We start from the raw sequence: 56,626 nt of genomic DNA on the forward strand, positions 1-56,626 counted from the left end.
CGGTTGCTGCGGAGTGTTGGCGTCGGCCCTTCCGTGATCGTGGTCGATGACGCCTCGCGGAACCCCGCGCCCGTGTCGGCCGTCGCCGCTCGGTACGGGGCCCGGCTGGTCGCCCTCCGCGCGAACGTCGGGCCCGGCGGCGCGCGCAACGCCGGGCTGCGGCTCGTGACCACGCCGTACGTGGTCTTCGCCGACTCCGACATCGTGCTCGACCCCGAGACCGTGCCGACCCTGCTCCGGCATTTCGCCGATCCCCGGGTCGCCATGGCCGTGCCCCGCATCACCGGACTGACCGGCGCCGCCACGACCTGGATCGAGCGGTACGAGAACACCCGGTCCTCCCTTGATCTCGGCGCCCATCCGGCTCCGGTGCGGCCCGGTACACCCGTCTCGTGGGCGCCGACCGCCTGTGCGGTGGCGCGAGTCGACGCCCTGCGGGACGTGCGCGGGTTCGATGAGCGGATGCGGGTCGGGGAGGACGTCGATCTTTGCTGGCGGCTCGTCGGGGCGGGGCTGCGGGTGCGTTACGAGCCCGCGGTCAGGGCCTCGCACGAGCATCGGACGCGTGTGGGGGACTGGTTCGTGCGCAAGGCCGTGTACGGGACCGGGGCGCAGCCTCTTGCCCGGCGGCACCCTCAGCACATCGCGCCCGCCGTGTTCGCGCCCTGGAGCGCGGTGTTCGCCGGCGCGCTGCTCGCCCAACGGCGCTGGTCGGTGCCGGTCGCGGGGGCCGTCCTCGGGGGCGTCGTCCTGCGCATCGGCCGTAAGTTCGACGGCACCCGGCATCCGTACCGGCTGGCCGTCCCGCTCGCGGGCAACGGCGCCGTCGCCACCCTGGCACAGACCTCCGCGCTGCTCACCCGGCACTGGTGGCCGCTCACCGCCGTCGGCTGCCTGGTGTCCCGCCGGATGCGCCGGGCCGCGGCGGTCGCCGCCTTGGCCGATATCGCACTTGAGTATCGGCGCGGGGACGACTCGCTCGACCCCCTCCGGTACGGCGTCGCCCGGCGGCTCGACGACCTCGCCTACGGCGCCGGCGTATGGCTCTCCGCCCTCAAGGGCCGCTCCACCACCGCGCTGCGACCCCGCGTGACCCGCTGACGCGGGACTGTCCCGGTCAGCGGAAAGCGCCCAGCGGGCCCTGGGCCGTATCCCGACACTGAGGACATCCCGCCGCCGGGACGCGCGGCGCATGCGATGGAACTGTCACCAGGAGGTGTGCGGCGTGACGCATGAAGTGGTCGGTCGTGTCGAGGAGCTGGGTTCCGAACTGGCCGCACTCGCCGACGAGAACGAGTCACTCGGCAAGCTGAGCGACCGGACCGTCGAACTGCTCAAGTCCGCAGGGGTCATCCGGCTTCTGCAGCCCAAGGAGTACGGCGGATTCGGCGCCCATCCCCGGGACTTCGCCGAAGCGGTGATGGCGGTCGCCCGGTACGACGGTGCCGCGGGCTGGGTCAGCGGGGTCGTCGGGGTGCACCCCTGGGAGCTGGCCCAGATGGACCCCCGCCTCGCACACGAGGTCTGGGACGAGAACCCCGACACCTGGATCGCCTCGCCCTACATGCCCAACGGCATCGCCGACCCGGTGGAAGGCGGCTATGTCCTCAGCGGACGCTGGCCGTTCTCCTCGGGCAGCGACCACTGTCAGTGGGACTTCCTCGGCGCGCTCCTGGGCGACGGCAAGGGGAAGCCCGCCGGGCCCATCACCGTGCTGCACGTCGTGCTGCCCCGCTCGGACTACGAGATCATCGACGGTACGTGGGACGTGGTCGGGCTTGCGGGTACCGGCAGCAAGGACGTCGTCGTCGACAAGGCGTTCATTCCCGAACACCGCGTCATCAGGCAGGAGGCGGTCCAGGACGGCGCCGCCGCCGAGGCGATCGGGCTCACCGACACCCTGTACAAGCTGCCGTTCAGCTCGATGTTCCCGCTCGGCATCACGGCGGCGGTCGTCGGCATCTGCGAGGGCGCTCTCGCCCTGCACCTGGCCCAGCAGAAGGAACGGGTCGCCGTGACCGGCGTCCAGGTGCGCGACGATCCGTACGTCCTCTACGCCGCCGGGGAGGCCGCGGCCGAGATCTCCGCCTCCCGGGTCCAACTCCTCGACGGCATCAGCCGGTTGTACGACCAGGTCGAGGCGGGCAAACCGATCAGCCTGGAGGACCGGGCCGACGTACGGCGCAACCAGGTCCGTTGCGCGTGGCGGGCCGTCGCCGCCCTGGACGAGATCTTCGCCCGCTCCGGCGGCAACGCGATCCGCAAGGGCAACCCGATCCAGCGGTACTGGCGTGACGCGCATGTCGGACTCCAGCACATGATCCATGTGCCGGGCGCCGCCTACCACGCGAACGCGCTGGCCGCGATGGGTCTCGAACTGCCCGAACCGATGCGCATCCTGATATGAGCGAGGGCGCGACGCACTCCCGGACAGTGGACGCGGACGCGCAGGCGATCGACGGGCGCCAATTCCGCGACGTCCTGGGCAACTTCCCCACGAGCGTGGTCGCGATCACCACCACGGACGGCGAGGAACGGCCGCACGGCATGGTCGTCGGCACCTTCACCTCGGTGTCGCTCGACCCGCCCCTGGTGTCCTTCCTCGCCGACCGCTCCTCCACGACCCTGCGGACGATCAGGGCCGCGGGCCGCTTCTGCGCCAACGCGCTCGCGGGCAACCAGGAGCGCCTGTCACGGCAGTTGGCGACGCGTCCGGCAGGGCAGCGCTTCGAGGGCGCCCCGTGGGAGGCGTCGGACCTGGGCAATCCCGTGCTGGACGGGATCGTCGCCTGGGTCGACTGCACAGTGGAGCAGGTCGTCGAGATCGGCGACCACCTGTTGGTCGTCGGGCGGGTCCGGGACCTGCGCGTCGAGTCGATGAAGACCCCGCTGCTGTTCTTCCGGAGCGGATACGGCGACTACCTGTCGAGCACGACCGTGCTCATGGACAGGCTCGTCGGCTGGGACGAGATCGGTCGGTAGACACCGAAGACATCGAAGACACCGGTCAAACCGGTCGGCACACAAGGGAGCCGCAATGAAGAAAGACCTGCATATAAGACTCCAGAGAATCTCGGCGTGGTGTGGCGTCCTGCTCTTCGTGGGATTCATCGTCGCGTACTCCATCGGCCATCTCATTCCGCCGATGAGCCCGACGGAGAGCCCCGACGACGTCGTCGCCTTCCTCAAGGACAACCGCACAGGGATCCTCACCTGTGTCGCCCTGATGGTTCTGCTCGTCCCGTTCGAGTACCCGTACGTCGTCGTGACGAGCATGCAGATGCGCCGGGTCGAGGGCGGCTGGGGACTGCTGTCCATGATCCAGCTCACCACGGGTGTGGTGGCGCCGATCGGGTTCTTCTTCCCGCTCGCGATCCTCGCCGCCGCGGCCTATCGGCCGGAGCTCCACTCCGTGGACGTCCTGACCGCGATGGTCGACACCTTCTGGCTCATGTTCGTGGGCAACGCCTGCATCTTCGTCCTCCAGGTCTGGTCGATCGGATACGCCTCGTTCATCGACCACACCCGGCAGAAACCGCTCTTCCCGCGCTGGTACGGCTGGCTCAGCCTCGTGCTGGGCGTGACGCTGATCCCGGGCGCCTTCGTCTTCCTCAACCAGGACGGACCGCTCGCCTGGAACGGCCTGCTCGCGAACATCATCCCCTCGGTCGCGTACGCCGTGTGGAAGATCGCGACACCGTACGTGCTCCTGAAGGCGATCACGGACGAGGAGAAGGAGCTGGCCGACAAGCCGGCCAACGAACCGGTGACCGTGTAGGACAGCCCGACATGCCTGTGGCCCCGCAGCGACTGCCGCGGGGCCACAGGCATGTTTCCGGCTTCCGGCTAGACCGAGAGCGCGAACCCGCCCGTCACGCGCAGCGTCTCGCCGGTGACGAAGGACGCCTTCGACGAGACCAGGTACAGCAGTGCCTCGACGATGTCTTCCTCCCGGCCCTCCTGCGGCAGGATCTGCTCGCCCAGGACGCGTTCGGCCTCGGCGGCGGACAGTTGGGCCCGTACGGCGTCGGTGAAGATCAGGCCCGGTGCGATCGCGTTGACGCGGATGCCGTCGGTGGCGAACTCCCGTGCGAACGACACCGTCAGGCCCCGTACGGCCAGCTTGGAGACGCCGTAGATGCTGCGGTTCGCGTAGGCCGCCGACGACGAGATGTTGACGATGGAGGCGCCGGGGCGGCCCCGCATGGCCTCGTGGGCCGCGAGTGTGCAGATGACGGTGCCCATGACGTTGACGTCGAGGACCCGCCGCACCTTGGCCAGGCCCAGTTCGGTGAACGGCTTGTTGTAGGCGGCGTGCAGACCGGCGTTGTTCACCAGGATGTCCAGTCCGCCATGGCGTTCGACGATCCCGCCCACGACCGCGCCGACCTCGTCCTCGTCGGCGACGTCACAGGTGACCCCGGTCGCGCCGAGGCCCTTCGCGGTGAGTTCGGCGGCCGCCTCGGTGGCGGCGGCGCCGTCGATGTCGGCGAGCACGACATGCGCGCCGAGGGCCGACAGGGCCTCCCCGAACGCCTTGCCGAAGCCCCGGCCGCCGCCGGTGATGAGGGCCACCTTGCCCTGGTGTTCCGCGTGTTGGGAGATTTCCGGCATCAGGACCTCACTTCGGGCCGAACCGCTGGCCCGCGTCGAGACGCAGGCACTGGCCGTTCAGCATCGGGTTGTCGACGACGGCGAGGGCGAGCTTGGCGTACTCCTCCGGGCGGCCCAGGCGCCGGGGGAACGCGGCGTCCTTGACCAGTGCTGCCCGTACGTCGGCGGGGATCTTCTCGGTGGCGCCCGTCTCGAACAGGCTGGGCGCGATGGCGACGACGCGGATACCGAGCGAGCCGAGATCGCGGGCCATGGTGAGGCTCATACCGGCGATCGCCGCCTTGGCCGCCGAGTAGGCGACCTGGCCGATCTGCCCCTCGAAGGCGGCGATCGACGACGTGTTGACGATGACGCCCCGTTCGCCGTCCGGCTCCTCGGGCTCGTTGCGGCTCATGTGCGCGGCGGCCAGGCGGCTGATGTTGAAGGTGGCCACGGCGTTGAGGTCGAGCACCCGGCGGAAGGTCTCCAGGTCGTGCGGCCCCTCCTTGCCGAGCGTGCGCCGTACGCTGCCGCCGCCCGCGGTCGTGACCGACACGTGCAGTCCGCCCAGGGCCTCGACGGCGGCGCCCAGCGCGCTCTCCGTCGCCTCGAAGTCGGTCACGTCGACGGGATGGAAGCTCCCGCCGAACGCACCGGCGACCTCGGCGCCCGCCGACGCCGGACGGTCGAGTACGGCGACCTCCGCACCGCGGGCCGCGAGCAGCTCGGCGGTGGCCCGGCCCATGCCGGACGCCCCGCCGAACACCACGGCCTTCTTGCCCTTGATCTCCATCGGGAACCTTTCGGGTCTTCGCGCTCAGAAGGACGCGATCGCGGACGCGCTTGCCGGTGAGGGCCGCAGAAGGGTGCACAGCCGGTCGCGGTGGACGGCCGCGTCGCCGTACAGCACGCTGTCGGCCCTGGCGCGGCGCAGAAAGAGGTGCAGGTCGTGCTCCCACGTGAAGCCGATGCCGCCGTGCAGCTGGAGCGCCCGGGCCGCGACCTCGCCGGCGCCCGCCGAGACGTACGAGGCGGCGGCACAGGCCGCGCGGGCCGCGTCGTCGGTGTCCGCGTCGGCGGCCATCGCCGCGTAGTGGGTGGCTGCGTGGGCGCCGTGCACGAGGAGTGCCATGTCGGCGGCCGAGTGCTTGACGGCCTGGAAGCCGCCGATCGGCTGCCCGAACTGCACGCGGGTCGTGGTGTGTTCGACGGTCAGCTCCAGCAGCCGCCGCATCACCCCGAGCGCGTCGGCACACCGCAGCACCGACGCCTCGTCGAGCAGCCGCTGGATCGCGTCGGGCCCGGCGGTCAGGCGGCGGTCGTGCGGGACGCGTACGCCGTCCAGGTGGACCTCGTAGAACGCGCGCGTCGGATCGAGGGTCCGCTGGCGTCGGACGGTGACACCCGGGGCGGCGCGCTCGACGAGGAACGACGCCGGAACGCCGTCGTGCAGTGCGGTGACGAGGAGCCAGTGGGCGCCGCCCGCGTCCTGTACGGCCGTCTTCACGCCGTCGAGGACGAACGTGTCCCCGTCGTCCGTACGGGCGGTGGCGCGGATGCCGTTGAGGGACCAGGGGCTCCGCGGTTCGGCGAACGCCCAGGTGGCCCAGGCCGATCCGGCGGCCAGGGCGGGCAGCACCTCGGACCGCAGGCCGGGCGAGCCCGTCGCGGTGAGTGCCCGGCCGACGATCGCGGTGGGTGCGAACGGCCCCCGCCCGAGGGCGCGCCCCATCTCCTCGGCGACGAGCGCGAGTTCCACCAGACCCTGGCCGCTGCCGCCGTACTCCTCCGGCAGTCCGAGCCCGGGCCAGCCGAGATCGGCGGTCAGCCGCCACACCTCGGGATCGACGTCCCCGTCGTCTCCGTCACGGTCCATCCACGCCCGTACGTGCTCGATCGGGGCCCGGTCCGACAGCAGGTCGCGCGAGGCTTCGCGCAACATGCCCTGCTCCTCGCTGAGCTGGAAGTTCACCCGAACAAGGTATCCTCTTTTCAGGTCCGGGTCGAGATCGCAGGTCGATGAATGGCTGATGGTCGGCCGATTTCACGGTGAGTCTGTTGATCCCTTCCGGATTTAAGTACTCTGAATTACATGGTTGATGCCGTGCTTCTCTCCGCGTGCCGTACCGCGATCGGAACCGCCCGCCGGGGAACCCTGCGGGACACCAGCGCCTTCGATCTCGCCACCCTCGTCGTACGCGAGGCCGCGTACCGCAGTGGGCTGCCGCTGGACACCATCGACGACGTCGTCCTGGGTGAATCCCTCGCCGGAGGCGGGGACATCGCCCGGTACGCGGCACTCCAGGCCGGGCTGACCCACGTACCGGGTCTGGCGCACAACCGGCACTGCGCCTCCGGGCTGGCCAGCGTGGCGACCGCGGCCGGGAGCGTGCGGGCCGGCATGGACCGCGTGGTCGTCGCGGGCGGCACGCACTCCTCGTCCACCGCGCCGGTGGCCCGGTGGCGGACTCCGGGCACCGACGACTGGCAGGACCCCTGGATGGCGCCGACCCATGTGCCGACACCCGAGGCCCCCAACAACGACATGGGCGTCCTCGTCGGCTGGAACACCGCCCGGCTGGCCGGCCTCACCCGTGAGGAGATGGACGCGTGGGCGCTGCGCTCGCACGAACGGGCCGTACGGGCCATCGACGAGGGCCGGTTCACCGATGAGATCGTGCCGGTGAAGGTCACCGGCCGGGACGGCGCGACCACCGTCTTCGACACCGACGAGCACCCCCGGCGCGACACCACCCGGGAGAAGCTGGCGGCGCTGAAGGTGCTGCACCCCGAGATCGAGGGCTTCTCCATCACCGCGGGCAACTCCAGCGGGGTGAACGACGGCGCGGCGGCGGTCGTGGTCGCCGGTTCGGACATCGCCGCCGCGCACGGACTGACACCGCTGGCGACCATACGGTCCTGGGCGAGCGTCGGCGTCGACCCGGTCGAGACGGGGCTGGCGCCGATCGCCGCGATCCGCAAGGCGCTCGGCCGCGCCGGACTCGGCATCGACGACGTCGACCTCTTCGAGGTCAACGAGGCCTTCGCCGCGGTGGCCGTCGCCACCACCCGCGAACTGGGTCTCGACCCGGAGCGGGTGAACCCGTTCGGGAGCGGGTGCAGCCTGGGGCATCCGATCGCGACCACCGGGACTCGCATGGTGGTGACGCTGGCGCACGAGTTGCGTCGCCGGGGCGGTGGGACCGCGGTCGCGGCCATGTGCGCGGGCGGTGGCATGGGGTCGGCCATGGTCCTGACGGTCTGACGGCCGTGATCGCGGTCGGGGCCGAGGGGCTGAGATGCCACTGGGCGGACGGCGTGCTGTGGCTGACGCTGGACCGTCCGCAGGCGCGCAACGCGATGACGATCGCGATGCGGCGGGGGCTGATCGAGGCGGTGCGGGCGGCTGACGCCGATGCGGGGACCCGGTTGGTCGTGGTGACCGGTGCCGATCCCGCGTTCTCCGCGGGTATCGACCTCAAGGAGGCGCTGGGGAACGGGGCGGGGTCTCCTCGTGGTGCGCGCACGGATCCTGCGGAGGTGGTGCGGGCGGCGCGGACGCCGGTGCTCGGTGTGATCAACGGGGCTTGTTATACGGGGGCGTTGGAGTTGGCGCTGTCCTGTTCATTCCTCATAGCGTCTGATCGGGCTCTGTTCGCCGATACGCATGCGGCTATCGGGCTGACGGCGGGGTGGGGGATGAGTGCGTTGTTGCCGCGGGCGGTGGGGGTGCGGCTTGCTCGGCGGATGATGGTGACCGGGGAACCGATCGATGCGGAGCGGGCGTTCGGGGCGGGGTTGGTGACCGAGGTCGTGCCGCACGATCAGTTGATCGTGCGGGCGGGGGAGATTGCTGCGCAGGTGGGCGCTGCGCATGCGGGGGCTGTGGCGGAGACGCTTGGGCTGCTTTCGGCGGGGGAGGGGACGAGTCTTGCGCATGCGCTGGCGTTGGAGGCGCAGGCGAAGTTGGGGCGGTGGCGGGATGTGGGGGAGGTTGTTCGGCGGTTTGGTTCTCGGGTGGACGGTGCGTGAGGGGGTGGGGGGGTTGTTGTTTGTGGGCGGGTGCGGGTTCGTTGTGGCTGGTCGCGCAGTTCCCCGCGCCCCTGAAAGCGAGGGCGGCTTCGCCGCCTCGCTTTTCAGGGAGGCCTCAGGCTGCCGTTGCCTCTCCCAAGTAGCGGCGGAGTAGTTCCGGGCCTGCCTCCGTTGTCGGGCCTGTCCAGGCTGTTCTGCCTCGTTGGAGGAGCAGGCAGGTGTCTGCGAAGGCCAGGGCTCGGGTTGCGAACTGTTCGATCATGATGACGGCCACGCCTGCCTCTCGGGCCCGGCGGAGGCTTTCGAAGACCACGTCGACCATCTTCGGGGCGAGCCCCAGGGAGAGTTCGTCGGCGATGACGAGGCGGGGGTCGATCATCAGGGCGCGGGCGAGGGACAGCATCTGCTGCTCGCCGCCGGAGAGGGTGCCCGCCGCCTGGCGTTGGCGGTTGCGTAGTGCGGGAAAGATCTCGAAGGCCCTGTCGATGGCCGCCGACCTGCCGCGTCGGTCGCCCGCGGTGGCCATGCGCAGGTTCTCCATGACCGTCAGTGAGGGGAACACACCCCGGCCCTCGGGGAGATGGACGAGGCCGGCCCGGCGGATCGTGTCCGGGGTACTGCCGGTGAGGTCGCGGCCGTCGAGGACCACGGAGCCGGTGACCGGCGGGACGAGGCCCGAGAGGGCCCGCGCCAGTGTGCTCTTGCCGGCGCCGTTCGCGCCGAGTACCGCCAGTGCGCTGTTCGGCGGCACGGTGAAGGACACGTCGCGCAGCGCGTGGGCGGTGCCGTACCGGACGGTCAGGTCCTGGACGGTGAGCAGGGGAGACGTCGTGACGGTGACGGTCATGCGGAGGCCCTTTCCTCGTCCTCGTCCTTGTCTACGTCCTTCTCGGCTTCGTCGTGCTCCGCGCCCAGGTACGCGGCTCGTACCGCCGGGTCCGCCCGTACCTCGGACGGCGTGCCCTCGCTGATCTTGACGCCGAAGTCCAGGACATGGACGACGTCGCTCATCCCCAGGACGAGTTCGACGTCGTGCTCGACCAGCAGCAGGGACACCCCGTGTTCGGCCACCAGGCCCGTGAGCGTGGACGCCAGCTCGTCCGTCTCCCGCGAGTCCAGTCCCGACGACGGCTCGTCCAGCAGGAGGACGTCGGGATCGACGGCCAGCGCCCGGGCGATCTCCAGCAGACGGCCCGTCCCCAACGGGAGCCCCGACACCGGGAGATGGACGTGCGGGGTCAGTCGCAGGGCCGCGAGAATCCCGTCGACCCGCCGGTCCTCCTCGGCGCCCGCGCGCCGGAAACCGCCAGCGGTGACCAGGTCCGTCCAGACCCGCCGCCGCGCGTGCCGCAGCCGGTACGCCAGCACCACGTGCTCACGCACCGTCAGCCCCGGGAACAGCTCCGGATGCTGGAACGTACGGGCCAGCCCACGCCTCGCCCGCGCCTGAGCGCTGACGGACGTGACATCCCGGCCGTCCATCAGCACCGCGCCCGAACTCGGCCGCAACAGCCCCGACAGGACGGCGAACAGCGTGCTCTTGCCCGCGCCGTTCGGCCCGACCAGCCCCACCACCGAGCCCGGCGGCACCGCCAGGTCCACCGAGTCGAGGGCGACGAGCCCACCGAAACGGACGGTCACGCCCCGGGCCTCGATGCGTGGTGGCGTCGTACCGGCGAGGGCGGTCATACGAGTTCTCCCTGGGGCGTCGAAGAAGACGGTTTCTCGGCGGCTGGGGCGCGTCGGGCCCGCCACCACCCGCTCACCGCGCGCACCTGCCGGCCGTGCATGGCGAGGACGCCCTCGGGGTCGCGGGCCAGCATGACCGCGCCGAAGCCGAACATGATGACCGGGATCTCCGCCCACCGCGTCGGCAGATACGTCTGGAAGACGCTGGGCAGTACGGCGAACGCCAGACCGGCGACGAGTGCGCCGACGACCGGCCGCGCCCCCACCGTGACCAGGACCGCCAGCCAGACCAGGCCCGTGAACGGGCTGAACGAGTCGGGCAGCGCGGACTGGTAGGCCAGCGCGAGGAAACCGCCGCCGACCGCGGCGACGAAGGTCGCGACGGCCGAGACGAGCACCTTGACCGGTACGACACCCAGGCCCAGCGTGCGGGAACCCGTCTCGCTCCACCGGACCGCCGTCACGGCCAGCCCTGCCGTCGAGCGCCGCAGGTTGACGACGAACGCGCCAAGTGCGCAGAAGACCGCCAGCGCCAGCAGGGCGAAACTCCTGTTGTCCAGGGCCCATTCGGGGCGGGGCATGTAGATGCCCTGGCCCGAGTTGTAGAAGCGGTCTCGCATGAAGACCAGGTTCTGGGCCAGCAGACCGAAGGTCAGCGTCACCAGGGCGACGTACAGATTGCCCAGCCGGATCGTCAGCAGCCCGAGCACCACACCGATCGGGACCACACACACCGCGCTCACCAGCACCGCGGCCAGCGGGGGCCACCCGGAGTTCGCGGCGAGGTCGGCGGCGAACAGGGCACCGAGGCCCGCGAAGGTGATCTGGCACAGCCAGATCATGCCGCCCTCACCGGTGACGAGCGTGCAGGACAGCAGTGCCGTCGCCAGCGCGATGCCCGTCGCCACGAGCCCGGTCCAGAAGTCGTCGAGGATCAGTGGGAGGCACGCGACGACGGCGATCGTCACCAGGGGCGCGACGAATCCCGACCCGGTGGTGGCGGTGGGCGTGGCCGTGTTCTCCGTACGGATCGCCCGGTCCAGTACCCCGCCCGTGGGCGCGTCGCCCGCCCGGCCGCGCAGGGCGTGCGCGAGCAGGAAGGCGAGCATGAACAGGAACGGCACACTGGGCACGATCTGCGCCGACAGCGCGCTCTCCGCATCGAGATAGCGCTGGATCACACTGGTCACGACACCCATCGCGAGGGCGACCCCGACGGCCGTCGGCAGGCTGCGCAGCCGGGCCGCGACCACCGCCGCGAACGCCGCCGCCATCAGGAAGGTCATGCCCTCGACGGACAGCCCGGCCGTCGGCGCCACCAGCACTCCGGCGAGCCCCGCCAGCAGCGCGCTGAACGCCCACACCCCGAGGGAGACGCGCGCGGGGCTGACCCCCGACATCGCGGTGAGAGCGGGGGAGTCGACCAGTGCGCGGACCTTCAGCCCGGTGTCGGTGAACCGCAGCAGCGCGGTGCCGACGACCAGGACCAGGGCCAGTCCGGCGTACGTGATCAGCTGGTTCATGTCGACGACCGTGCCGAACGGCCGGAACACCGCGACCGGTTGGGGCGCCAGGCCCGGAGCCGTGACGTTCACCAGCTGCCCGAGGGCCAGGTTGACCAGGGGCGGCAGCGCGACCGAAAGACCGATCGTGGCGGCGATCTTCACGAGGGGGGAGCGCAGCCGCAGATGGCGGAAGAGCACCGCGTACAGCAGCACGCCCAGCGCCGGACCGAACAGCCCGATCGCGACGACGGCCGCCAGCGGCAGCGGCCAGCCCTGCTCGATGTACAGGAAGTAGTAGAAGCGGGCGACGGCGAACGCCATGGCGCCGAACGCGAAGTTGAAGACGCCAGACGACACATGGGTGACGACGAGCGAGGCGGCGGCGATGGCGTAGATGGCCCCGAGGGCGAGGCCCGCGACGACGTAGGAGAGCAACGACGGCCTCCTGGAAGGTGAAGCTCGGAGAGACGGGAGGGAGAGCGGATACGGATTAAAGTGCGCTCATATGGTGTCCTCGTCAACCCTGAAGGGCGATATCGCCGCTTCAACCGGTGACAAAGGATACTTAATATGCTGCACTGTGCCTCGCGGACCACCTGTCGGAACCGTCGTGCGACGGGCCGAGGACGTCAGGAGTGCACATGGGAAGAGTCAGTGCCATAGCCACCTGGACCAGCGCCGCGGTACTCCTGCTCGCCGGATGCGGCAGCGGCGGTTCCAGCGGTGTGGACAACACGAGCGGACCCATCAAGGTCGGCGTCCTGACGGCGCTGAGCGGGGCGGCCGGCGCGCACTACGCCGGTACGGAGAGCGGTGTCGAGGCCCGGTTCGCGGCCTACAAGGCGGCGGGCGGCAAGTGCGCGGCGCGCGGCTTCGACGTGGTCGTGGCCGACGACCAGTCCACCCCGCAGGGTGCGCTCACCGCGGCCCAGCGCCTGGTGCAGCAGGAGCACGTGTACGCCGTACTGCCCGTGAGCACGTACTTCTACGGCGCCGGACAGTACGCCGGTACGGGCGGTCGCGGCACGCCGTTCCTCGGGGGCGCGTTCGACGGCGGCGAGCAGTGGTTCAACCCGAAGTACGACAACCTCTTCCCGGCGATGTCCGGCACCGACTACGACCGGACCGCGACCACACTCGGCGCGTACTGGAAGAAGCTCGGCGGGACCAAGGTCGCCGTCGTCTCCTCGAACACGCCGAGCGCCGCAAAGGCCGCCGAGGGAGCCGCACTGTCGGCGGAACACGCCGGACTGGCCCGTGGCTACGTCAACGAGCGCGTCCCGTTCGGGAGCAGCGACGTCGGCGCGATCGTCCTAGGCATCAAGAAGTCCGGCGCCGATGTGCTGTACGCCCCGGTGATCCCCGAGACCGGGTTCGCGCTGGCCACCGGACTGCGCCGGGCCGGCGTCGAGATGAAGTCGATCCTGCTGGCCACCGGCTACGGCGCCGACCTGCTGAAGTCGCCGCCGACGCTCAAGGTCGCGCAGGGGGTCGGCTTCATGACCTCGTACTCACCGGTCGAGATGAACACCGAGGCGACCCGCACCTGGTCCGCCGCCCTCAAGAAGTACGCCAAGTCGGCGTCCGGCATACCGTCGTTCTCCCAGGCGGTCGGCTGGATCAGCGCGGACCTGCTCATCTACGGCCTGGAGAAGGCCGGTTGCACCGCCAGCCAGGAGAAACTGATGTCCGCGCTGCGCGCCGACAAGAGCTGGACGGCGGGCGGGCTCTTCCCGAAGCCCGCCGACTTCGCGAACAAGGGGACCTATTCGGTCGGGGGCCCGGGCGACTGCACCTTCGTCTCCATCCTGAAGGACGAGAAGTTCGTCCCGGACCCGCAGGGCTCCCCGGCGTGCGGCGAGCAGATCCCCGACGTGAAGGTAACCGTCAAGTAGCGAGTTTCGGGAGGGGATTGGCGGGCGGTGGGGCTACCTGTCGGGTGCGCGCAGCGCCCCGACAGGGGCGCGGGGAACTGCGCGACCAGCCCCCACCGGCCCGCAGGTTCATGACCGCCCTTCCAGCGAAGCTACCGCGCCGCCCAACTAACCGTCTTCGTCTGGAGATACTCCTCCAACCCGAACTCCCCCCATTCCCGCCCGAGCCCACTCTGCTTGTACCCCCCGAAAGCCGCCCGAGGATTGACCCCCGCACTACCGCCATTGATCGCCACCCCACCGGCCCGGACACGGGACGCGATCCCGAGGGCGGCCACAGGATCCGCGCTCCACACAGCCGCAGCGAGCCCGTACGGACTGTCGTTCGCGATCCGCACCGCCTCCTCGTCGTCCGAGAACGGGATGACGACACCGACCGGCCCGAAGAACTCCGTACGAGCGATGGTCATCGCGTTGTCGACGCCGGTGAAGAGGGTGGGTTCCACGTACCAGCCACGGTCGAGCCCCGCAGGGCGCCTGCCGCCGAGGACGATCCGCGCCCCCTCCTCCTCCCCGATCCGGATCAGCTTCTCGACCTTGTCGCGCTGGGCCTCGCTGATCAGCGGGCCCATGGTGGTGGCCGGGTCGGCCGGGTCGCCGACCCTGATCGCGGCGAGGCCCTCGCTCAGCCGGGCGACCAGCTCGTCGTGGACGGACTCGTGCACGAGGGTGCGGGTCAGCAGCGAACAGCCCTGGCCGGCGTGGGTGGTGATGCCGACCAGCGCGGAGCGGACGGCGCCGTCGAGGTCGCCGTCGGCGCGGACGATGTTCGCCGACTTGCCGCCGAGTTCGAGGACGACCTTCTTGAGGGAGGCGGCCGCCTGGGTGTAGACCGTGCGCCCGACCGTGTCGGAGCCGGTGAAGCTGACCAGGTCCACCATCGGGTGGGTGGTCAGCTCGCGGCCGGCCTCGATGTCGCCGGTCACGATGTTCAGCACGCCCGGGGGCAGCCCGGCCGCGTCGGCGAAGTCGCCGATCAGCAGGGACTCCAGGGGAGTCGCGGGCGCCGGCTTCAGCACGGCGGTGCAGCCCGCCGCGAGGGCCGGGATCACCTTCATCATGCTGAGGAAGAAGGGGAAGTTGTAGGCGGAGATCAGGGCGCACACGCCGAACGGCTCGCGGCGCAGCACCCCTTGGGAGATGCCGATGCCCGGCGCGACGGTCGGTTCCATCGGGCGTTCCCAGGCGAAGGCCGGCATCACCCGCTCCGCCATGTCGCGCAGATGTGCCACCGGGACCCGGGTCTGGAGAGTCTCCGCGAGCGCGCGGACCGATCCCGCCTCGGCGATGTTGACGGCGACGAGGTCCGGGAGCCGGCGTTCCATCTCCTCGGCCATGCGCAGCAGCACCGCCGCTCGCTCGGCGGGCTTCATCCGGGGCCACGGACCCTCGTCGAAGGCCCGGCGCGCCGCCTCGACGGCGCGTCGCACATCCGTGAGCGAGGACTGGGGAACCTCGGCGATCGATTCCTCCGTCGCCGGATTGCGTACGACCAGGGACGCGTTCGAATCGCCGTCCGTTCGGCGTCCGTCGATGTAGAGCTGCGAAGAGAACGAATATGCCGTCTTCATGGAGTTGAGTGTACTTAATTGAGGGCTTCAGGGAAGGGGTCGCGTTGATCGGCCCTTAGTCAGGCGATCGTCAGACTTCTTGACGCTGTTCAGGCCCTCAATCCGTGTGCTGAATCGTTGACTGGACCGGTCGGTACAGGTAACTTCGGCCTCATCCGCGGGGTGGATTCTGCGCGAACGACGATGTTCGAAAGAGGTACCGCCTGTGTTCAAGGAATTTGTCGTCTCCGGCGATTCGCACATCATCGAGCCGGTCGATCTCTTCAAGACCCGGCTCCCCAAGAACATGCGTGAACGAGCCCTCTGGGAAGAGGAGTTCACGCTCGACGAGCCGATCGTGCCGGGCGGGCACACGGAGTTCAAGAAGCTGCACACCATCGGCTTCGACGGCTGGACGATCTCGAAATACCGCCAGACCGGCGGGGAGACCCCGGACGGCGATCCCGAGCACATCCTCCGGGACATGAACATCGACGGCGTCGACGCCTCGGTGATGTTCCCGAACCTGTCGCTGTTCGTCCTGTTCACGGACGACCACGAGCTGTCCATGGCGCACGCCCGCGTCTGGAACGACTACCTGGTCGAGCGGTATCTGCCGTACAAGGACCGGCTGCGTCCGACGGCCGCGATCCCGCTGACGAACGTGCCCGAGGCCGTCGCGGAGATCGAGCGGATCGCACGGCTGGGACTCGGCGCGATCCTCATTCCGGAGATCCCGCCGCTGCCGTTCTACGCGCGGGAGTACGACCCGGTCTGGGCCGCCGCGCAGGCGCACGGGCTGCCGATCTTCATCCACGTCGCCACCGGTGGAGTGAAGGTCAAGGAAGAGGTGTCCGACACGGCGGTGACCGTCCGGGGCCTGATGAACGCCATGAACATGGGCAAGGGCAACCTGACCGACGAGATGGTCACAGGCCGGACCATGGGCTTCGCGGTCGGCTCGGCCGTGGCCGGCCCGCAGGGCATCATCGCCAGCCTCGTCGGCGGCGGTGTGTGCGAGCGCTTCCCCGACCTGCACTTCAACCTGATCGAGTACACGGCCGGCTGGCTGGTCTCCTTCATGGGCTACATGGACAAGGCGTGGAAGACCGGCACCGGCCAGGACCCCGACTGGTGGCTCGGCTTCTGGGACGACAACCGTCCCCCGACCGAGCAGAACTCCATGGGCCGGCTGTTCGCGATCAACGACAAGTGGCCCTACCCGCTCAAGCCCACCGAGTACGTCCGGCGCCAGATCCACGTGCAGTTCGCGGACGACCCGACGGCCGTCAAGGCCCGCCACATCACCGGCCTCTCGACGATCCTGTGGGGCAACGACTACCCGCACGCCGAGGGCACCTTCCGTGACAGTGCCGAGTGCATCGCGGAGAACTTCGAGGGCGTCCCGGACGAGGACCGCGCGGCGATCCTCGGCGGCACGCTGGCCGACATCGTGCACTTCGACAAGAGCAAGAAGCTCGCACCGCTGCCCCAGGACGCCTGACCCGGTCCCGGTGAGCGGCTGACCCACGAACCGGCCCCGGAGCGTTCTCGCTCCGGGGCCGGTCGCTTCTTCCGCGCCATGTGTGTCAGGCGCCTTCTTCCACGTCCGGCACCGCGCCGATCAGCGCGAGGGAGGCCCGGGCGTACGCGGCCCGCCGCCGCCGGCTCACCAGGAAACTCGGGGGCGCGAAGTAGGCGACGTCGCGGGGGAGCGAGCCCGCGCGGCGGGCCAGGGCGTCCTTCGCGTCGGCGGTCGTCCCGCAGACGGCGATCTCGGCGACCATCTCGTCGGTGACCGCCCGGGCCATGGCGTCGGTGTCGCCCGCCCGGAACGCGGCACGCAGCCGGTCGACCGGCTCCTCCCAGCCGTGGTGGGCCACATAGGGGTCGTACGTCTTCACCGTGAGGTAGAAGGCGATCATCCGGCGGGCGTCGGCGACCGCACGCTCGGGCGCGGAGTCGTCGACGGCCGTGATCACCCAGCCGTGTTCGAGGGAGCGGGTTCCCGGTTCGCCGTTCTTCGCGCCCCGCTCCACCGAGGGCCGTACGACGTCGTTCCACCAGGAGGAGGTGAACAGCCCGTGCCCGACGACTCCGTCGGCGACCCGGCCGGCAGTGGCGGCCATCCCGGTGTTGAACGCGGCGAGCAGCACGGGAATGTCCAGCCGGCCGAGCACCGGGGCGCGGACATCGGCGTCGAGCGAGTAGAACTCGCCGGAGTAGTGGACCCTCTCGCCGTTCTCCGCGTGCAGCCAGGCCCGTACCGCGCCGACGGTCTCGGCGATCCGGGCCACCGGACGCTCGCCGGGTACGCCCAGCCAGTCCCGGTTGATCTTGAAAGCGGCGCTGCCCAGCCCGAGGAACAGGCGCCCCGGCGCCTGGGCGTGCAGCTGGCGCAGGGCGGTGGCGTGCGCGTACGGAGTGCGGGCGAACGCGTACGCGATGGCGGGGCCCGCCAGGGCGTGCTCGGTGTTCGCCACGATGTCGGCCACCGTGAGATAGGCGTCGTGGTCGACGAACTCCCCGGCGCAGAAGGCACCGACACCGGCCTGCTCGGCCTCCCGCGCGACGTCCCGGCCGGGCCAGGGCATGCCGAACAGCATAGAAGCCTCCCCTTCGCAACACCTATGACAGCGACACCTATAAAGTGCACTCTTTTTATGCAGGCTAGAGGAGTGTCAGCGCAGTGTCCACTGCCTCCGGGGTACGGCGGAACGGTCGACCTCGGCCTTCCCGATCGGGTTGCCGATCTGCGTGTACGACAGTCCGGTGCGCAGCGCCTGGGTGCGCGTCGAGTCGAGCGACTCCCAGATCGCCCGGACGGTGCCCTGGATCGCGGCGGGCGGCTTGGCGGCGATGATGCGGGCGACGTCGTCGGCCCGGTCCCACAGCTCCTCGCGCGGGAGCACCTCGCTGACCAGGCCGATCTGAAGGGCCCGCGCGGCCGACACCCGCTCGTCCAGGCCGAGCAGCGCGATGCGCAGCGCCTCGCCGAGGGGGATGCGCCGGGCGAGGCCGATCGGCTCCAGGGCCGCGGTGAGCCCGTAGCTGACGTGCGGGTCGAAGAACGTGGCGTCCTCCGAGCAGATCACGATGTCGGCCTCGTTCAGCCAGTAGAAGGCGCCGCCGGCGGCCATCCCGTGCACCGCGCAGACCAGGGGTTTCCACACCTGGTTCAGCTTCGGCGAGAGGTACTCGCCGGGGTCGGTCTGCGACCAGACGTTGGGGTGGCGGTCGATGCCCTCCTTGACGTCCATGCCCGTGCAGAACGCCCGCTCGCCCGCGCCCCGCAACACGACGACGTGCACGTCGTCGTCGGTTTTCACGGTCTGCCAGATGGCGGCGAACTCCTCCAGCATCTCCTGGTTGAAGCCGTTCATGACCTCGGGCCTGTTCAGGGTGATCGTGGCGACATGGTCGGCCACCTCGAACAGGACGGTCTTGAGTTCCATCCGGCACTCCGTTCGTCACGTTGCCTCGGTGTCACGTTGCCTTGGTTCATCATCTCGACGTGATCTAGGTAAGTAGTATACTTTTTTCTGGTCTTAGGGCGCCGGAACGGAACAAGATCCGCGGAGGAACCTGCGATGAGGCCACGTGTGGGGCAGATGCTCGCCAGTACGGTCGACACGACGGCGGTGGTCGTCGTCCGTTGCCCGGACGGCGAGTTGGACATCACCTGCGGCGGGGCGGCCATGGCCGAGGCGAACGGGCCGGGACCCGCCGCCACCGGCACCGCCGACCCCGACCAGATGGGCGGTTCCCTGCTCGGCAAGCGGTACGCCGACGAGGAGCACGGCCTCGAACTGCTCTGCACCAAGCCGGGACAGGGCACGCTCGCACTGAACGGCGTACCACTGCCGTTGAAGAGCGCCAAGCCGCTCCCGGCCTCGGACTGAGGGGCGGGGACTGCCCGATGAACATCTCGATGCTGCTGGACATGGCCGCCGAGGGCTTCGGCGACCGGATCCTGATCGGGCGCACGGACGACGGCCTGACCGCCCCGCGCCTGCGCGAACTGGCCGTCGGCGGGGCGCGGTCGGTCCACGCGGCCGACGCCGACGCGATCGTGTACCTGGCGGTGAACGGCCCGGCCCTCCCGGTCGCGCTGTTCGCCGCGGCCCAGGCCGGAGTCCCCCTGATCCCGGTCAACTACCGCCTCGGCGACGCCCAGTTGGACGCGCTGCTCGCGAACCACCCCCGCGCCCTGGGCATCGCCGACCCGGAACACGGCGAGGCGCTGCGCAGGGCAGGACTGGCGGTACGGACCCCGGAGGAGTGGCTCCAACAGGCGGCAGAGGCCACAGCCTCCTCTCCGGGCGACGCCGAGCCGACGCAGGAGCCGCCCGACACCCCGGCGGTCCTCATCTACACGAGCGGCACGACCTCGACGCCGAAGGGCGTGGTCCTGCGCCACCACAACCTCGTGTCGTACGTGCTCGGCACGGTGGAGTTCGCCGGCGCCGACCCGGACGAGGCGGCCCTCGTGAGCGTCCCGCCGTATCACATCGCCGCCGTGTCCAACATCCTCACCAACCTGTACGCCGGACGCCGCGCCCTGAGCCTCGACCAGTTCACGCCAGAGAGCTGGCTGGACCTCGTACGCCAACAGGGCGTCACCAACGCGATGGTGGTGCCGACGATGCTCGCCCGCATCATGGACACGGACGGCCTGGACAGGTCGGTGCCCTCGCTGCGCGCGCTCGCCTACGGCGGCGCCAGGATGCCCGTACGGGTGATCGAGACCGCGCTGCGCGCCTGGCCGCACATCGACTTCGTGAACGCCTACGGCCTGACCGAGACCTCGTCCACCATCACGATCCTGGGCCCGCAGGAGCACCGCACGGCCGTCGCGAGCGACGATCCCGCCGTACGGGCCCGGCTCGGGTCGGCCGGGCTGCCGGTGCCGGGCGTCGAACTGGAGGTCAGGGACGCGTACGGCGAGGTCGTCGGCCCCGGCGAGACGGGCCAGATCTGGGTGCGGGGCGAGCAGGTCTCGGGCGAGTACGCCGGACAGGGCTCGGCGGTCGACGAGCGCGGGTTCTTCCACACCCGCGACCAGGGCCGGCTCGACGCCGACGGTTATCTCCACATCGAGGGCAGGGCCGACGACACGATCATCCGGGGTGCCGAGAACATCGCGCCCGCCGAGATCGAGGACGTCCTGCTGCGCCACCCGGACGTGCTGGACGCGGTCGTCGTGGGCGTACCGGACGAGGAGTGGGGCCAGCGGATCGAGGCCGTGGTCGTGGTCCGCGACGGCGCCGAGATGGACGCCGGCGATCTGCGCGCACAGGTACGCGGCACCCTGCGCGGCTCGAAGACACCGGAACGCATCACCCGCTGGCCCGAACTGCCCCGCACCCCGACCGGCAAGCTGGTGCGCCGGGACATCGTCGAGGCGCTGACCGCCGAACGCCACCAGGCCGTCGGCCGACAAGGATGAGAGACCGGCACATGAGCACCGTCGCCAACAGCACCGACCTGATACCGGAGTTGACGCAGCGCACGGCCATCGCGCTGCGCGGCTGGGCCTCCGAGGGCAAGGTGGAGTCGGTCGAACCGCTCACCGGGGGCACGTCGAGCCTCACCTACGTCGCCGCCTTGTCGGGCGTCCCCGCCGGACACGAGCGCGTAGTCCTCAAGGTGGCCCCGCCCGGCCTGGAGCCGGTCCGCAACCGCGATGTCCTGCGCCAGGCGCGGCTGATGCAGGTGCTGGCGGGCGTGCCCGGTGTACGGGTGCCGAAGGTGCTGTTCTGGGACAAGGGCGCGCCGACGGTCCACCAGCCGTTCGTGGCCATGGAGTTGGTGCCCGGGGACTGCGTGGAGCCGGTACTTGTCCCGCGCGGCACACTGCCCGCGGCCCAGGTGAGGGCCCGCGCCCTCGACGCGGCCCGAATGCTGGCCCACCTCCACCGCGCGGACCCCAAGCGAACTCCCTTGGCCGTGGAGCCGGTTGTCACCCCGGGCGCCGAGATCGACCGCTGGACCCGGGCGTTCACGACGGTCCCCGAGGATCTGCGCACCGGCTACGAGGCGGTGGCGGAACGCCTGCGCGCCACCATGCCACCGGCGATGATGCCGGTGTTCACCCACGGTGACTACCGCCTCGGCAACACCCTGTGCGACATGGACTCGGTCAACGCGGTCATCGACTGGGAGATCTGGTCCCTCGGCGACCCCCGAGTCGACATCACCTGGCTGACCTTCTTCACCGACGAGGCCCACCATCCCGCATCCCTGTCGGACGAACCGACAGGGATGCCGACCAAGGCCGAACTCCTCGACGTATACGAGGAAACCCGAGGCGAACGCCTCCCGGACCTACGCTGGTTCGAGGCGCTGACAAAGTACAAGGAGTCGGCGGCCACGGCCCTATTGATCAAGCGGGGCAGAAAAGCAGCCCACTTGACAGACATGCACCACCGCATGCTGCCGGCCTTGCCGGTCCTCCTGGCAGAAGCAACGGAACTGCTGGACTGACGGTGGGGGAACGCGCCCCTTCAGGGGCGCGGGGAACTGCGCGACCGGCCCCCACCGGCCCGCAGTGTCAATACAACCCACCGTCCACCCGAATGAGCGCTCCCGTCGTATAACTGGACGCATCGCTGGCCAAGTACAAAGCTGTGCTGACGATCTCCTCCGGTCGCCCGGGCCGTCCCACCGCACTGCGCGTGGTCTGCCGCTTCTCCTCGGACCACGCCTTGGAGATGTCGGTCAGGAACGGCCCGGCCGAGATCGTGTTGACGCGTACCGTCGGCCCGTACTCCAGAGCGAAGACGGTGGTCAGTGCGTTGAGCGCGGCCTTCGCCCCCGCGTACGGGCCGAACCGCGGCTGCGGGAACAGCGCCCCGGACGACGAGATGTTGATGATCGACCCCCCACCCCCCTCAGCCATCCGCTCCCCGACCAACGAGGCGAGCCGGAACGGCCCCTTGAAGTTGACCCCGACGACCTTGTCGAACAACTCCTCACTGGTCCCGGCCGACGACGGCGCCAACGGCGACATCCCCGCGTTGTTGACGAGGATGTCGACCTTCCCGAACTCCTCGTACGCCGCGTCGACGAGCAGCCCGAGGTCGTCCCAGTGCCCCACATGCGCCGAGACCGACAGCGCGCGCCGGCCCAGCTCACGTACCTCTGCCGCGACCGCCTCGCACGCGTCGACCTTCCGGCTGGTGATCACCACATCCGCCCCGGCGGCGGCGAACGCGAGCACCATCTCGCGCCCCAGCCCCCGGCTGCCCCCGGTGACGAGGGCAACCTTCCCGGTCAGGTCGAACAGATCGCCGCCAATACGTCCGTCCGTCATACGTCCGCCCGCCCCGCGAGGCTCTCGTCCTCCACGATGTGCGCGTACCGCTTGCGCGCGGCCTCCCGCTTCGGCGGGATGTGCTCGCTCGGGAACAGTCCCTCCGCCGGCCGGTAGTTCTTCAGCAGCCGCTTGGCGATCGTCGTGCGATGCACCTCGGTGGGGCCGTCGGCGAGGGCGAGGTTCGGTGCGGCCATCCACCATTTCGCGAGCGGGAGTTCGTTGGTGGTGCCGAGCGAGCCGTGCACATGCAAGGCCCGCTGGATGATGTCGTGCAGCACCTTCGCCGTCTGGACCTTGCACATCGCGATCTGGGTGCGGGCCGCGCCGTGCGGCTGCGTGTCGATGATCCACGCGGTGTGCAGCACGAGCAGCCGGAACTGCTGCAACTCCACCCAGGAGTCCGCGATGAACTGCTGCACCGCCTGCTTCTCCGCGAGCACGGTGCCCTGCGTACGACGGGACAGTGCCCGTTCGCACATCATGTCGAAGGCGCGCGCGCACTTGCCGACCGTACGCATCGCGTGGTGCACCCGGCCCCCGCCCAGCCGTGCCTGGGCGACCTTGAAGCCCTCGCCCGGGCCGCCGAGCATGGCGTCGAGCGGGACGCGGACCTGGTCGTAGCGGATGTAGCCGTGGATGCCCTCGTCGAGGTTGTCGCGTTCGTCCATCGTGCCGACGTTGCGCTTGATCTCGACGCCCGGGGTCTCGGCGGGCACGATGAACATCGACATGCGGGCGTGCGGCGGCGCGTCCGGGTCGGTGACGGCCATGACGATGAGGAAGGCGGCGTAGCGGGCGTTGGACGAGAACCACTTCTCGCCGTCGATCACCCACTCGTCCCCGTCGCGCCGGGCGCGGCAGAGGAACTCCTTGGGGTCGGCGCCCGCCTGTGGCTCGGTCATCGAGAAGGTGGAGACGATGTCGCCGTCGAGCAGCGGCCGCAGATAGCGGGCCTTCTGCTCCTCGGTGCCGAACATGGCGAGGATCTCGGCGTTCCCGGTGTCCGGGGCGGCGGTGCCGAAGACCGTCGGGGCCCAGTAGGAGCGGCCCAGGATCTCGTTGAGGTACGCGAGCTTGACCTGTCCGTAGCCCGCGCCGCCCAGTTCGGGGCCGAGATGGCAGGCCCACAGCCCCTGCTCCCGTACCTGGTCCTGGAGCGGCCGCAGGATCGCACGGGCCTTCTCGTTGCGGGTGTCGTACGGGTCGCCCCCGTGCGGGAACAGAAGGTCGAGGGGCTCGACCTCCTCGCGTACGAAGGTGGTCGCCCAGTCCAGCTTGGCCTGGAAATCGGGTTCTATCGAGAAATCCAGCATGGCGAAAACAGTATACTTTTTACGACCCTCGGTCCATACTGGAGCGCGTTCTTCGTTGATTGGGTATGCGCAATAGCGTTCAGGCTCGGAGGGGTTGGTCCGATGCAGAGGCCCATGGAGGGTGTGCGGGTCCTAGAGGTCGCACAGTTCACCTTCGTCCCGGCGGCGGGCGCCGTGCTCGCGGACTGGGGCGCCGACGTGATCAAGGTCGAGCACGCCGAACGGGGCGACGGCCAGCGCGGTCTCGTGCGGGTGCTCGGGTACGACGCGGTCAGCAAGGATTCGTCGTTCTTCCCGATCGTGGAGGGTCCCAACCGTGGGAAGCGGAGTGTCGGCCTCGCCCTGGAGAAGCCGTCCGCGCGGCGAGTGCTGGACGAACTCATCCGCACCAGCGATGTGTTCCTGACCAACTTCCTGCCCGACGCGCGGGCGAAACTGCGCATCGACGTCGAGGACATCCGGGCGGTCAACCCGGACATCATCTACGTCCGGGGCAGCGGCTTCGGCGCCCGTGGGGAGGAGGCGCGCAAGGGCGGCTACGACAGCACGGCCTTCTGGGCGCGCGGCGGCAGCGCCGCCGGTGTCACCCCGGTCGGCGCGGAGCGGATGATCCGGATGCCCGCCGGTGCCTACGGCGACTCGATGGGCGGGATGACCATCGCCGGAGGCATCGCAGCCGCGCTCTACTCCCGCGCCACGACCGGCGAACCGTCCGTCGTGGACGTGTCGTTGCTCGGCGTGGGCGCCTGGGCGACGCAGTTCACGGTCAACATGGCCCTCATGAACGGCGGCCCGCTCCCGGTGAACATCCAGCCCCGGTACGGCTCCGCCACCAACCCGCTCATCGGCTCCTACCCCTGCTCGGACGGCCGCTGGATCGAGCTGGCGATGCTGCAACCCGGCCGGTACTGGGCCGAGTTCTGCAAGCTGGCCGGCCGCGAGGAACTCGCCCGCGACGAGCGCTTCGACAGCACCGAGAAGCTGATGGCGAACGCCGGCGAGGCCGCCGAGATCGTCGCCGGGCTCATCGCCTCCCGCCCGTACGACGAGTGGGTCGACCTCCTCTCCCGGGGAGAGGGCCAGTGGGCGGCCGTACAGAACGCCTGGGAGGTCGGTCAGGATCCCGCACTGCGGGCCAACGGTCTCATCGCCCCCGTCGTGGACGCCGACGGGGTCGACCGTGAACTGGTCGCCAATCCCGTCCAGTTCGACGAGACCCCGGCCGACCTGACCCGGGCACCCCAGTTCGCTGAGCACACCGACGACGTCCTGCGCTCGCTCGGCATCGGCGAGGACGAGCTGATCGCGCTCAAGATCGAGGGCGCGGCGACCTGACCCCCGTAGGACACCCCTGACCTCGTGCGACGTGACGGACGTACGACGAGAGGAGCCGTGATGAGCACGACACTCGAACCCGACGGAACCCACGACGGAGTTCCCGCCTACCACTTCGACAACCGGCTCAGCGGGCCGGTCCTCAGTCACCAGCAACGCTGGGACGAACTGGCCGGCACCCACTCCGGGTTCCGGAGCACCATCGCGCAAGGCTATTGGGTCGTCACCGAGAGCGAGGCGATCCAGCGGGCGCTCCAGGACTGGCGGACGTTCTCCAGCGAGTCGGTGACGGTCCTCAACCCGAATCCGAAGTTCCTGTGGATCCCGGAGATGCTGGACCCGCCCCACCACACCGAGTGGCGACGGCTGCTGGGCAAGCACTTCTCGCCGAAGGCCGCAGCCGCCGACGAGCCGAAGTTCCGGAGGATCGCCGGCGAAATCATCGACGGACTGAAGGGCGCCGGAAGCGCAGACGTCCTCGACGCCTTCGCCCGCCAGTACCCGACCCGGATCTTCATGGACCTGATGGGCCTGCCCGAGGACGACCTCGGCCAGTTCCTCCACTGGACCCACGATCTGCTGCACCTCACCTACGGCGAGGACCCCGACGGACAGCGCCAGTTGGCCGCGATGACCGCCGTGTCGGCGTACTTCGACGAGCAGATCGCCCTGCGCCGCGAGGCCCCCCGCGACGACCTGCTGTCTCAGGCGATGACCTGGACGATCGACGGCGAGAAGATCAGCGACCGGGACATGCACGCGTTCTGCGTCCTGTTCTTCCAGGCCGGCTTCGACACCGTCCCGATCTCGGTCGGCTGGTCGTTCTACCACTTCGCCACACACCCGGAGCAGCGCCGGGCGATCGTCGCCGACCCCTCGCTCATCTCCACCGCCGTGGAGGAGATCCTGCGCGTCTACTCGCCCGTCGTCCCGGCCCGCAAGGCCACCCGCGACGTCGAGGTCGGCGGCTGCCCGGTCCGGGCCGGCGACATGGTGATGCTCCCGATCTCGGTCACCAACCGCGACCCCGAACGGTACGAGAACCCGCTGGAGGTGGATCTGCACCGGACGGCGACCAACCACATCGCCTTCGGCTCGGGCCCCCACCGCTGCCTCGGCTCGCACCTCGCCCGCCTCGAACTCAACGTGGCGATCGAGGAGTGGCACCGGCGCATCCCGGACTACGAGATCGAGCCCGGCCAGGACCTCGAGGCGCACGGCAACATGTACGGCATCAAGCAGCTCCGGCTCACCTGGTGAGCGGCGCGGTGACTCACATCCTGAGCGCGGCCGACCTCTATCACACGGGGATCGTGGTCCGGGACGTCGACGAGTGGAAGGCCCGGCTGACCGAGGTCGCCGGCTACCGCTGGACCGAGACCATGACCGCCGAACTGCCGGTGCGCATGGCGGACGGCGAACGGGTACTCGCCCTGCGCTGGACGTACTCGCTCGACGCCCCGCACATCGAACTCGCCCAGGAGATCCCGGGAACGCCCTGGACGGCGACCGGGCACATGGCCACGCACCACCTCGGCTACTTCTGCGACGACGTCCCGACGACCTCGAAACGGCTGGCGGAGGCGGGCTTCCCGCTGGAGGCCTGCGCCGTGATCGACGGCGAGCCGTCGATCTTCGCCTACCACCTGGCGCCGAGCGGCCTCCGGATCGAGATCGTGGACCGCGCCCGGATGCCGGACTTCGCCGCCTATCTGCGGTCGAAGACACCCCACAGGGACGGATGAAGCGCACGTGGCACCGACCTTCACCACGTTCACCGAGGAGCACGAGACACTCCGTTCGACGCTCCGCCGCTTCCTCGCCGACAAGGCGCCGAGCGAGGCTGTGCGCCGCTCGATGGAGTCCGACGAGGGCCACGACCCGGCGCTCTGGCGTCAGATGGCGGACCAACTCGGCCTGCACGGCCTCGCGTTGCCGGAGGAGTACGGCGGATTCGGCGGCGGCCCGGTCGAGTTGGGCATCGTCCTGGAGGAGCTGGGGAGGGTTCTGCTGCCCTCCCCGTACTTCGCCACGGTCGCCCTCGCCGGCCAGGCCCTCGCCGTGTCCGGCGACGACACGGCGAAGGCGCGCTGGCTGCCCGCCATCGCCGACGGTTCGCTGACCGGCACCCTTGCGCTGGCCGAGGCGGGCGGCTCGTGGCGCGTCGAGGACGTGGCCGCCTCGGCGAAGCGCGACGCGGAGGGCTGGCGGGTGTCGGGCACGAAGATGTTCGTGATCGACGGTCACAGCGCCGACCTGCTCCTGGTCGTGGCTCGCGCGGACACCGGCCCCGGCCTGTTCGCCGTGGAGGGCACCGCGCCCGGGGTGACCCGCACCCGGCTGGAGACGCTCGACCCGACGCGGCGCCTTGCGCGGATCGACCTCGACGGCGCGGTGGCGCTACGGGTCGGCCCGGAGGGAGACGCCACGGAGTACCTCCGTGCCGTCGTCGACCGCGTGGCCGTGGCGCTGGCCGCCGAGCAGGTCGGCGGCGCGCAGGCCTGCCTGGACGCGTCGGTGGAGTACGCGAAGGTCCGGGTCCAGTTCGGCCGTCCCATCGGGTCGTTCCAGGCGATCAAGCACAAGTGCGCCGACACGCTGCTCCAGGTCGAGGCCGCCCGCTCGGCCGCCTACCGCGCGATGGCCGTGGCCGACGGGGAACCGGCCGAACTGCCGGTGTCCGCCGCGCTCGCCGCCGCGTACTGCGCGAACGCCTTCACCCATGCCGCCAAGGAGAACATCCAGATCCACGGCGGCATCGGCTACACGTGGGAGCACGACGCGCATCTGTACCTGAAGCGCGCGAAGTCCTCGGAGCAGCTCTTCGGCAGCCCGGCCGCGCACCGGGCCCGGCTGGCCGACCTGGTCGGAATCTGACCCATTTCAGGTCACTGAATCACGTGGTTCTTGTCACTTACGGTGGCATGTCACGGATCTGGCAGTAAACGATCATCAATTAAGTGTACTTTATAGGCCTGGTGACGAAAGGCTGCTCCCGTGGGAATTCGCGACCGCCTGTCCCGGCTGCTGACCGAGGCCCCCGCCGACGCCGAGGCGATCGAGTACGAGGGCGACTGGTGGACCTGGGGGCAGATCCAGGAGACCGCGCGCGGTGTCGTCGACGCGCTCGACGCACTGGGACTGCCCTCCGGCGCCCGCGTCGGTGTCGTCCTGGAGAACAGGCCCGAGCACGTGGCCGTGGTCGCCGCGGTGATCGCCTCCGGGCGCTGCCTGGTGATGCTGAGCCCGTTGCAGCCACCGGCGCGGCTCGCCGCCGACATCGCGCGCTGCGAGCCGCCCGTCGTCGTCGCCGGTGCCGAAGTCCTGGCCCGCGAGGGCGTGTTGAGCACGGTGACCGCTCACGGCGCGGCCCTGGAGACCGGCACCGACGGCATCGTCAAGCTCGCGGGCGGTACGCCGTCCGCCGATGCGCCCCTCGCCGGCCCGGACGTCGCCGTGGAGATGCTGACCTCGGGCACCACCGGCCCCCCGAAACGCGTGCACCTGCGCATCGGACAGCTCGACCAGGCCCTCGTCTCCGGCGGGCAGACCCCGAAGGACGCGCGGCTGCTGTCGCGGTCGGCGGCGCTGGTGGCCACCCCGCTCGTGCACATCTCCGGCCTGTGGCGGGCGCTCGCCTGTCTCGCGACCGGGCGGCGCATGCTCCTGATGCCCAGGTTCGCCGTCGACCCCTGGGTGGGCGCGGTGGAACGGCACCGGCTGCGGGCGGCGAGCCTCGTACCGGCCGCCATCCGCGCCGTCCTCGACTCCGGTGTCCCGAAGGAACGGCTGGCGAGCCTCCAGGTCGTCACCTCCGGCACCGCGCCCTGCCCGGCGGAACTCGCCGACGCCTTCTTCCGTACGTACGGCATCCCCGTCCTCATGACCTACGGCGCCACCGAGTTCGCCGGAGCGGTGGTCGGCTGGACGCTGCCGCTGCACGAACGGTGGTGGCAGCGGAAGGCGGGCAGCGCCGGACGCGCCTTCGACGGCGTCGAGTTGAGGGTGACCGGCGAGGACGGCGCCGAACTGCCCGTCGGCAGGCCCGGCCGTCTGGAGGTCCGCACCGAGCAGAGCACCGGGGGCGGCCGGGCCTGGACGCGGACCAGCGATCTCGCCCGGATCGACGCCGACCGGTTCGTCTGGATCGAGGGTCGTGCGGACGACGCCATCATCCGCGGCGGCTTCAAGGTACAGCCGGAGACCGTCCAACGCGTCCTGGAGAGCCACCCCGCCGTCCGTGAGGCGGCCGTCGCGGGCCTGCCCGACCCGAGGCTCGGCGAGGTACCGGTCGCGGGGGTCGAGACCGAGCCGGGCGAAGTCCCCCCGGACACCGCCGACCTCGTCGCCCTCTGCCGGTCCCGGCTCACCCCGTACGAGGTACCGGCGCACATCGTCGTCGTCGACGCCCTGCCCCGGACCCCGTCGAGCAAGGTCAGCCGCGTGGACCTGCTGGAACTGGTCCGCGCCCGGCTCGCACAGCAGCAGCGCGTCAAGGAGGAACAGCGATGACGGGTACGCAGACGGGTACGCCGGAGAAGGCCGCCGAGCGGTTCGGCGTCCTCACCGACGAGGCGGTCGAGCGCTCCCGCCGACGCCTCGGCGTCCCGCAGCCCCAGCACAACCCCCCGCACAACTACGAGGTGACCTGGGACGGCGTACGCCACTTCGCGTACGGCTACGGCGACGACAACCCCCTGTACTGCGACCCGGACCACGCGGCCGGCACCCGCTGGGGCTCGCTCGTCGCACCGCCCACCTTCCTCTACACGATGGGGGAGGACGCGGCCCCGAAGCCGGACCCGGAGACCAAGGCGCTCCTGAAGGGCGACCCCTTCGCCGGGCTCGGTTCCTACCAGGCGGTGATGGAGTTCGAGTGGTGGCGTCCGCTTCAACTCGGGGACCGCTGCCGGGTGTTGCAGACCCAGGTGGGCGTCCACCTCAAGCCCAGCCGCTTCGGCGGACGCACGGCACACGTCGTCAAGGACTACCTCTACGCCAACGGGCGGGGCGAGATGCACGCCCTGCGGCGCGGCACCTGGATCAACGCCGAACGGCACACGTCGAAGAAGCGGGCGAAGGAACACCTGGCCCAGGAGCCCTACACGGCCGAGCAGTTGGCCGAGATCGACGCCGCGTACGCGGCCGAGACCCGGCGCGGCGCCGAACCCCGCTACTGGGAGGACGTCGAGATCGGCGACGAACTCCAGCCCCGGGTCAAGGGGCCGCTGACCACCACGGACGTGGTTGTCTGGCATCTGGGCTGGGGCATGCAGCTCACCCCGCCCGGCGCCTTCGGGATCGCCGCGCGCGTCCGGCGCAAGGCCCCGGGGCTGTATCCGCCGAACCCCATGAACATCCCGGACACCGTGCAGCGGCTGCACTGGGAACCCGCGCGGGCGAAGGAACTCGGGCTGCCGAACCCGTACGACTACGGCGGGATGCGCGAGACCTGGCTGTGCCATCTGCTCACCGACTGGATCGGCGACGACGGCTGGCTGTGGCAACTCCGGTGCGAGCACCGCAAGTTCAACTATCTCGGCGACACCACCTGGGTGCGCGGCACGGTCGTCGACAAACGGCGGGTGGCCGGGCGGGCCGAGGTGCACATCGAGGTGCGGTGCGAGAACCAGCGCGGCGAGGTCACCACACCCGGTACGGCCGTCGTCCTGCTGCCGACCCGCGACCGCGCCGTCGACCTCCCGGCACCGCCGGCCGAGGACCTGGACGGCATGGTCGCCCATGAACTGGCCCAATTCGCCGTGACCGGCGATCAGTTGCACGATTCGAGGAGGTAGGCGTGTCGGACGAGGTGCTGGTGGAGCGCCGGGGCGCGGTCCAGGTCATCACGATCAACCGCCCGGCGGTGAAGAACGCGCTGGACGCGGGGGTGGCCGCCGGAGTGGCGGCAGCGGTGGACGAGTTGGACGAGTCGGACGACCTGCGGGCGGGCGTGCTCACGGGCGCCGGCGGCACTTTCTCGGCCGGCATGGACCTCAAGGCGTGGCTGCGGGGCGAGTCACCCGCGATCGAGGGCCGCGGCCTGTGCGGGATCACCCTGACCCCGCCGCGCAAACCGCTGGTCGCCGCCGTCGAGGGCTGGGCCCTGGCGGGCGGCTTCGAACTCCTGCTGGCCTGCGACCTGGTGGTCGCCTCCCGCACGGCCCGCCTCGGCGTCCCCGAGGTACGGCGGTCCCTGGTCGCCCGCGCCGGCGCGGCCCTCCACCTCCCGCGCCGCATCCCGTACGCCATCGCGCTGGAACTCCTCCTGACCGGGGAACCGATCAGCGCCGAACGGGCCGCCGAGGTCGGCCTCGTCAACCGGCTGACGGACGAGGGTGGCGCGCTCGACGGAGCCCTCGCCCTGGCCGCGACGATCGCGGCCAACGGCCCGCTCGCCGTCGCCGCCACCAAGGAGATCGCGAGCCACGCCGCCGACTGGACGCTGGAGGAGGGGTGGGCACGTCAGTTCGAGATCGCCGCCCCGGTGTTCACGTCGGAGGACGCCCGGGAAGGGGCCGCCGCGTTCGCGGAGAAGAGGGCGGCGGTCTGGAAGGGCCGCTGACCACGGCGTACGCAGGTCCACGGAATTGAGTGTCCGTAATATGGGTGGGCTGGGAGGGGTGACCATGACGACAGGAACGGGACCTCTCGTCGGCTGCCGGGTGGTCGAACTCGGTGGCATCGGGCCGGGGCCGTTCGCCGGGATGCTGCTGGCCGACCTCGGGGCGGAGGTCGTCCGGGTGGACCGGCCCGGGCGCGCGGACGAACCGGACGCGGGCGGACCTGCGGATGTCCTCAACCGGGGGAAACGGTCGGTCGTACTGGACCTCAAGGATCCGGCCGGAGCCGCCGCACTCCTCCAACTCGTCGAGCGCGCCGACGTGTTGATCGAGGGGTTCCGCCCCGGAGTCACCGAACGCCTCGGCATCGGACCGCACGACTGCCTGGCCCGCAACCCCCGCCTGGTCTACGGCCGGATGACCGGCTGGGGCCAGGACGGGCCGCTGGCCGCAGCCGCCGGACACGACATCACCTACATCGCGCTGACGGGCGCGCTGGGCGCGATGGGGGAGGCCGGCGGACCGCCGCAGATCCCCCTGAACCTCGTCGGCGACTTCGGGGGCGGCGGCGCCTACCTCGTGATCGGCGTCCTGGCCGCCCTGCACGCAGCCACGCGCACCGGAAAAGGACAGGTCGTCGACGCGGCCATAGTCGACGGCACCGCCCACCTCCTCGCCAGCACCTTCGCCAAGCTCGCGCGCGACGAGTGGACCGACGAACGAGGCGTCAACCGCTTCGACGGAGGCTGGCCCTTCTACGCCGTGTACGAGACCCGGGACGGCCGCCATGTCGCCGTCGGCGCGCTTGAACGCAAGTTCTACCGGCGCCTGGTCGAGCTGCTGGACCTGGGCGTCGATCCGGACCGCCAGCACGACCGTTCGACCTGGCCGCAGCTGCGGCAACTGCTGGAGAAGCGGTTCGCGGAGCGCACCCGGGACGAGTGGGCGGCACTGTTCGAGGGCACCGACGCCTGCGTGGCCCCCGTACTGAGCCTCACCGAGGCGGCAGCCCACCCCCATCTGGCCGCGCGAGCAAGCCTGTTCACGCGCGACGGAGTGATCCAGCCCGCGGCGGCACCCCGCTTCTCGGCGACGCCGTCGAGCGCGGGCCGGGTGGCCCCGGAAGTCGGCGCGGACACCCGAGAGGTGTTCCGCGACTGGGGCGTGCGCTTCCCGGACGACCAACCCGAGCAACCCGACCGACCCGAATAGACGAAGTAGCTGGAACTACCCAACCGACCTGACTGACCAGGGAGTTGTCATGCGAGACGCCGTCATCGTCGACGCCGTACGCACTCCGATCGGCAAGCGCAACGGCTCGCTGGCATCGGTGCACGCGGCGGATCTGTCGGCCGAGGTGCTCAAGGCCCTCGTCGAACGCACCGGGATCGACCCCGGCACGGTGGACGACGTGGTCTGGGGCTGTGTCACCCAGATCGGCGACCAGTCCAGCAACGTCGGCCGCTTCGCCGTACTCGCGGCGGGCTGGCCCGAACACGTCCCGGCCGTCACGGTCAACCGGGCCTGCGGCTCCAGCCAACAGGCGGTCGACCAGGCCGCGCACGCCGTCATGGCGGGGCAGTACGACATCGTGGTCGCGGGCGGAGTCGAGACCATGAGCAGGGTGCCGCTCGGCTCGCACCGGACCACGGGACAGCCGTACGGACCCGCCGCCATCGCCCGCTACGACGGCTTCGAGTTCAGCCAGGGCGTCGGAGCCGAACTCATCGCTGAGCGCTGGAAGTTGAGCCGCCACCGGCTGGACGAGTTCGCCTCGGAGTCGCACGCGAAAGCGGCGGCGGCGATCGACGCGGGTGTCTTCGACGACCACATCGTGCCGATCGAGGTGGACGGCACCAAGTTCACGACGGACGAGGGCCTACGACGCGGCACAAGCCCCGACACCCTGGCCAAGCTCAAGCCGTCCTTCAAGGAGGACGGCGTGATCCACGCCGGCAACGCCTCCCAGATCTCCGACGGCGCCGCGGCTCTGCTCATCACCACCCCGGAACGAGCCCGCGAGCTGGGCCTCACCCCGATCGCCCGCTACCACAGCGGAGCGGTGAGCGGCGCGGACCCGATCACCATGCTCCTGGGCCCGATCCCCGCGACGGAGAAGGTCCTCCACCGCTCGGGCCTGTCGATCGAGGACATGGGCGTCTACGAGGTCAACGAGGCCTTCGCCCCGGTCCCGTTGGCATGGCTGGCAGAAACGGGCGCCGACCCCGAGCGCCTGAACCCCCTGGGCGGCGCGATAGGCGTAGGCCACCCGCTGGGCGGCTCGGGCGCCATCCTGATGACGAGGCTCCTGGCAAGGATGCGCCAACAGAACCTGCGCTACGGCTTGCAGACCATGTGCGAGGGCGGCGGCACAGCAAACGCAACGATCATCGAGCTGATCTGATCCAGAGGGGGGTTCCTGGGGCCTTTAGGGGCGCGGGGAACTGCGCGACAAGCCACGACGGCGCAGCAGACAAAAAACAACCCATCGCGCCCCCCCACGGAGTGGCTACCGAGGCAACCCCAACCCCCGCTCAGCAACCTGCGTACGCAGTACCTCGTTGGCCCCACCAGCAATGGTGAACGCCCGCGAGTACAGATGCGCGTCCTGCCACCACCCACCCGCCAGAACCCCCGCATCCCCCTCGACAAGCAACCCCTCGGTCCCCTGCAACCGCACACCGAAATCAGCCAGATCATGGTTCAGCTCACTGAAGAAGATCTTCCCGAGGAGCGCATCCGCAGGCTCCTCGGCCCCGTGCAACATCCGCGACTGAGCCATCGAGATCATCGCCGCATTCACCTGCACCCGCGCAGCCAACTCCCCGACAGCCTGCCGGGTCGCCGAGTCCTCCAGCGAGCCCTCGGCAAGCCGCACCAGATCATCCAGTACGGCGAACAACTCGGCGCCCCGCGCGGCCACCCCGGACCGCTCACGCCCAAGGCTGCTCATCGCCACCCGCCAGCCGTCGTTCACCCGCCCGATGACGTTCGCGGCCGGAATCCGGACACCGTCGAGGAACACCTCGTTGAAGTCGGTGGTCCCGGTGATCTCGCGCAACGGGCGGATCTCGACCCCCGGACTGCGCATGTCCAGCGCGAACGCGGTGATCCCCTTGTGCTTGGGCGCGTCACCGTCGGTACGGGCGAGCAGGTACCCCATGTCGGCGTGCTGCCCGTTGGTCGTCCACACCTTCTGCCCGTCGACGACGAACACCGCGTCGTCGCCCTCCCCTTCCAGTCGCGCCCGAGTCCGCAGCGAGGCCAGATCACTCCCCGCCTCGGGCTCGCTGAACAGCTGGCACCACACGTCCTCGCAGGCCCGGATCCGGGGCAGAAACCGCGTCCGCTGGTCGTCGGTGCCGAAATCCAGCAGCGCGCCCGAGGCCAGCGAGGCCGCGCCGACCGGCGGCCAGGTGCGGGCGCGGGCGATCTCCTCGGCGACGACGAACGGTTCGAGGGGGTGGGCGTCGGGCCGGCCACCGTACTCGGCGGGCCAGTCGATGCCGAGGAAGCCCGCCCCGTACAGCTTCGCGGTCCACTCCCGGATCGCCGGCATCAGCGCGGGCTCGGGGGCCCGTACACCGGAGTGGGTCTTGACGCCGGGCGCGTGTTCCGCGACGAAGGCCCGCACTTTCCTGCGGAACGCCTCGAGTTCGGGGGTGGACTCCAGTCGCATCGCTGCCGGCTCCTTAACGTCGTCGTCATGCGCACGATCTCGAAATGAGGGTACTCTAACTGTGCCTACTCGCTCCCGCCAGAGACCGGGAACAAGTAGGAGCGAGAACGGGTAACACGGACCCGATCTCGGCATCAGGTGCCCGACCCGCACGTGACCCGTGCCACCGGCGAATAGACTGGGGATCCGCAATACCCCCTCTGAGGAGTTGGCCCCATGGCGACTGCCGTCGATCGCGAACCCGCCGACGGCGAGGCCGGTGTCCCGGTCGGCAAGCTGGCCGCGCAGACCGCGCAGCGCATCGAGGCGACCGTGATCCGTCAGGGCTGGCCCGTCGGCGAGTCCCTGGGCTCCGAGGTCGACCTGCGCGAGCGCCTCGGCGTGAGCCGTGCCGTACTGCGTGAGGCCGTACGGCTGGTCGAGCACCACCAGGTCGCCCGGATGCGGCGCGGCCCGAACGGCGGCCTGATCGTCTGCGCCCCCGACGCGGGACCGGCGACCCGGGCCATGGTGATCTACCTGGAATACGTCGGCACCAGCGTCACGGACCTGCTCCAGGCGCGCCAGCTCCTCGAACCGATCGCCGCCGGCCTCGCCGCCGACCGCATCACCGAGGAGGGCATCGCCACCCTCCGAGCCACGCTCGACAGCGAACTCGCCCACTGGGACGACCCGTCGGTCCACTCGCAGGACCCCCTGCACCCGGTGCTCGGCCAGCTGTCCGGAAACCCGGTGCTGCACCTGTTCATCGACGTGCTCACCCGCCTCACCGCCCGGTACGCGCACACCTCCCGCCGTACCTCGAAGGCGGAGATGCACATGGCCAAGGAGACCTCGCACCGGGCCCACCGCGCGGTCGTCGAGGCCGTGATCGCCGATGACGGTGCCCGTGCGCAGACCGAACTCACCGCCCATCTGGAGTCGGTCGCCGCCTGGATCGAGAAGCACCGGGTGCGGCGCGGGCAGCGGATCGCGGGGAACGTGATCGAGCCCGAACTGGTCGAGGGAGCGCGGGCGAAGCTCGCCGAGGTGGTGGCCGCCCGGATCCACGACGACATCGCCGCGCGGGGCTGGCAGGTCGGCATGGTGCTCGGCTCGGAGGCCGATCTGCTGGCCCGCTACGGCATCAGCCGGGCCGTCCTGCGGGAGGCCGTCCGGCTCCTTGAGTACCACCAGGTCGCCCGGATGCGCCGTGGCCCCGGCGGAGGTCTGGTGGTCACCGAGCCGGAACCGCAGGCCAGCATCGACACGATGGCCCTCTTCCTCGAATACCAGGGCGTCACCGCCGACGACCTGCGGATCGTGCGCAACGCGATCGAACTCGGCATCATCGCCAGGGTGACCGCCCGGCACGCCGCGGGCGACACCGAGGTCGTCGAGCGCCTCACGAAGGCCGTCCGGTGGGCCACCGAGGGCCCGGCCGACGACCTCCGCAAGGCCGACCTGTTCCACTCCGAACTGGCGGCCCTGGCCGACAACCCGGTGCTGTCGCTCTTCCTCGCGATCATCACCGAACTGTTCCGCCGGCACGCCTCCGGCCACGACCGCCCGCTGCCCGGTGACACGGCGGCCGACGAGGTCCAGCACGTGCACCAGCGCATCCTCGACGCGATCGTGCAGGGCGACGCCGGAATCGCCCGCCACCGTATGGGCCGTCATTTGGATGCACTCATTCCCTGGTGGCACTGACACTTCCCCTGCCTACGGCAAGAACCTCTAGACCGAGGAAGGTAATTACGTATACTCAATAGGGTCCACCGAAGGAGCTTCGATGCGTCGGACCCTGTTCGAACAGGATCACGAGGACTTCCGTCTCCTGGTCCGTGACTTCCTCGCCCGCGAAGTGCTCCCGGTGTACGAGGACTGGCGCCGCGCCGGCCTCGTCCCCCGTGATCTGTTCACCGCACTGGGCAAGCTCGGCATCATCGGCACGGCGATCCCCGAGGAGTACGGCGGAGGCGGTCAGGACGACTACCGCTTCAACGTCGTCATCCAGGAGGAGTGCGCCCGCGCCGGCGTGACCCTGGGCGGCCTGCGCACCCATCTCGACGTCGTCGTCCCGTACTTCACGGGACTGGCCAACGCCGAGCAGCGGGCCCGCTGGTTCCCGGGGCTGGCCTCGGGCGAGCTGTACACCGCCGTCGCGATGAGCGAACCCGGCACGGGCTCGGACCTCGCCGGCGTCACGACCAAGGCGGTCCGCGACGGTGACCACTACGTCCTCAGCGGAGCGAAGACCTTCATCACCGGCGGCCACCACGCCGACCTGGTGATCGTCGTGGCCCGTACCGCCACCGACCCGGACAACCGGCGCGCCGGGCTGTCCCTGCTGGTGGTGGAGAAGGGCATGCCCGGGTTCACCGTCGGGCGCAAGCTGGAGAAGATCGGACTCCAGGTCCAGGACACCGTGGAGCTGTCCTTCGACGGCGTCCGCGTCCCCGCCGCCAACCTGCTCGGTGAAGAAGGCGCCGCCTTCTCCCTCCTCGGCCGCAACCTGGCCCAGGAACGGCTGGCCATCGCGGTCGGCGCCGTCGCCCAGGCCCGCGCCGCGATCGACCTGACCGTCACCTACGTACGCGACCGGACCGTCTTCGGGAAACCGGTCGCCCACTTCCAGAACACCAAGTTCGAACTCGCCGCCCTGGACACCGAGTTGACGGCGGCCCAGGCCCTGCTGGACGCGGCGATCACCGCGCTCGTCGCCGGTGAGCTGAGTCCCGTGGACGCGGCCAGGACCAAGCTGTTCTGCACCGAGACACAGGGCCGGGTCGTCGACCGCTGCCTCCAACTGCACGGCGGCTACGGCTACATCCTCGAATCGCCGATCGCCCGGCTCTACACGGACGCCCGGGTGACCCGTATCTACGGCGGCACCAGCGAGGTCCTCAAGACCATCATCAGCAAGTCCCTGGGCCTGTAAGGAGTTTGATGTGAACATCGACGGATCGTCGGCGCTGGTCACCGGGGGCGCCTCCGGCCTCGGTCTGGCCACCGCCCGCCGGATCATCGAGCGCGGCGGCAAGGTCGTCCTCGCCGACATCTCCGAGGAACAGGGCGTCAAGGCGGTCGCCGACCTCGGTGACGCCGCCCGCTTCGTCCGCGCCGACGTCACCGACGAGACGGCGATCACGGCCGCCCTCGACGCCGCCGCCGAACTCGGCCCGCTGCGCTTCGTCGTGCACTGCGCGGGCCGCGGCGGCGACCGCCTCCGGATCATCGACCGCGACCGCAACCCCGGCGAACTCGACACCTTCGCCGAGGTCGTACGGGTCAACCTGATCGGCACCTACAACGTGCTGCGCCTGGCCGCCGCCCGTCTCTCCGGCAACGAGGTCGTCGACGGCGACCGGGGCGCGGTGGTCCTGACCGCGTCGGTCGCCGCGTTCGACGGCCAGATCGGCCAGACGTCCTACACCGCCTCCAAGGCCGGCGTGCACGGCATCACCCTGGTCGCCGCGCGCGATCTCGCCAGCTGGCAGATCCGGGTCAACACCATCGCCCCCGGCGTCATGGACACCCCGATGCTCGGCCGGCTCCGCGAGGACATCCGCGACGGCCTCGCCGCGTCCGTCCCGCACCCCAAGCGGCTTGGCGACCCGGACGACTACGCCCGCCTCGCCGTCGAGATGCTGGAGAACCCGTACCTCAACGGCCAGACCGTCCGCCTCGACGGCGCCATCCGTATGGCACCGCGATGACCGACGCGCGCTTCCGCGCCGAACTGCGTGACTTCCTGACGGGACATCACCCCGGTCGCCGTCCCAAGGACCGTGCCGAACGCCTCACTTGGCAGAAGAAGTGGCTGGCCGCCCTGTACGACGCCGGGTTCGCCGGCCCGAGCTGGCCGCGCCGATTCGGCGGTATGGAACTGGACTTCGCCCGCCAGGTGATCTACCAGGAGGAGTACGCCCGAGCCCGGGTCCCCGGCCCCCTCGGCACCGGACTCGGTATCGCCGCGCCGACGCTCATCAAGTACGGCACCCCCGAACAGAAGGAGCGCTTCCTGCGCCCCATGCTGCGCGGCGACTCCGTCTGGGCGCAGGGCTATTCGGAACCGGAGGCGGGCTCGGACCTGCCCGCGCTGCGCACGACCGCGCGCCGGGAGGGCGGTGGCCCCGACGACCCCGATGCCGTGTACGTCGTCAACGGGCAGAAGGTGTGGAACAGTTCGGCCGACATCGCCGACATCCTCTTCACCCTCGTCCGCACCGGACCGCCCGACTCCCGCCAGGACGGCATCAGTTACCTGCTGATCGACGCGCGCGCCCCGGGAGTGAGCGTGCGCCCGCTGCGGGACCTGACCGGGGACGCCCACTTCTGCGAGATCTTCTTCGACGACGTACGCGTCCCCGTGGCCGACCGGATCGGCCCGGAGAACGGCGGCTGGCCCCTCGTACGCACCAGCCTCGGCCATGAACGCGCGGCCGGCGCGATGAACCAGGCGGCGCTGTACCGGCGCGTGCTCGACGAGCTGATCGAGCTGGCACGCGAGCGCGGCGCGACCTCGGATCCCCTGGTGCGCGACCGGCTCGCCGACTTCGAGATCCGGGTGCGGATCATGCGCCTGACCGGGATGCGCACCATCGCCGACATCATGGCGAAGGGCGAGCCCGGGCCCGCCTCCTCGACGTCACGCCTGTTCATCGTGACCTTCGAACAGGAACTGCACGAGTTCGCCGTGGAGTTGCTCGGCGCGTACGGCATCCTCGGCCGCCGGGATCCGCACGCCGTCCAGCGCGGGCGCTGGGTGTGGGGCTTCCTGCGCACCCGGGCCTCCACGATCGGCGCGGGCACCGCCGAGATCCAGCGCAACACCATCGCCGAACAGGTACTGGGCCTGCCCCGGGACCCGGCGATGCCCACCGCCGAGAGGACACGATGAGAGCCGCACGCTGTACGGAGTACGGGCCCCCTGCGGGCCTCGGTGTCGTCGAGCTCGACGACACCGAACCCGGCCCGGGGGAGGTGCTGGTCCACGTCCACGCAGCGGCCGTCAACTTCCCCGACGTCCTGCTCGTGGCCGACCGTTACCAGGTCCCCGCGCCCCTGCCCTTCACGCCCGGCAGCGAGTTCGCCGGCGTCGTGGCCGCGCTGGGGCCCGGGGTGACCGGACCTCCGGTGGGCTCACCTGTGGCCGGGGCGGTGCTGACCGGCGCCTTCGCCGAGCAGGTCGTGGTGCCGGTGACAGGGCTGCGCCCGGTCCCCGAGGGGCTCGACATGGTCCACGCCGCCGCGTTCCACGTGACCTACGCGACCGCCTACCACGCCCTGACCACCGTGGGGCAGGGAGCGGCGGGGGAGTGGGTGGCGGTCCTCGGAGCGGCGGGCGGGGTCGGCTCCGCCGCCGTCGACGTCGCGACCCGGCTCGGGATGCGCGTGGTCGCGGCGGCGTCGAGCGAGGAGCGGCTCGCGGTCGTCCGCAAACTCGGGGCGGTGGCGGGCGTGGACTACGTCCGCGAGGACCTGAAGACCCGGCTGCGTGAACTGACGGACGGCGGCGTCCACTTGGTGGTCGACCCGGTCGGCGGCGACCACGCCGAGGCCGCCCTGCGCGCACTGCGGCGGGGCGGCCGGTTCGTCACGGTGGGCTACGCCGACGGGAAGATCCCCCGGATCCCGCTGAACCTGGTCCTGCTCAAGGACGCGGTCGTACGGGGCTTCGAGATCCGGATGCTGCGCCAGTACGCCCCGGACGCGGTGGCCGCCGGCGACCGGGCGCTCGCCGCGATGGTCCGCGACGGGATGCGCCCGCTCGTCTCCCGCGTCCACCCGCTCGCCGACGTGGCCGCCGCCCTGACCGATGTCGCGGAACGCCGGACCACCGGGAAGGTGGTCATCGACATGACGGGCGGCGCCTGATCTTCGTTCGCGTGAACTCCGGTCAGAAGGTGGGCATTTGGGGGCGCCGCTTGACGTACCCGCCCGCGTCGACGCGCATCTGCATACCGGTGACGTAGCGGGACTCGTCGGAGACCAGGAACAGGACGGTGTCGGCGATGTCCTCGGGCTCGACGTAGGGGACGCCGAAGCCGGTCGTCGCGGGGAAGTTGGGCAGCGCGTCCTCGCGGGTCGGGTTCTCCAGGTCGGGGCGGAACGAGCGGTACATCAGGTCGCTGTTGAGCATGTCCGTGTTGACGTTCGTCGGATGCAGCGCGTTGACCCGGATGTGCCGGGACGTCAGCACCGTCGCCAAGTCATGGACGAACGCGGCCACTTGGCGCTTCGCGAACGAATAGCCCAGGCCTCCCGGCCCGTTGGCGGGATTGTCGACGGTCGCCGGGATCAGCCCGGCGATCGACCCGGTCGCCACGATCGAGGCGCCGTCGGGCAGATGCGGCAGTGCCGCGTCGACGGCGTGCACCACCCCGTTGAAGTCGACGGTCACGGCGTCCAGGAAGGCCTGCGCGGTCTGCCCCGGGCCCAGCGGGCAGATCCCGGCCTGGGCCACCACCGCGTCCAGCCGCCCGAGTTCGGCCACCCCCTCGGCCACGGCCGCCTTGAGCGCCGCCGGATCGCGTACGTCGGCCTTGCGGGCGACGATGCGCCGCCCGAGCTTCTCGACCTGACGCACGGTCTCGTCCAGATCGGACTCGGTGGCCAGCGCGTAGCCGTTGGTGGGGATGTCCTCGCAGAGGTCCACGGCGATGATGTCGGCGCCCTCCGCGGCGAGCCGGATCGCCTGGGCCCGGCCCTGGCCGCGCGCCGCCCCGGTGATGAAGACGACCTTGTCCTGCACTCGACCCATGGGGTCTCCTTCCGTCGGATAAAAGAGTAGCCTGAATCTCGATGGATGGATCTGGCTCACCTCCATGATCCGAGAGAAGCTAGGGGTTTCATCACCTTCTTCCACTGAGTGGGACCCGATCAGTACACGCAATGTGCCGATGCTGGAGAGTCTCCGAGACCGAGGGAGCGCAAGGATGCCGTTGCAGCCATGGATGAAGTTGCTGTCGACCGACGATCACCTGATCGAGCCCCCACGACTGTGGACCGACCGCCTGCCCGCGAAGTACCGGGAAGCGGGCCCGCGCAGCGTCGAACAGCCGCGTGGGGAGGGCCAGTCGCCCGCCGAGGTGTGGGTCTACGAGGACCGGATCTACCCCTACATCGGCCTCAACGCGGTCGCGGGCAAGAGCCCCGAGGAGTTCGGCCTCGAACCGACGCGCTACGACGAGATGATCCCCGGCTGCTACGACCCGAAGGCCCGCATCCGCGACATGGACCTCGACGGGGTCTGGGGGGCGCTGTGCTTCCCCTCCTTCCCGGGCTTCTCCGGCCATGTCTTCCTGGACGGCAAGGACCGTGACCTCGCGCTGCTGTGTGTCCAGGCGTGGAACGACTTCGTCCTCGACGAGTGGTGCGCCACCGCACCCGGCCGGCTGATCCCGCTGGTCATCATGCCGATGTGGGACGTCGATCTCTGCGTCGCCGAGATCCACCGCACCGCCGCGAAGGGCGCGAAGGCGATCTCCTTCCCGGAGAACCCCGCCCCGCGTGGCCTGCCCTCCTTCCACACGGACTACTGGGACCCGATGTTCTCCGCGGCCGTGGAGACCGACATGCCCCTGTGCCTGCACTTCGGCACCTCGGGCAAGCCGCCGAAGACCGCCGAGGAAGCCCCGTTCGCGGTCACGATCACCCTGTTCGGCACCAACGCCATGTACGCCACCGCCGACCTGCTCTTCTCCCCGGTGCTCCACAAGCACCCCAAGCTGAAGATCGGGCTGTCCGAGGGCGGCATCGGCTGGATCCCGTATCTGCTGGAGCGAGCCGACGGCACCTGGGAGCGGCACCGCTTCTACCAGAACGTCAACCAGAGCGTGAAGCCCTCGGAGCTGTTCCACAGGCACTTCCACGGCTGCTTCATCGACGACCGCTTCGGCGTCGAGGTCCGCCACCACGTCGGCATCGACAAGATCACCTGGGAGTGCGACTACCCGCACTCCGACTCGTACTGGCCCAAGAGCCGCGCCTACGCCGCCGAGGTCCTCGCCGACGTACCCGATGACGAGGTGCACAAGATCGTGGAGCTGAACACCCGCCGCCTCTACAACCTCCCCGCATGAGCCGGCGCCCTGAGTCCGAGCGCTCCGACTGGACCGACCTCGACCTGCTCACCCGCGAGGAGGCCCACGGCAGGCTCCTCACGGAGATCGCCGACACGGACGTACGCCTCGCCGAACTCGGTGCCGGCGACGAGGCCGAGCGCGAACTCCTCCAGCGACGGCTGAGCGCACTGCACGAGGCCGCCGAGGACCTCATCGGTCCATCCGGCCCGACCGACCAACAGAAGAACTGAGGCTGCCATGGGGCGAGTTGAGAACAAGGTCGCGCTCATCACAGGGGCGGCACGCGGTCAGGGGCGTTCCCACGCCGTGCGGTTGGCGGAGGAGGGCGCGGACATCGTCATCACCGACGTCTGCCGCGACATCAGCGACGCGCTGCCCTACTCGCTCGCGGCGAAGGAACAGCTTGAGGAGACCGCCGAGTTGGTACGGGCGACCGGGCGGCGGTGCGTCGCCGTCCAGGCCGACGTCCGCTCGATCACCGAGATGCGGGCCGCCGTCGACGCGACCTACGAGGAGTTCGGGCGGCTCGACACCGTCGTCGCCAACGCGGGCGTCATGAGTTCGGGTTCAGCCTGGGAGCTGACCGACGAGGCGTGGGACGTCGTCGTCGACGTCTGTCTCAAGGGTGCCTGGAACACGGCACGGGCGGCGCTCCCGAGGATGATCGAGGCGGGCGCCGGCGGCTCGATCGTCATGATCAGCTCGGCCGCCGGAATCCGCGGCCATGTGCCGTACGCCCACTACGTGGCCGCCAAGCACGGGGTGGTCGGCCTGATGAAGGCCCTCTCCAACGAACTCGGCACCCACCGCATCCGGGTGAACACCGTCCACCCCACCGGCGTCAGTGACACCGGCATCACCGTCGGCGTACCGATCGAGGAACTCGCCGAGCGGGAACCGATGTTCGCCCTCGCCGCGATGAACACCCATGCCCCGTACGTCGAACCACGGGACGTGTCGAACGCGGTGCTGTTCCTCGCGTCGGACGAGGCGAGGTATGTCACCGGCCTCCAGTTCACCGTGGACGCGGGGTCGACCAACAAGCCGTAGAACAGGAGTGGTTCGTGAAGATCACCATCGACAAATCGGCCTGCTCGGGACACGCGCGGTGCGCGGTGGCGGCACCCGAACTCTTCCGTCTCGACGACGACGGCTACGCGCTGCCCTTCGACGGAGAGGTCCCGGAAGGCCTCGAAGGGGCGGCCCGTGACGGTGAACGGGCCTGCCCGGAACGGGCGATCACCGTCGAGTGAGACGGCGGTGACATGACCCGGCAGTGACATTGACTGAGCCCCACGCCCCGGACCGATTCCAGGAGGCGTGGGGCTCAGGGCTCTTCCGCTCAGCCGGCGGCCGGCGGCATCGGCGGCGGAGTGAAGTGGTGGCCCCAGAACGCGCCGTCCGTGATCTCGTACACCGGCACCGGCTCGGGCACCTTCAGGCCGTTCCAGCCGAACTCGACGGCGTAGTTCTCCGGCGACCACACGTAGAACGACACCATGTGGTCGTTGGTGTGCTTGCCCAGCGTGTGCATCATCGGGACCTCGTACTTCCCGGCCCGGTCGAGCGCGCGCCCCACGTCGTCCAGGGTCGCCCCCTCGACCATGAAGTGCAGCAGCCGCCCCGGACCCGGCATCGGCGTCACCCCGAGGGTGTGGTGCCGGGGGTTGCAGCCCATGAACCAGGTCGTGCCGCCCGGCGAGCGCATCGTGTTGCGCTCGATGAAGCCGAGGACGTTGACATAGAACTCGAACGTCGTCCGCGCGTCCTCGGCGGAGATGATCGCGTGGCCGAAGCCCATGTCACCGGTGACGAACTTCGACACCAGTGGGGTCTGCACCGGCACATGGTCGAGGGTCGTGCCGTAGAACAGCTCGACCGGGTTGCCGCCCGGGTCGTTGAACTTGACGAAGCCCGTGACCTTGCGCGCGGCGGCCTCCGCCTCGGTGCCGGCCGTCACCTTGATCCCGGCCTTCTCGACATCCGCGACCAGGCCCGCCAGCTCCCGCTCGTCCAGGACCTCGAAGCCCAGCGCCGTCATCCCGGGCTGTGCCCCCGGAGAGACCACGATGCGGGCCGGATAGTCGTCCATCCGGAAGTGGAGCGACTCGGGATCGGCGCCCTCGACGGGCATCAGACCGAGGAAGTCGCCCCCGAAGGCCTTCCACTTGTCGATGTCGTTGGACTCAAGACGCAGGTACCCGAGTGAGCGAACACCCATCAGGTCCTCCCCTCACGTTGCTTCGCATTGGTCAGGTCCGGGCGGCCCGAGAGCCCCCGGCTTCGCTACATCCACGACGCTAGACAGCCCGCGCCGCCCCCGCCGGGACCGTCCCACTGATCGGGAGCCCACTGGCGAGGGCCGCCGTCCCGGTGCCACGGTGCTGTCATGACACTCACCTCTCTGACGTACGAGGACACCCTGCGCGAACTCCCCACGGACGAGGGCGTGTTGCGCTACCACGAGGCGGGCGACGGACCGCCGCTGCTCCTGCTGCACGGGTCGGGGCCCGGTGTGACCGGCTGGCGCAACTACCGGGGCAACCTGCCCGTGTTCGCGAAGCACTTCCGCACCCTCGCCCTGGAGTTCCCCGGCTTCGGCGTGAGCGACCCGACCGACGAGAACCCGATGATGGCGGCCCCCAAGGCCGTACTGCGCTTCCTCGACGGCCTCGGGCTCGACAAGGTCGACGTCGTCGGGAACTCCATGGGCGGATTCGTCGCCGTGGGGCTCGCCGTCGCCCACAAGGACCTGTTCCGCCGGGTCGTCACCATCGGCGGGGTGGGCCGCAACATCCTGTCCCCGGCGCCCAGCGAGGGCCTGAACCTGTTGATGGAGTTCGCTGAGAACCCCACTCGGGAGAACCTCGTCCAGTGGCTGCGCTCGATGGTCCACGACCCGGCCCTGCTCACCGACGAGCTGATCGAGGAGCGCTGGGTGAGTGCCACCGACCCGGCGACGCTGGAGGCGTCCCGCCGGATCTACGGCCGGCAGGCGATGGCCGCGATCATGGCCGCCCAGGCCCACTCCGACCAGCCCATCTGGGCCGCCCTCCACAAGATCACCGCGCCCACGCTGCTGACCTGGGGCCGCGACGACCGGGTGACTCCGCTGGAGAACGCGCTGCTGCCGATGCGCACCATTCCCAAGGCCGAGCTGCACGTCCTCCCGGACTGCGGGCACTGGGCGATGATCGAGCAGAAGGCGGCCTGGGAGAGCGCGGTCCTGGCCTTCCTGACCCGCCCCGAGACCTCCTGAGGGGCAACGCGGGGCGGCGACTCGACGACACCGCATGAGGGGGCGACGACGTGGCAAGACCCGCAGAGGTACGGCAGCCCGCCGCTCCGATGTCGAACCGCCAGGCCGCCCGTCAGGTCCGCATCCTGCACGCCGCCTCCGACCTCGGCGCGCGCGAGGGCCTCGCCCGGGTGCAGATGCACGACGTGGCCAAGGAGGCGGGCGTCGCGATCGGCACGCTGTACCGCTACTTCCCGTCCAAGCCCTACCTGTTCCTGTCCGTCCTCGAATGGCACATCGACCAGTTCCTCGGGGGCCGTGACGCCGGCTGTCCGGCCGCCGACGGGACCGACCCGGCGGCCGAGGTGGCCGAGACACTCATCGAGCTGAGCGGAAAACTGCTGGCCAGCCCGCTCCTCGCCTCGGCCGTGGCGCTGTCGTCGTTCACCGAGTACGCGAGCGTCGTCCCGACCCGGTTCGACATCGTCGAGAGGGCCCTGGGACAACGGCTCCTGCGCCTGCTCGGCGGCCGCTGCGACAAGGAGACCGCGCGCAGCAGGGTGCGGCTGCTGGTCTACAGCTGGTGGGGCCTGTTCGTGGCCATGCTGACCGAGGAGATCACCACCGAACAGGCGGAGGCGGATCTGCACCTGGCCGCACGGCTGATCGCCGCGCCCTGAACGGACGTACGGCAGTGCCCGGGACACGAAAGGTGTCCCGGGCACAGCCGTGAGGTCAGTCCTTCGCGCCGGCGATGTCCAGTACCGCCAGGTAGGAGAAGGCGACACTCGAACCGATCGGGGTCCCCGCACCCGGGTACACGCTTCCGGACATCGCGGCCATGGTGTTCCCGCTCGCGTAGAGCCCGTCGATCGAGGTGCCGTCAGGCCGCAGCACCCGCGCGTTCTCGTCGGTCTTGAGACCGCCCTTGGTACCGATGTCGGCCGGAAGAATGGTCGCGACGTAGTACGGCGGGGTGTCGAGCGGCGGCAGCAGCGCGTTCGGCCACTCGGTCGTGGGCGGCGCCGGGAAACTCAGCTCGGGATGGGCGGGGAAGCCCAGCACGTAGTTGGCGATCTGGTCCCAGGGCGTCTCACCGCGATGGAACCGCTCGTCGACTCCGGTGGGCGCGTAGGTGTTGAACTCCTCGATGGTCTTCCGCAGCGCCTCGATCGGTACGTCGATCAGCTTGGCCAGCTCCTCAAGGGTGTCGGCCTTCTTCAGGGCACCCGACTCGAACCACTCGGAGCTGACGGGCTGGTCGGCCGGTCCACCGAAGCTGTCCCGGTCGAGCTGGCGCTGGTCGAACACCCAGTGGGCGGGGATGTGCGAGACACCCGTGGTCCGGTGCAGACGGAGTATCTCGCGCCCGGCCTGGTCATAGGGAAGGTTCTCGTTCATGAAGCGTTCGCCGGCGGCGTTGACCCAGATCCCGCCCCGGGTGCCCGTGTGGAAGAGCGGAAGTCCGTCCGGCCACACAAGACCCGGTATGCACCAGGCCTGGTCGAGCAGTTCGGTGGCGGCACCGACCGCCATCCCCGCCAGCAGGGCGTCGCCGGTGTTCTCCGGGGCGCCGTTGGACCACTCGCCGGTGAGCGGCGGCTGGTGCTTCGCGCGCAGTTCGGGGTCGCGTTCGAAACCGCCGGCGGCGAGGATCACGCCCCGCGTGGCGCGGATCCGGACGCGCTCACCCTCGCTGACGGCGTCCACGCCCACGACCCTGCCGTCCTCGACGACGAGGCTCTCCAGCGCGGTGTTGAGCCGGAGCGTGCCGTGCCCGGTCTCCAGGAACGCGGCCAGCGTCCTGCCGATGAGCGCACGGCCACCGTTGAGCACCGGGCCCTGGTCACGGCCCCATCGTTCCATCGGGAGGGGCTCGCGCACCAGCCGGGCGTACTCGCCGAGCTCGGCGGCGGGAACCTCCGCCGGGAAGATGGTGTGCCCCGCGGGGGAGGCGCCGGGGGCCGCCGCGTAGTACTCCGGCACGGGCCCGTGCACGAAGGACCCGAACCGCGGATTCTGCTCCAACTCGTCGATCACCTGTGCGCCGGCCCGCAGATAGGCGTCCTGGAGCCGCTCGCGGGAACTGTCGTCGACGACACTGCGCAGATACGTCCGGGACTTCTCCACATCGTTCTCGACGCCGGCCCGGTCCAGCGGCGCGGAGCCCGGGAACCAGAGCCCGGCGCCGGAGTAGGCGGTGGTACCGCCCACCCGGTCGGTCTTCTCGATGACCAGCGTGCGCAGGCCGCGCGAAGCCGCCGCATACGCCCCGACCAGACCTCCACCGGACCCTACGACGACCACGTCGTAGACATCTTCGTTGATGCTCACCATGGACCTCTCCTCCAGCCGTTCAGCAGCTAGCCGCTGACGGTAACGAGCCGTCACGCCGCCGCTGTTCAGCCATCTCGCTCACCGAGACCCCCCACCGGACACCCCAGTCCCGCTGAGCGGAACACACGAGCCTGCCGTACACCGAGCCCGCTCAGGCTGGGTGTACGAACGGTTCAGACGAACAGAGGGCAAGGGAGACGCGCCCCGTCTTCAGGGGCGCGGGGAACTGCGCGACAAGCCCCCACCGACCCGCAGACGAAGAACCGCCCCCCCCAGCGGAGCGCACAGCAAAAGTTGAGGATGCGAATGACAGACACCGGGAAACCGACGCCCGTCGCCGAGGCAGCCGCGCGACTGACCGACGCGGCCCGCACCGGAAAACCCTGTGCCCCCGTACGGGACCTCCTGGGCAGCACCGACATAGCCCTCGCCTACGCCGTCCAGCAACACGTCATCGCCGACCGCCTGACCGCCGGCGCACGCGTGGTGGGCCGCAAGATCGGCCTCACCTCGGAGTCGGTCCAACGCCAAGTAGGCGTCGACCGCCCCGACTTCGGCGTCCTCCTCGACGACATGGACGTCTCCGCGCTGCCCGAGGTACCCAGCGGGCGCCTGCTCCAGCCCAAAGTCGAGGCGGAGATCGCGTTCGTGCTCGCCGCCGACCTGGACGACGACGACCTCGACATCGAGCGGGTCCGCGCGGCGGTCGGACACGCCGTGGCCGCCCTTGAGATCGTGGACAGCCGGGTCGCCGACTGGGACATCGCGATCACGGACACGATCGCCGACAACGCGTCGAGCGGCCTGTTCGTCCTCGGCGCCGAGCAGATCACCCTCAAGGAGTTCGAACCCCGGGACGTGACCATGCGGTTGTACGCCGACGGCGTCCTCGCGTCCGAGGGCACCGGCGCCGCCTGCCTGGGCGACCCCCTGGCGGCACTCCTCTGGCTCGCCCGCACCGCCCGGGAGTTCGGCGACCCCCTGCGCGCCGGGCAGGTCGTCCTCTCGGGCGCCCTGGGCCCGCTCGTCCCCACCCCGCCAGGCACCACCGTCCGGGCCGAGATGTCGGGCCTGGGCACAGTGACAGCGACCTTCTCCAGCAAGGAACGCAGGGAACCCAAGGAGCACGGATGACCAAGACCAAGGTGGCCGTTATCGGCTCCGGCAACATCGGCACCGACCTGATGATCAAGGTGCTGCGCCTGTCCGACACTCTGGAGATGGCCGCGATGGTGGGCATCGACCCGGACTCGGACGGCCTGGCACGCGCCGCCCGCCTCAAGGTCCCCACCACCCACGAGGGTGTGGACGGCCTGATCGCCATGGACGGCTTCGACGAGATCGACATCGTCTTCGACGCCACGTCGGCGAAGGCCCACGTCGAGAACGCCAAGAAGCTGGCCCCGTACGGCAAACGCCTCGTCGACCTCACCCCGGCGGCCATCGGCCCGTACGTCGTACCGACGGTGAACCTGGACGAGCACCTGAACGCCGCGGACAACGCTGTCGACAACCTGAACATGGTCACCTGCGGCGGCCAGGCCACGATCCCGATCGTCCACGCGGTCAGCCGGATCACGCCCGTGCCCTACGCCGAGATCGTCGCGTCGATCGCCTCGAAGTCGGCGGGGCCCGGCACCCGGGCCAACATCGACGAGTTCACCGAGACGACGTCCGGGGCGATCGAGAAGGTGGGCGGTGCCCGGCGCGGCAAGGCGATCATCGTCCTCAACCCGGCCGAACCGCCGCTGATCATGCGGGACACGGTGTACTGCCTGATCGGCGACGCCGACCACGAAGCGATCCGCGCCTCCGTGGAGGAGATGGTCGCGGCCGTCGCCGAGTACGTACCCGGCTACCGCCTGAAGCAGCAGGTCCAGTTCACGCCCGTGCCCGAGGGTGACCCGGTGCACACCCTCTTCACCGGCGACCGCTCCGAGGCGATCACGAAGGTCTCGGTCTTCCTCGAAGTGGAGGGCGCCGCCCACTACTTGCCCGCCTACGCCGGCAATCTCGACATCATGACCTCGGCCGCCCTGCGCGTCGCCGAGCGCATCGCCCAGCGATTCTCCTCCGAGGTGACGAAGTGACCGCCAACCCCAGGCTCTACGTCCAGGACGTCACCCTCCGGGACGGCATGCACGCCATCCGGCACCGGATCACCCCCGAGTTCGTGGGCAAGATCTCCAAGGCCCTCGACCAGGCGGGCGTCGACGCGATCGAGGTCGCCCACGGCGACGGTCTGGCCGGCGGCAGCCTCAACTACGGGCCGGGCAGCAACACCGACTGGGAGTGGATCGAGGCGGCGGCGGACGCCATCGAGCGCGCCACCCTCACCTCACTCCTCCTGCCCGGCATCGGCACGATCGTCGAACTCAAGCGCGCCTACGCCATGGGTGTCCGCTCGGTGCGCATCGCGACGCACTGCACGGAGGCGGACGTCGCGGCCCAGCACATCACCACGGCCCGCGAACTCGGCATGGACGTCTCCGGGTTCCTGATGATGGCCCACATGGCGACCCCGGAGGTCCTCGCCGGACAGGCGAAGCTGATGGAGTCGTACGGCGCGCACTGCGTCTACGTCACCGACTCCGGCGGCCGGCTCACCATGGACGGGGTGCGCGACCGCATCCGCGCCTACCGGGACGTGCTCGACCCGGAGACCCAGATCGGCATCCACGCCCACGAGAACCTCTCCCTCTCGGTGGCCAACTCGGTGGTCGCGGTGGAGGAGGGGGTGACCCGGGTCGACGCGTCGCTCGCCGGCCAGGGCGCCGGTGCGGGCAACTGCCCGATCGAGCCGTTCGTCGCCGTGGCCAACCTCCAGGGCTGGAAGCACGACTGCGACCTGTTCGCCCTCCAGGACGCCGCCGAGGACCTGGTCCGCCCGCTCCAGGACCGCCCGGTCCGCGTCGACCGCGAAACCCTGACCCTCGGCTACGCGGGCGCCTACTCCAGCTTCCTCCGCCACGCGGAGGCGGCGGCGGAGCGCTACGGCCTCGACGCCCGCACGATCCTCCAGGAGGTCGGCAGGCGCGGACTGGTCGGCGGCCAGGAGGACATGATCGTGGACATCGCCCTGGATCTGACCACTCAGGGCTGACACCGACCGAACGTGCCGCTCCCCGGAAGAAACCTTCCGGGGAGCGGCACTTTTTTTGCCTGCCCATAGATTAGACCGACCGCCCCAATAAATCGGTGCACGACTCTTTCTCTGCGGACCGAGGCGTTGGTACCTTGACGCCGAAGCCGCCGAACTAGAATTGATTTCGGTTTGAGCAGAGAGGCACCGACGATGACGTCTGCCCTTCGCCTGGACTCGCGATCCTCCGAGGTCGTCGGGCAGGTACTGCCTCCGTCGATGATGGAGCGCGTCACGCTGATCATGGACCTTTTCGAACGTCCACAGACCCACCTGACCCTGGAAACGGTCTCCCGCCGAACCCATCTCCCGCGCTCGACCACCCACCGGATCCTCGACCAGCTGGTCCGCCTGGACTGGCTGCGCCACACGGTGGCCGGCTACACGCTGGGACAGCGGGCGCTGGGCCTGGGCGGCCGGGAGATCGGCCACAGCGCACTGCGCTCGGCCGCCGCGCCCCACCTCCTGGACCTGGCGGTCCGCACCCGGATGGTCGTTCACCTGGCGGTGCTCGACGGCCCGGAGATCTACTACCTGGACAAGGTCGGCGGCCGGGCCGCGGTCGACATCCCCTCCAAGGTCGGCGGCCGGGCCATCGCCCACTGCACCGGCCTCGGCAAGGCCATGCTCGCCTGGCTGAGCCCGGAGGAGATCGACGCCCGCTACGCCCAGCTCATCGAGCGCCGCACCGAACACAGCATCGGCCACCTGGACCACCTCCACCACGAACTCCGCGCGGTACGCCGCCGCAACGGCCTGGCCATCGACCGAGGCGAATGCTTCCCGGACCTGGGCTGCGTGGGCCTGGCCCTACGAGGCCCCGAGGGCCCGATCGGCGCGATCTCGGTGGTAGGGGACGGCAGTTCGTCCCTGGAGTTGGTGGCCCCCCTGGTGGTGAACACGGTGAAGGCGGTCTCGGAGGACCTCTTCGGGTAGGCCCGAGGGAGACGCGCCCCGTCTTTAGGGGCGCGGGGCTGTATCGATATGCGGCTCCGCCGCGCGGGCGCGACCAGCCCCCACCGGCCTGAGGCCAAAGAACCACCAAGCCGCGCAGCTCCCTGCCCCTACCTACCAGGCAGTCCATCCCCCATCCACAGTCACGGTCGTCCCCGTAACAAACCGAGACGCATCCGACGCGAGAAACACCGCCGCACCCCCAAGCTCCTCGACGGACCCCACCCGCCCCAGAGGCGTCCCCCGGACAATCCGCTCACCCCACCGACTGTCCAACAACCCGGCACTGAGATCCGTACGGAAGTAACCGGGCGCGAGCGCATTCACCCGCACCCCCCGATCCGCCCACTCCACAGCCAACGACTTGGTGAGCGCCTCGACCCCACCCTTGCTGGCCGCATAAGCCGCGATCCGCTCGAACCCCGTACTCGCATGCACCGACGAGATGTTCACGATCGACCCGGCCCCCTGCTCCAGCATGACCCGCCCGGCCTCGCGGCAGCAGTAGAAGGTCCCCTGGAGATTGATGGCGAGCACCCGCGACCAGTCCTCGTCGGTGACCCACTCGCTCCGGCTGAAGTGCGGACTGACCCCGGCGCAGTTGACCACCGCGTCCAGCCGGCCCGTCCACTCGACGACACCTTCCACCATGCCCCGTACGGCGGTGGAGTCGGCGACCGAGCCGGGCAGCACCAGTGCCTTGCCGCCGTACTCGGCCAGTTCCGCTTCGAGGCTGTCGAGGTCCGCCGTCGTACGGGCGGTCACCGCGACGTTCGCTCCGGCCTGCGCCAGAGCGATCGCGATGGCCCGCCCGAGGCCCTTCCCGGCGCCGGTCACCCAGGCGGTACGGCCGTCCAGTCGCAGGTCGGTGTTCACGTCGGCCATGGTCAGCTCTCCGCGGGGATGTCGCGCAGGGTCCGCTTGAGGACCTTGCCCGAGGGTGTACGGGGGAGTTCGTCGACGATGTCGAACCGGGCCGGCACCTTGAACTTCGCCAGGCGCTCCTGACAGAACTCCCGCAGCTCCTCCGCACCGGCCTTCGCCCCCGGCCGGAACACCACGAAGGCACGCGGGACCTCGCCCCAGCGCGGATGGGTCAGCCCGACGACCGCCGCTTCGAGAACGGCGGGGTGCTCGTACAGCACCCGTTCCACCTCAGGTGTGGCGATGTTCTCGCCGCCGGAGACGATCATGTCCTTCTTGCGGTCGTCGATGTAGAGGAAGCCCTCTTCGTCGACGTGCCCGATGTCGCCGGTGTGGAACCAGCCGTCCCGCAGGGCCGCGGCCGTCGCCTTCTCGTCGCGCCAGTAGCCCGCGAAGACCTTCGGCCCGCGCAGCGTGATCTCGCCGAGTTCGCCCACCGGGGCTTCCTTGTCGGTGTCGTCGACGATCCGGATCCGGGTGTGCGGCACGGGCCGGCCGACCGAGCCCAGCTTGGACAGCGCGTGCTCGCGGTCGAGGAAGGTGTCGCCCGAGACCGTCTCGGTCAGCCCGTAGGCGTCGGCGAACCAGGCGTTCGGGAACGCGTTCATGATCCGCCGCAGCACCGGCTCGGGGGTCTTCTCGCCGCCGCCCACGATGAAGCGCATCGACGTGGTGTCGTACGACTCCCGGTCCGGGACCTCCAGGACGGCGTTGACCATGACCGGCGCCAGCCAGGCGTTGGTGACCCGGTGCTCCTGGATCGCCCGCAGCACGCCCGGCGCGTCGAACTTCCGCTGGAGGACCACACCGCCGCCCGCGTACAGCACCGCGAGGGCCGGCATGTCCAGACCGCCGACGTGGTACAGCGGCCCGGCCACGAGCGTGGTGTCCGCCGCGGTGAGGCCGAAGTGGACGATCTGGGAGATGTTCTTCGCGTGCAGATTGCCGTACGTGATGCGCACGCCCTTGGGGCGTGAGGTCGTACCCGAGGTGTACATCAGCCGCTGGAGATCGTCCGGCCCGACCTCGACGGGATCGACGCGGGCGCCCTCGTGCCGGGCCAGCAGCGCCTCGTAACCGGTCCACTCGTCGGACTCCGGCTCACCGTCCACCAGGATGCGGTGCTCCAGATCGGACAGTTTCCCGGCGATACGGTCGGCGGCCCGGACGAACTCCGGTTCGGTGACGATCGCCTTTGCCTGGGAGTGGCCGAGAATGTACGCCCATTCCTCCTCGGACAGCCGGTAGTTCAGCGGGAGAAAGACCGCCCCGATCCGGTTGGCGGCGTACACCAGTTCCAGGAACTCCGGCCGGTTGTAGAGGAGCAGTCCGACGACGTCGCCGCGCCGGACGCCCAGTTCCGTCAGGCCCGCGGCCAGCCGGTTGACCCGGTCATGGAGCTCGCGCACCGTCAGGCGGCGGTCCTCCTGTGTGACGGCCACGGCCTCGGGCCGCTGGGTCAGGTGGTAATCGAGGATGCTCGCGAAATTGTGCACGGGTCTCTCTCGCTCTGTGTCGGAAAGGCGGGTTCCGGCCGGTTGGTTGCCCGCTCCCATGATTTAGTGTACCTCTTGGTCTATAAAACTTGTTGCCGAACTGTACGACGACGTGAACGCATCGACAACCATCTGCGCACCGATGAGTTCGAGTCGTTTCCCCAGCTGAACTCGATGACCACGACGACCACGACGACCTCGATGAGGAGGCTTTGGTGCCGCGCATCCGTCTCGACACCGACGGACCCGTTGTCACGGTCCGCCTCGACCACCCGCCGATGAACGCCTTCGACACCCTCCAGCGCGACGAACTCGCCGCGCGCGTGCGCCAGCTGGCCGACTCGCCCCATGTACGGGCCGTCGTCCTCTACGGCGGCGAGCGGCTGTTCGCCGCCGGGGCGGACGTCAAGGCGCTCGCCGCGATGGACATCGACGAGGTACGGGGCTGGAACCGGGCCCTTCAGCGCACCTTCGACGAGGTGGCCCAGCTGCCCATGCCGGTCGTCGCGGCGATCACCGGGTACGCGCTCGGCGGCGGCCTCGAACTGGCCCTCGCCGCCGACTACCGGGTCGCGGCGGACGACGCCCTCCTCGGCCAGCCGGAGGTACAGCTCGGGATCATCCCCGGCTCGGGCGGCACCCAGCGCCTGACCCGCCTGATCGGCCCGTCCCGCGCCAAGAACCTCCTGATGACCGGCCGCCGGGTGGACGCGGCCGAGGCCCTGAGCCTCGGCCTCGTGGACGAGGTGGTCCCGGCGGCCGAGGTCCACACGGCCGCCTTCCACTACGCCCGCAAGCTGGCCCAGGGCCCGGCGGCAGCACTGGAAGCCATCAAGGAGGCCGTGAACCACGGCACCGACACGTCCCTGTCGACCGGCTTGGCCCTCGAACGCTCCCTGTTCACAGGAGTCTTCGGCACAAGGGACGCGACGACGGGCATCGAGTCGTTCCTGAC

General features: G+C 70.2%; 53 protein-coding genes (2 of these 53 cut by a window edge). 36 read left to right on the forward strand and 17 right to left on the reverse strand.

The window, feature by feature from the left end; genetic code table 11:
* The 4 genes from mftF to OG787_RS42070 form a co-directional block, all read left to right on the forward strand.
* Positions 1–1,101, forward strand: partial view of a mycofactocin biosynthesis glycosyltransferase MftF gene (gene mftF, locus OG787_RS42055; RefSeq protein ID WP_405538800.1) — the 3' portion only. It extends 297 nt beyond the left edge of the window; only the last 1,101 of its 1,398 coding nucleotides appear in the window; its start codon lies beyond the left edge, outside the window; it ends in the stop codon at positions 1,099–1,101.
* Between the two features lie 124 nt (positions 1,102–1,225).
* On the forward strand, positions 1,226–2,407 hold the full coding sequence (locus OG787_RS42060; protein WP_405538801.1) for a hydroxylase: 1,182 nt from the start codon (positions 1,226–1,228) through the stop codon (positions 2,405–2,407).
* Positions 2,404–2,982, forward strand: coding sequence for a flavin reductase family protein (locus tag OG787_RS42065; RefSeq protein WP_369032563.1), 579 nt, complete (start codon positions 2,404–2,406; stop codon positions 2,980–2,982). The genes OG787_RS42060 and OG787_RS42065 overlap by 4 nt, the downstream gene beginning before the upstream one ends.
* A 118-nt stretch (positions 2,983–3,100) precedes the next feature.
* Positions 3,101–3,778, forward strand: coding sequence for a hypothetical protein (locus OG787_RS42070; RefSeq protein ID WP_405538802.1), 678 nt, complete (start codon positions 3,101–3,103; stop codon positions 3,776–3,778).
* Positions 3,779–3,846: 68 nt separating this feature from the next.
* Here OG787_RS42070 and OG787_RS42075 read toward each other — a convergent pair whose 3' ends face one another.
* From OG787_RS42075 to OG787_RS42085, 3 genes are read right to left on the reverse strand one after another with little or no spacing between them, the layout of a single operon-like run.
* Positions 3,847–4,614, reverse strand: coding sequence for an SDR family NAD(P)-dependent oxidoreductase (locus OG787_RS42075; protein ID WP_405538803.1), 768 nt, complete (start codon positions 4,612–4,614; stop codon positions 3,847–3,849).
* Between the two features lie 7 nt (positions 4,615–4,621).
* The gene (locus tag OG787_RS42080; protein ID WP_405538804.1) at positions 4,622–5,386 is read right to left on the reverse strand and encodes an SDR family NAD(P)-dependent oxidoreductase; all 765 of its coding nucleotides are present in this window, start codon (positions 5,384–5,386) and stop codon (positions 4,622–4,624) included.
* Positions 5,387–5,410: 24 nt separating this feature from the next.
* Positions 5,411–6,565 carry an acyl-CoA dehydrogenase family protein gene (locus tag OG787_RS42085; protein ID WP_405538805.1) on the reverse strand — a complete coding sequence of 385 codons (1,155 nt, stop codon included), beginning with the start codon at positions 6,563–6,565 and terminating at the stop codon, positions 5,411–5,413.
* Positions 6,566–6,685: 120 nt separating this feature from the next.
* Here OG787_RS42085 and OG787_RS42090 point away from each other — a divergent pair, with 120 nt between their 5' ends.
* Positions 6,686–7,858, forward strand: a complete 1,173-nt coding sequence (locus tag OG787_RS42090; RefSeq protein WP_405538806.1) for a thiolase family protein — start codon at positions 6,686–6,688, stop codon at positions 7,856–7,858.
* Between the two features lie 5 nt (positions 7,859–7,863).
* Positions 7,864–8,625, forward strand: a complete 762-nt coding sequence (locus OG787_RS42095; RefSeq protein ID WP_405538807.1) for an enoyl-CoA hydratase-related protein — start codon at positions 7,864–7,866, stop codon at positions 8,623–8,625.
* 115 nt (positions 8,626–8,740) lie between these two features.
* Here OG787_RS42095 and OG787_RS42100 read toward each other — a convergent pair whose 3' ends face one another.
* Genes OG787_RS42100 through OG787_RS42110 form a run of 3 tightly spaced genes read right to left on the reverse strand, consistent with a single transcriptional unit; the run spans position 8,741 to position 12,254 of the window.
* Positions 8,741–9,472 (reverse strand): ABC transporter ATP-binding protein, encoded by a 732-nt coding sequence (locus OG787_RS42100; RefSeq protein WP_405538808.1) that lies wholly within the window; start codon positions 9,470–9,472, stop codon positions 8,741–8,743.
* Complete coding sequence (locus OG787_RS42105; RefSeq protein ID WP_405538809.1) at positions 9,469–10,314, reverse strand: ABC transporter ATP-binding protein; 846 nt, start codon at positions 10,312–10,314, stop codon at positions 9,469–9,471. Before OG787_RS42105 ends, OG787_RS42100 begins: the two co-directional genes overlap by 4 nt.
* Positions 10,311–12,254, reverse strand: a complete 1,944-nt coding sequence (locus tag OG787_RS42110; RefSeq protein WP_405538810.1) for an ABC transporter permease — start codon at positions 12,252–12,254, stop codon at positions 10,311–10,313. Before OG787_RS42110 ends, OG787_RS42105 begins: the two co-directional genes overlap by 4 nt.
* Before the next feature lie 206 nt (positions 12,255–12,460).
* On the opposite strand from OG787_RS42110, the gene OG787_RS42115 reads away from it, so the two are divergent.
* Positions 12,461–13,714 carry an ABC transporter substrate-binding protein gene (locus OG787_RS42115; protein ID WP_405538811.1) on the forward strand — a complete coding sequence of 418 codons (1,254 nt, stop codon included), beginning with the start codon at positions 12,461–12,463 and terminating at the stop codon, positions 13,712–13,714.
* Positions 13,715–13,845: 131 nt separating this feature from the next.
* On the opposite strand, the gene OG787_RS42120 is transcribed toward OG787_RS42115, so the two are convergent.
* Positions 13,846–15,324, reverse strand: coding sequence for an aldehyde dehydrogenase family protein (locus OG787_RS42120; RefSeq protein ID WP_405538812.1), 1,479 nt, complete (start codon positions 15,322–15,324; stop codon positions 13,846–13,848).
* A gap of 205 nt (positions 15,325–15,529) precedes the next feature.
* Here OG787_RS42120 and OG787_RS42125 point away from each other — a divergent pair, with 205 nt between their 5' ends.
* On the forward strand, positions 15,530–16,807 hold the full coding sequence (locus tag OG787_RS42125; RefSeq protein WP_405538813.1) for an amidohydrolase family protein: 1,278 nt from the start codon (positions 15,530–15,532) through the stop codon (positions 16,805–16,807).
* An 85-nt stretch (positions 16,808–16,892) separates the two neighbouring features.
* On the opposite strand, the gene OG787_RS42130 is transcribed toward OG787_RS42125, so the two are convergent.
* Both OG787_RS42130 and OG787_RS42135 read right to left on the reverse strand, forming a co-directional pair.
* Positions 16,893–17,897 (reverse strand): LLM class flavin-dependent oxidoreductase, encoded by a 1,005-nt coding sequence (locus tag OG787_RS42130; RefSeq protein ID WP_405538814.1) that lies wholly within the window; start codon positions 17,895–17,897, stop codon positions 16,893–16,895.
* Between the two features lie 87 nt (positions 17,898–17,984).
* Positions 17,985–18,758, reverse strand: a complete 774-nt coding sequence (locus OG787_RS42135; RefSeq protein WP_389354048.1) for an enoyl-CoA hydratase/isomerase family protein — start codon at positions 18,756–18,758, stop codon at positions 17,985–17,987.
* A gap of 135 nt (positions 18,759–18,893) precedes the next feature.
* Here OG787_RS42135 and OG787_RS42140 point away from each other — a divergent pair, with 135 nt between their 5' ends.
* From OG787_RS42140 to OG787_RS42150, 3 genes are read left to right on the forward strand one after another with little or no spacing between them, the layout of a single operon-like run.
* Entirely contained in the window at positions 18,894–19,205 is a 312-nt protein-coding gene (locus OG787_RS42140) for a hypothetical protein (protein WP_405538815.1), read from the forward strand.
* 17 nt (positions 19,206–19,222) lie between these two features.
* Complete coding sequence (locus OG787_RS42145; protein WP_369032547.1) at positions 19,223–20,752, forward strand: class I adenylate-forming enzyme family protein; 1,530 nt, start codon at positions 19,223–19,225, stop codon at positions 20,750–20,752.
* Positions 20,753–20,763: 11 nt separating this feature from the next.
* Entirely contained in the window at positions 20,764–21,789 is a 1,026-nt protein-coding gene (locus OG787_RS42150) for a phosphotransferase family protein (RefSeq protein WP_405538816.1), read from the forward strand.
* Between the two features lie 67 nt (positions 21,790–21,856).
* Here the strand turns inward: OG787_RS42150 and OG787_RS42155 are convergent, their stop codons facing one another.
* Together OG787_RS42155 and OG787_RS42160 are read right to left on the reverse strand one after the other, a co-directional pair.
* Complete coding sequence (locus OG787_RS42155) at positions 21,857–22,618, reverse strand: SDR family NAD(P)-dependent oxidoreductase (protein ID WP_405538818.1); 762 nt, start codon at positions 22,616–22,618, stop codon at positions 21,857–21,859.
* Complete coding sequence (locus OG787_RS42160; protein WP_405538819.1) at positions 22,615–23,934, reverse strand: acyl-CoA dehydrogenase family protein; 1,320 nt, start codon at positions 23,932–23,934, stop codon at positions 22,615–22,617. Before OG787_RS42160 ends, OG787_RS42155 begins: the two co-directional genes overlap by 4 nt.
* A 102-nt stretch (positions 23,935–24,036) precedes the next feature.
* Here OG787_RS42160 and OG787_RS42165 point away from each other — a divergent pair, with 102 nt between their 5' ends.
* From OG787_RS42165 to OG787_RS42205, 9 genes are all read left to right on the forward strand, one after another.
* On the forward strand, positions 24,037–25,269 hold the full coding sequence (locus tag OG787_RS42165) for a CaiB/BaiF CoA transferase family protein (RefSeq protein ID WP_405538820.1): 1,233 nt from the start codon (positions 24,037–24,039) through the stop codon (positions 25,267–25,269).
* 60 nt (positions 25,270–25,329) lie between these two features.
* On the forward strand, positions 25,330–26,529 hold the full coding sequence (locus tag OG787_RS42170; RefSeq protein WP_405538821.1) for a cytochrome P450: 1,200 nt from the start codon (positions 25,330–25,332) through the stop codon (positions 26,527–26,529).
* An 8-nt stretch (positions 26,530–26,537) separates the two neighbouring features.
* A complete protein-coding gene (locus OG787_RS42175; RefSeq protein WP_405538822.1) occupies positions 26,538–27,014 on the forward strand; it encodes a VOC family protein in 477 nt (158 codons plus the stop codon).
* A gap of 7 nt (positions 27,015–27,021) precedes the next feature.
* On the forward strand, positions 27,022–28,146 hold the full coding sequence (locus OG787_RS42180) for an acyl-CoA dehydrogenase family protein (RefSeq protein WP_405538823.1): 1,125 nt from the start codon (positions 27,022–27,024) through the stop codon (positions 28,144–28,146).
* Positions 28,147–28,266: 120 nt separating this feature from the next.
* Entirely contained in the window at positions 28,267–29,781 is a 1,515-nt protein-coding gene (locus OG787_RS42185) for a class I adenylate-forming enzyme family protein (RefSeq protein WP_405538824.1), read from the forward strand.
* Positions 29,778–31,067, forward strand: a complete 1,290-nt coding sequence (locus OG787_RS42190) for a MaoC family dehydratase N-terminal domain-containing protein (protein WP_405538826.1) — start codon at positions 29,778–29,780, stop codon at positions 31,065–31,067. Before OG787_RS42185 ends, OG787_RS42190 begins: the two co-directional genes overlap by 4 nt.
* 2 nt (positions 31,068–31,069) lie before the next feature.
* On the forward strand, positions 31,070–31,834 hold the full coding sequence (locus tag OG787_RS42195; RefSeq protein WP_405538827.1) for a crotonase/enoyl-CoA hydratase family protein: 765 nt from the start codon (positions 31,070–31,072) through the stop codon (positions 31,832–31,834).
* 64 nt (positions 31,835–31,898) lie between these two features.
* Positions 31,899–33,044, forward strand: a complete 1,146-nt coding sequence (locus tag OG787_RS42200) for a CaiB/BaiF CoA transferase family protein (RefSeq protein WP_405538828.1) — start codon at positions 31,899–31,901, stop codon at positions 33,042–33,044.
* 49 nt (positions 33,045–33,093) lie between these two features.
* Positions 33,094–34,236 (forward strand): thiolase family protein, encoded by a 1,143-nt coding sequence (locus tag OG787_RS42205; RefSeq protein WP_405538829.1) that lies wholly within the window; start codon positions 33,094–33,096, stop codon positions 34,234–34,236.
* Positions 34,237–34,341: 105 nt separating this feature from the next.
* On the opposite strand, the gene OG787_RS42210 is transcribed toward OG787_RS42205, so the two are convergent.
* The gene (locus OG787_RS42210; RefSeq protein WP_405538830.1) at positions 34,342–35,511 is read right to left on the reverse strand and encodes an acyl-CoA dehydrogenase family protein; all 1,170 of its coding nucleotides are present in this window, start codon (positions 35,509–35,511) and stop codon (positions 34,342–34,344) included.
* Positions 35,512–35,727: 216 nt separating this feature from the next.
* Here OG787_RS42210 and OG787_RS42215 point away from each other — a divergent pair, with 216 nt between their 5' ends.
* From OG787_RS42215 to OG787_RS42235, 5 genes are all read left to right on the forward strand, one after another.
* The gene (locus OG787_RS42215) at positions 35,728–37,200 is read left to right on the forward strand and encodes a FadR/GntR family transcriptional regulator (protein WP_405538831.1); all 1,473 of its coding nucleotides are present in this window, start codon (positions 35,728–35,730) and stop codon (positions 37,198–37,200) included.
* An 82-nt stretch (positions 37,201–37,282) separates the two neighbouring features.
* Positions 37,283–38,431, forward strand: a complete 1,149-nt coding sequence (locus OG787_RS42220) for an acyl-CoA dehydrogenase family protein (protein ID WP_405538832.1) — start codon at positions 37,283–37,285, stop codon at positions 38,429–38,431.
* Positions 38,432–38,441: 10 nt separating this feature from the next.
* Positions 38,442–39,209: an SDR family NAD(P)-dependent oxidoreductase gene (locus OG787_RS42225; protein WP_405538833.1), complete on the forward strand. Its 768-nt coding sequence runs from the start codon at positions 38,442–38,444 to the stop codon at positions 39,207–39,209.
* Positions 39,206–40,393 carry an acyl-CoA dehydrogenase family protein gene (locus OG787_RS42230; RefSeq protein ID WP_405538834.1) on the forward strand — a complete coding sequence of 396 codons (1,188 nt, stop codon included), beginning with the start codon at positions 39,206–39,208 and terminating at the stop codon, positions 40,391–40,393. The genes OG787_RS42225 and OG787_RS42230 overlap by 4 nt, the downstream gene beginning before the upstream one ends.
* Positions 40,390–41,370, forward strand: a complete 981-nt coding sequence (locus OG787_RS42235) for an NADPH:quinone oxidoreductase family protein (RefSeq protein ID WP_405538835.1) — start codon at positions 40,390–40,392, stop codon at positions 41,368–41,370. The genes OG787_RS42230 and OG787_RS42235 overlap by 4 nt, the downstream gene beginning before the upstream one ends.
* Positions 41,371–41,392: 22 nt before the next feature.
* On the opposite strand, the gene OG787_RS42240 is transcribed toward OG787_RS42235, so the two are convergent.
* The gene (locus OG787_RS42240; protein ID WP_405538836.1) at positions 41,393–42,256 is read right to left on the reverse strand and encodes a mycofactocin-coupled SDR family oxidoreductase; all 864 of its coding nucleotides are present in this window, start codon (positions 42,254–42,256) and stop codon (positions 41,393–41,395) included.
* Between the two features lie 175 nt (positions 42,257–42,431).
* Here OG787_RS42240 and OG787_RS42245 point away from each other — a divergent pair, with 175 nt between their 5' ends.
* The 4 genes from OG787_RS42245 to OG787_RS42260 are packed head-to-tail and all read left to right on the forward strand — an operon-like array spanning position 42,432 to position 44,833.
* The gene (locus OG787_RS42245) at positions 42,432–43,577 is read left to right on the forward strand and encodes an amidohydrolase family protein (RefSeq protein WP_405538838.1); all 1,146 of its coding nucleotides are present in this window, start codon (positions 42,432–42,434) and stop codon (positions 43,575–43,577) included.
* Positions 43,574–43,810 (forward strand): hypothetical protein, encoded by a 237-nt coding sequence (locus OG787_RS42250; RefSeq protein WP_405538840.1) that lies wholly within the window; start codon positions 43,574–43,576, stop codon positions 43,808–43,810. The genes OG787_RS42245 and OG787_RS42250 overlap by 4 nt, the downstream gene beginning before the upstream one ends.
* A 7-nt stretch (positions 43,811–43,817) precedes the next feature.
* Complete coding sequence (locus tag OG787_RS42255) at positions 43,818–44,630, forward strand: mycofactocin-coupled SDR family oxidoreductase (protein ID WP_405538841.1); 813 nt, start codon at positions 43,818–43,820, stop codon at positions 44,628–44,630.
* Positions 44,631–44,644: 14 nt separating this feature from the next.
* A complete protein-coding gene (locus tag OG787_RS42260) occupies positions 44,645–44,833 on the forward strand; it encodes a ferredoxin (RefSeq protein WP_389354092.1) in 189 nt (62 codons plus the stop codon).
* Positions 44,834–44,922: 89 nt separating this feature from the next.
* Here the strand turns inward: OG787_RS42260 and OG787_RS42265 are convergent, their stop codons facing one another.
* Positions 44,923–45,801, reverse strand: coding sequence for a VOC family protein (locus OG787_RS42265; RefSeq protein ID WP_405538842.1), 879 nt, complete (start codon positions 45,799–45,801; stop codon positions 44,923–44,925).
* A gap of 168 nt (positions 45,802–45,969) precedes the next feature.
* Between OG787_RS42265 and OG787_RS42270 the strand changes: the two genes are divergently transcribed.
* Complete coding sequence (locus OG787_RS42270; protein WP_405538844.1) at positions 45,970–46,839, forward strand: alpha/beta fold hydrolase; 870 nt, start codon at positions 45,970–45,972, stop codon at positions 46,837–46,839.
* A gap of 50 nt (positions 46,840–46,889) precedes the next feature.
* Positions 46,890–47,498, forward strand: a complete 609-nt coding sequence (locus OG787_RS42275) for a TetR family transcriptional regulator (protein WP_405538846.1) — start codon at positions 46,890–46,892, stop codon at positions 47,496–47,498.
* Between the two features lie 55 nt (positions 47,499–47,553).
* On the opposite strand, the gene OG787_RS42280 is transcribed toward OG787_RS42275, so the two are convergent.
* Entirely contained in the window at positions 47,554–49,155 is a 1,602-nt protein-coding gene (locus tag OG787_RS42280) for an FAD-dependent oxidoreductase (RefSeq protein WP_405538847.1), read from the reverse strand.
* Between the two features lie 306 nt (positions 49,156–49,461).
* Here OG787_RS42280 and OG787_RS42285 point away from each other — a divergent pair, with 306 nt between their 5' ends.
* From OG787_RS42285 to OG787_RS42300, 4 genes are all read left to right on the forward strand, one after another.
* Positions 49,462–50,289: a 2-keto-4-pentenoate hydratase gene (locus OG787_RS42285; RefSeq protein WP_405538848.1), complete on the forward strand. Its 828-nt coding sequence runs from the start codon at positions 49,462–49,464 to the stop codon at positions 50,287–50,289.
* Positions 50,286–51,245 carry an acetaldehyde dehydrogenase (acetylating) gene (locus tag OG787_RS42290; RefSeq protein ID WP_405538849.1) on the forward strand — a complete coding sequence of 320 codons (960 nt, stop codon included), beginning with the start codon at positions 50,286–50,288 and terminating at the stop codon, positions 51,243–51,245. Before OG787_RS42285 ends, OG787_RS42290 begins: the two co-directional genes overlap by 4 nt.
* Positions 51,242–52,258, forward strand: coding sequence for a 4-hydroxy-2-oxovalerate aldolase (gene dmpG, locus OG787_RS42295; protein ID WP_405538851.1), 1,017 nt, complete (start codon positions 51,242–51,244; stop codon positions 52,256–52,258). The genes OG787_RS42290 and dmpG overlap by 4 nt, the downstream gene beginning before the upstream one ends.
* Positions 52,259–52,450: 192 nt before the next feature.
* Entirely contained in the window at positions 52,451–53,233 is a 783-nt protein-coding gene (locus tag OG787_RS42300; RefSeq protein ID WP_405538853.1) for an IclR family transcriptional regulator, read from the forward strand.
* Between the two features lie 132 nt (positions 53,234–53,365).
* Here the strand turns inward: OG787_RS42300 and OG787_RS42305 are convergent, their stop codons facing one another.
* Positions 53,366–54,136: an SDR family NAD(P)-dependent oxidoreductase gene (locus OG787_RS42305; RefSeq protein ID WP_405538854.1), complete on the reverse strand. Its 771-nt coding sequence runs from the start codon at positions 54,134–54,136 to the stop codon at positions 53,366–53,368.
* Between the two features lie 2 nt (positions 54,137–54,138).
* Complete coding sequence (locus OG787_RS42310; RefSeq protein ID WP_369032515.1) at positions 54,139–55,671, reverse strand: long-chain fatty acid--CoA ligase; 1,533 nt, start codon at positions 55,669–55,671, stop codon at positions 54,139–54,141.
* Between the two features lie 278 nt (positions 55,672–55,949).
* Here OG787_RS42310 and OG787_RS42315 point away from each other — a divergent pair, with 278 nt between their 5' ends.
* Positions 55,950–56,626 carry the 5' portion of an enoyl-CoA hydratase/isomerase family protein gene (locus OG787_RS42315; RefSeq protein ID WP_369032634.1) on the forward strand. Its footprint extends 52 nt past the window's final position, so only the first 677 of its 729 coding nucleotides appear in the window; it begins with the start codon at positions 55,950–55,952; the stop codon falls past the right edge of the window.

It is taken from the genome of Streptomyces sp. NBC_00075 (assembly GCF_045041225.1).
GTDB lineage: Bacteria > Actinomycetota > Actinomycetes > Streptomycetales > Streptomycetaceae > Streptomyces > Streptomyces adonidis.

What these genes read in the sequence shown, in the direction of transcription:
- OG787_RS42235 (WP_405538835.1), top strand. Translation starts at nt 40,390, where the DNA reads ATGAGAGCCGCACGCTGTACGGAGTACGGGCCCCCTGCGGGCCTCGGT.
- OG787_RS42270 (WP_405538844.1), top strand. Translation starts at nt 45,970, where the DNA reads ATGACACTCACCTCTCTGACGTACGAGGACACCCTGCGCGAACTCCCC.
- OG787_RS42220 (WP_405538832.1), top strand. Translation starts at nt 37,283, where the DNA reads ATGCGTCGGACCCTGTTCGAACAGGATCACGAGGACTTCCGTCTCCTG.
- OG787_RS42170 (WP_405538821.1), top strand. Translation starts at nt 25,330, where the DNA reads ATGAGCACGACACTCGAACCCGACGGAACCCACGACGGAGTTCCCGCC.
- OG787_RS42130 (WP_405538814.1), bottom strand. Translation starts at nt 17,897, where the DNA reads ATGCCCTGGCCCGGCCGGGACGTCGCGCGGGAGGCCGAGCAGGCCGGT.
- OG787_RS42105 (WP_405538809.1), bottom strand. Translation starts at nt 10,314, where the DNA reads ATGACCGCCCTCGCCGGTACGACGCCACCACGCATCGAGGCCCGGGGC.
- OG787_RS42075 (WP_405538803.1), bottom strand. Translation starts at nt 4,614, where the DNA reads ATGCCGGAAATCTCCCAACACGCGGAACACCAGGGCAAGGTGGCCCTC.
- OG787_RS42090 (WP_405538806.1), top strand. Translation starts at nt 6,686, where the DNA reads ATGGTTGATGCCGTGCTTCTCTCCGCGTGCCGTACCGCGATCGGAACC.
- OG787_RS42155 (WP_405538818.1), bottom strand. Translation starts at nt 22,618, where the DNA reads ATGACGGACGGACGTATTGGCGGCGATCTGTTCGACCTGACCGGGAAG.
- OG787_RS42165 (WP_405538820.1), top strand. Translation starts at nt 24,037, where the DNA reads ATGCAGAGGCCCATGGAGGGTGTGCGGGTCCTAGAGGTCGCACAGTTC.
- OG787_RS42160 (WP_405538819.1), bottom strand. Translation starts at nt 23,934, where the DNA reads ATGCTGGATTTCTCGATAGAACCCGATTTCCAGGCCAAGCTGGACTGG.
- OG787_RS42150 (WP_405538816.1), top strand. Translation starts at nt 20,764, where the DNA reads ATGAGCACCGTCGCCAACAGCACCGACCTGATACCGGAGTTGACGCAG.
- OG787_RS42230 (WP_405538834.1), top strand. Translation starts at nt 39,206, where the DNA reads ATGACCGACGCGCGCTTCCGCGCCGAACTGCGTGACTTCCTGACGGGA.
- OG787_RS42285 (WP_405538848.1), top strand. Translation starts at nt 49,462, where the DNA reads ATGACAGACACCGGGAAACCGACGCCCGTCGCCGAGGCAGCCGCGCGA.
- OG787_RS42280 (WP_405538847.1), bottom strand. Translation starts at nt 49,155, where the DNA reads ATGGTGAGCATCAACGAAGATGTCTACGACGTGGTCGTCGTAGGGTCC.
- OG787_RS42305 (WP_405538854.1), bottom strand. Translation starts at nt 54,136, where the DNA reads ATGGCCGACGTGAACACCGACCTGCGACTGGACGGCCGTACCGCCTGG.
- OG787_RS42120 (WP_405538812.1), bottom strand. Translation starts at nt 15,324, where the DNA reads ATGAAGACGGCATATTCGTTCTCTTCGCAGCTCTACATCGACGGACGC.
- OG787_RS42215 (WP_405538831.1), top strand. Translation starts at nt 35,728, where the DNA reads ATGGCGACTGCCGTCGATCGCGAACCCGCCGACGGCGAGGCCGGTGTC.
- OG787_RS42205 (WP_405538829.1), top strand. Translation starts at nt 33,094, where the DNA reads ATGCGAGACGCCGTCATCGTCGACGCCGTACGCACTCCGATCGGCAAG.
- OG787_RS42290 (WP_405538849.1), top strand. Translation starts at nt 50,286, where the DNA reads ATGACCAAGACCAAGGTGGCCGTTATCGGCTCCGGCAACATCGGCACC.
- OG787_RS42135 (WP_389354048.1), bottom strand. Translation starts at nt 18,758, where the DNA reads ATGGAACTCAAGACCGTCCTGTTCGAGGTGGCCGACCATGTCGCCACG.
- OG787_RS42145 (WP_369032547.1), top strand. Translation starts at nt 19,223, where the DNA reads ATGAACATCTCGATGCTGCTGGACATGGCCGCCGAGGGCTTCGGCGAC.
- OG787_RS42080 (WP_405538804.1), bottom strand. Translation starts at nt 5,386, where the DNA reads ATGGAGATCAAGGGCAAGAAGGCCGTGGTGTTCGGCGGGGCGTCCGGC.
- OG787_RS42065 (WP_369032563.1), top strand. Translation starts at nt 2,404, where the DNA reads ATGAGCGAGGGCGCGACGCACTCCCGGACAGTGGACGCGGACGCGCAG.
- OG787_RS42250 (WP_405538840.1), top strand. Translation starts at nt 43,574, where the DNA reads ATGAGCCGGCGCCCTGAGTCCGAGCGCTCCGACTGGACCGACCTCGAC.
- OG787_RS42245 (WP_405538838.1), top strand. Translation starts at nt 42,432, where the DNA reads ATGCCGTTGCAGCCATGGATGAAGTTGCTGTCGACCGACGATCACCTG.
- OG787_RS42140 (WP_405538815.1), top strand. Translation starts at nt 18,894, where the DNA reads ATGAGGCCACGTGTGGGGCAGATGCTCGCCAGTACGGTCGACACGACG.
- OG787_RS42115 (WP_405538811.1), top strand. Translation starts at nt 12,461, where the DNA reads ATGGGAAGAGTCAGTGCCATAGCCACCTGGACCAGCGCCGCGGTACTC.
- OG787_RS42200 (WP_405538828.1), top strand. Translation starts at nt 31,899, where the DNA reads ATGACGACAGGAACGGGACCTCTCGTCGGCTGCCGGGTGGTCGAACTC.
- OG787_RS42100 (WP_405538808.1), bottom strand. Translation starts at nt 9,472, where the DNA reads ATGACCGTCACCGTCACGACGTCTCCCCTGCTCACCGTCCAGGACCTG.
- OG787_RS42190 (WP_405538826.1), top strand. Translation starts at nt 29,778, where the DNA reads ATGACGGGTACGCAGACGGGTACGCCGGAGAAGGCCGCCGAGCGGTTC.
- OG787_RS42300 (WP_405538853.1), top strand. Translation starts at nt 52,451, where the DNA reads ATGACGTCTGCCCTTCGCCTGGACTCGCGATCCTCCGAGGTCGTCGGG.
- OG787_RS42210 (WP_405538830.1), bottom strand. Translation starts at nt 35,511, where the DNA reads ATGCGACTGGAGTCCACCCCCGAACTCGAGGCGTTCCGCAGGAAAGTG.
- OG787_RS42265 (WP_405538842.1), bottom strand. Translation starts at nt 45,801, where the DNA reads ATGGGTGTTCGCTCACTCGGGTACCTGCGTCTTGAGTCCAACGACATC.
- OG787_RS42255 (WP_405538841.1), top strand. Translation starts at nt 43,818, where the DNA reads ATGGGGCGAGTTGAGAACAAGGTCGCGCTCATCACAGGGGCGGCACGC.
- OG787_RS42240 (WP_405538836.1), bottom strand. Translation starts at nt 42,256, where the DNA reads ATGGGTCGAGTGCAGGACAAGGTCGTCTTCATCACCGGGGCGGCGCGC.